The sequence below is a fragment of the Haloprofundus salinisoli genome, from assembly GCF_020097815.1.
In the GTDB taxonomy this organism is placed as follows: Archaea; Halobacteriota; Halobacteria; order Halobacteriales; family Haloferacaceae; genus Haloprofundus; species Haloprofundus salinisoli.
In genome coordinates this window covers 115344-173014 of sequence record NZ_CP083664.1, presented here as the reverse complement: position 1 = coordinate 173014, position 57671 = coordinate 115344, and the positions used below count along the sequence as shown (strand labels likewise).

Below are 57671 nucleotides of genomic sequence, written 5' to 3'. Positions count from 1 at the left end.
GCGGGAGAACGACGAGGCTGCCGCCGGCGGAGAGGTCCGCGCCGGTCAGCGTCGTCGGAACGACCGCGACGGGAGTGAGCGGGCCCTCAGGGGCGGGTGTCTCGACGCTCCCCGACTCGGCCTCGTCGCGCAGCGCCGCGAGCGAGCGGCCGTCCGCCGCCAGTGCGCTGAGCTGTCTGGCGACGTTGAGGCTGCTGCCGCCGCCCAGGCCGACGATTACGTCTGCGTCCGCCTCCCGCATTGCCTCGACGGCATCGTAGGCAGTCTCGACTGACTTCGCGGAGGTAGTCTTGTCGAAGACGTCTGCGAGCGCGTCGCCGAGACCTCGTCGCACGGGCTCCATCAGCGCGTCGTTTGCGCCGACGTTGGACCCGCAAACCAGCAGCGCCCGCTCGAACCCGCGTGACCGGAGTCGGTCGCCGAGCTCCGCGACGCGGCCCCGGCCGTACACCACGTCGCCGCCCCGATACTCGAACTCGAAGGAATCGGCCGTCTGAAACACGGGTGAGTGTGGCCGTGATACACCTTAACGATGCGGTTCCCGGAGGTGGGTGACGAGCGCTCGGGGCGGGGACTTTCCGATTGCGTCGACCAGCGGCGTCGCGGTCGGAGACGGACTGGCCGTGCGACGGAGGGGGTCACGTTGGCCGACGCCACAAGGGTCAAGACGCTCGGTTTTGAGGGGGAACCATGAGTTGGGAGACCGATGTCATCGACGGGCTGAGAGACGCGAACATAGACCTCGTAACGCAGCTGCCTGACGGCGCGATGGACGCTGTCGTGGAGGGACTCGACGAAGCGGGCGTGCGCACGCTCCGCGTCGAGCGCGAGGAGAGCGCCATCGCGGCCGCCTCGGGCATCTGGGTGACGGGTAACCGCGGTGCGGTCATCTGCCAGTCGAGCGGGCTCGCGAACACGCTCAACGCCATCGGGTCGCTGTCGGTTCCGGCGCGTCTCCCCTTCCTCGCGCTCGTCACGCGGCGAGGCGATCTCGGGGAGTTCAACGTCGCGCAGGTGCCCGCTGGCTACGGGCTCCCGGCGATGATGGACGAGATGGGGGTGCGAAACACGGTCGTCTCCGAGCCGGAGTCAATTCGGCAGACCGTCCGGATGGCCGCCGAGACCGCGTTCTCGACGCGGACGCCGTACGTCGTGTTCTTCGACACGACCGTCACCGGCTACGGCCAGGAGGCTCAGTGATGGTTGCCGACCAGTTCGCCTGTACGGCGGCTGTGCTGGAGGAGACGCCGGACGCCGTCGTCGTCTCGAACCTCGGCGTCGCCTCCTACGTCCTCGCAGAGGTTCAGGACCGCGAGCGGAACTTCTACCTCTGGGGAAGCATGGGTTCGACGACCGCGACCGGAATCGGTGTTGCGCTCGGCACGGACGAGCAGGTAACGGTGCTCGCTGGCGACGGCTCACTGACGATGTCGCTCGGCGTCTGCTCGACGGTCGCGACCGCGGCCCCTCCGAATCTGACCGTAGTCTGCTTCGACAACGGCATCTACGGGACGACCGGCGGCCAGCCCACCCCCTCGATCGACTTCGCGGCCGCCGCGGAGGCGCAGGGGCTGCCCGCGACGAGCGTTGCGGACGATGCTGCGTTCGCCGAGGCGTACGCGGACGCGGTCGCCCGTGACGGCCCGTCGCTCATCGAGTGCATGGTCGAACCGAGCGACCCCGAGGCGCGCCCGACGTTCGACTTCCCGCACATCCCACGCCGGGTGCGCGACTCGTTGGCCGAGTAAACAGCGTGGGACGTCGTCGGAAGGCCCCTGCGAGAAGGTTGCGGCGGCAATCACCGCGAACCGCTTAATTTGTTAGCCCCTCCTGTGATGAGTTGCCAACACATGGTTGAACATCTCGCGTACACTGAGGTTCCCGACAACTCCGACGTCGACGGATTCGAACAACACGTCCTGCTGTACAACTACAACATGATGCTGACGCACAACGTCATCGCGGCCGACGCCGAGTCGCCGTATCACAGCCACCCCCACGAGCAGATCGGCTACGTCGTCAGCGGCGAGGGAACTCAAATCGTCGACGGCGAGGAGTACGATCTGACGCCGGGGACGTGCTACCGGTTGGAGTCCGGCGAGAGGCACTCGATGCGGGCCGACCGTGACGTGCCGCTCGAAGTGATCGACATCTTCCACCCGGTCCGCGAGGACTATCTCCCCGAGTGACTTTACCCCACGCGGGAGGAACGCTTTCGCACTCGCTCGCCCGACGGAAGCCGTCCGCCGCCGCCGCAGCACGAAGATTCATACCGTCCAGAGAAGACTACCGGCCGTGAAACGAGAGAATCAGCTTCGGCGGCGCCTAGAGCGAGACGAGCCAGTGTTCGGAGCGAGCGCGGCAACCTTCTCCCCGGCCGTGGTCGAGACGTTCGGAGCTATCGGGTTGGACTTCGTCTGGCTGGACTTCGAACACGGTGGTCCCAGTCCGTACGACAGCACCGTCTTCGAGGGCCTGACACGGGCGGCCGAGGCGGCCGATATCGAGCTGTTCGTGCGACTCCCATCGGGCGATCCGCCGCTCGTAAGAAAGGTGCTCGACGCTGGCGTCCGGACGATTCTGATTCCCCGTGTGGAGACGGCGGCGGAAGTTCGCGAGGCGGTGTCGGCGGCTCGGTTCAGCATCGATGGCGACCCAGCCGACCGCGGAATCGGCGTGGGACGGGGGTCGACCTGGGGCGCTGACTTCGACGACCACGCGGCGCGTGAGGACGCGGAGACGCTCGTCGGCGTGATGATCGAAAACGAGACCGCGATTGACAACATCGAGGAGATCCTCGCCGTCCCGGAGCTCGGCTTCGCGTTCATCGGCCCCGCCGACCTCTCGGTCTCTGTCGGCCATCCGATGGAGAAGGAACACCCGGACGTGCGGACGCTCGTCGACCGTGCGGAGTCGGCGGTGCGGAAGTCGGACGTCGCCCTCGCCGGCATCCACAACGATCCGCAAGCGATCGACAACGCGATCGATGACGGCTATCGCGTCCTGCGGATCGGCGGGGAAATAAGCGCCGCTCGACAGGTACTCGGCGAGCGCCTCGCGTCGCTGGAGCGCTAACCTGCGCGAGACGACTTGCCCACGGCGCGTCGTGACGCCAGCATCTGGTCGACGACGTGAGTGATTCGCCGAATGTCCCGCTCCCGTGTCCCATTTTCCATTCGCGGGGATATTCAAAGAATAAATAATTGACGAAATACATAAATAGTGATGTTCCCATCGATATGCAAGGGAGTAACATTCATGAAAGACTGGAAATCCACAATCAAGGGCGGCACCAATCGGCGAAAGTTCCTGAAGGCGACCGGCGCACTCGGCGTCGTCGGTCTAGCCGGCTGTAGCGACAGCGGCAACGGCGGTAATGGCGGTAATGGCGGCAACGGAGGCAACGGTGGCAGTGGTGGCGGTGGCGATGGCGGCAGCGGCGGTAACGGGAGTAACGGCGGCAACGGTAGCGACACCGTGAGCTGGACGATCGGGACGTCAGGCCCGGACTCCGCGACGCACGCGTCCGGGGTCGCGATGGCGCAGGTCATCTCCAACAACTCGGACATGATCGACATGAGCGCCCAGACGACCGGCGGGACCGCGGCGAACCTCCCGCTTATCGCCAACGGTGAGCTGGATATCGCCCAGAGTACCTCTTGGGGAGTCGTTCAGGCGAACGCCGGCAACCCGCCGTACAACGAGAAGTTAGGGAAGACGATGACCCAGGTTATTCCGTTCATGTCCATCGAGTACTTCCTCATCAAGCGGGACGTGGACAAGCTCGCGGACATCAAGACGGTCTCGGACATCCCGCAGGACGGTTCGATCAACATGGCGTTCGGCGACCGCGCGGGGACCAACTACTTCGCGGGCATCGACGCGTTCGAGATGTCCGGCATCGAGAACCCAGAGGAGAAGTACAACATCAGCTCGATGGACTGGGGGAGCCAGGGGTCGGCGATACGCGACGGTCGCCTCGACATCTGTATGGGCTACACCGTCAGCCAGGTGACGACCGTCGGCTGGGAGCAGGAGGTCGACGCGACAACCGAGATCGACGTTGTTGAGTGGGAGTTCGACCAGTCAGACGTGGCTAACTCCGGGCTGCCGTACATCTACCTCGAAGCGCCCGCGGACGTGTGGGAGCAGGAGATGTCGGTCAGCACCATCCCGTCGCTGGGCGTCGGGTACGAGACGGTGTTCCCCTCCGAGATAGACGACGAGCTCGCCTACGAGTTCATCTCCGTCGTCCACGACAACATCGACCAGGTGCGCAACGCCAGCGCGGTGCTGGAGGGTGCCGGTCCGGAGCTCACTAAGGAGCTGACGCTCGCCTCGCCGGACGCGCCTGTCCACCCCGGCGCAGAGAAGTACATGCGTGAGGAAGGGCTCTGGAGCGACAACATGACGACGCTCGAACAGTACGAGTCCAACCAGTAGCTTCCCGGCTACGAACGGTACCCGCCTTTGATATCATCTCACATCCTTCGTCTCCGTGAGACGACGCGGACCGCCAACCACCTCGATATATGACAGCAACAGAAACCACATCGAACCGGAAGAGTCGCGTCGAGCGACTGCGAATGGCGAAGTACGGTCTCCTCATCGTTCTGGGGGTGCTCATCGCCGGTTACCATCTCGGCTACGTCAGAACGTTCTTCGTCGAACAGAACCAGCACCGACTCATCCACATCGGGACGATGACGCTCGGGGCGGCCATCGTCGCGTACGAGGTCGACCCGCAGACGACCCGACAGCGGATCGGCAACTACATCGGACTGCTCGAGGGACTCGTCGCCATCGGCGTCACCTACTATCTCGTCACCAGCTACGAGCGAATGGTGTACGAACAGCTCGGAATCTACACCCCGACGGACATGCTCGCCGGGGTCCTCATGCTGATCGTCGTCTTCGACGTGACCAGACGCGTTTACGGTCCGATCCTCTCTATCGTGGGTCTGGTCGGTCTCGCGTACGCCTACTGGGGCCCCTACTTCCCGGGCATCCTCAACCACAACGGAATCAGTCTCAACAGGCTCATCCAAGGGCTGACTATCGACTACGGCAGCGGCCTCTACGGCGTCATCACCGGCGTTTCGGCGACGTACATCATCATATTCATGATCCTCGCCGGGTTACTGGAGGCGTACGGGGCCCTCGACTACTTCATCCAACTCGGGACGATGGTCGGCCGGCGGATCAAATCCGGTCTCGCACAGATGACCGTCGTCGCGAGTCTCGGGATGGGCTCGATCAACGGGAGCGCGGCCGCAAACGCCGCGACGACTGGCGCGTTCACCATCCCGCTGCTGAAGCGGCACGGACTCAACAAGAACACCGCGTCCGCCTTCGAGTCCGTCGCGTCCAGCGGCGGCCAGATTATGCCGCCGATCATGGGAGCAGCGGCGTTCGTGATGGCACAGATCACCGGTAACAGCTATCTCGACATCATCGTTATCGGCGCGCTGCCTGCGCTTCTGTTCTACTTCTCCGTCGCGGTTGGGGTCCACCTCACCACGATGAAGGAGGGAATCGAGGAGATCGACATGGACAAAATGGAGGTCGACGCGGTCGGCCTCCAGCGCGAAGACGCGATCGAAAATCTGTTCGGGCGATTGACTGAGTCCGTCTCGTTCGACAATATCACGGTCCGCAACCTCGTCGTCGAGGGGCTCGCGCTGTGGATCCCCGTCGCCGTCCTGCTGTTCACGATGATCGCCCTCAGGTGGGACCCGCTGTACGCTGGCTTCTGGGCGGTTGCCTCGTCCATTCCAGCGGCGTTCGTACAGAGCGTCGGACTGCGAGAGAGCTACGGCCTGAAGGACTTCGGCGTCGACACGCTCGACGGCTTCGGCCGCGGACTCGAGAACGCGGCGCCCATCGGCGTCGCCATCGGCGTGATGAACGTCTTCGTCGGTGTGCTGAACATCACGGGGTTCACGCAGGTGTTCGCCAACAGTCTGCTGACCCTCTCGGGCGGGGTAACGGCGTTCCTGCTCGTGTTGACGATGGTCGCCGCGCTGCTGTTCGGGCTCGGGATGCCCACCGTTGCCGCGTACATCACCGCGGTGCTGCTGATCGCGCCCGCGCTTGCGGAAGCGGGGATTCCGCTGCTCGCGGCGCACTTCTTCGTCTTCTACTTCGCGATTCTCTCGGCGATAACGCCGCCGGTCGCCATCGCGTGTCTGGTCACCTCCAGGATCAGTGGTGGGTCCTTCTGGGAGACGGCCCGACGCTCGCTGATACTGGCAGCGCCGCTTTTCATCCTCCCGTACGTGTTCGTCCTCAACGACAGCCTCCTGTTCTGGGCGTTCCCGACAACAGCCAGCGTCTTCCTATTCGTCCTCATCGGGTTCATCGCAATCGCGGTCGCGCTCGTCAACTACCTCGACGGTCCCGTCCCGCTACCGATCCGCGCGGTGCTACTGGTTCTGTCGATGCTACTGCTGTTCGCGCCGCTACTGCCGGCTGCTGGCGTGATTCGGGTCGTTGCCGCGGTGCTCGTGGTCAGCATCCTCGTTTGGCAGGGGAACCTTCTGCCTGACTCGGTCGCAGCACGACTGCCGGGCACAGCACGATAAGAATCCGTTCCCCGGTACGACTGCTGTATCACCAGTTCCCGCATCTCTTCCGTTACGATTTCCAAGAGCTGCACCGACGCTACCTACTGCAGGAGCTCGCCGCTTTCGCAGACCAGCTGAGACAGAGTCGTCTTCTCTCCCTCCGGACCGTATGGAGGCAGTGTCGTCAGTAGACAACGCGGCGGCGGACTGAGCGGCTACACCGTCGAAACGCACTTACTGCCACGGCTCGGGTGCGATCCTCAGGTGGCGAACGACCGGACGGTAGAGCGACGCAACGACGATGACGATAGCGAGTTCGATCCAGAAGCCCAAGCCGCCGAAAAACGCGTCCGTCGCCGCGAGGACGCCAGCGATGACGAGGAACATGGCGAGGTAGTGTGGGACGACCGCGAGGACGTGATCTCGGTTCATACGCGGTGTTGGTCGCCGATTCTGGTGAACCTTCGGCCCTAGGCAACGGTTCGTCAGTGACCCAGCCCCCAGGCGACCCGGCGGGATTCGCAGCGAACCGCGCACTCATTGTCGGGGCCAGTGAACGGACAATCAACCATTCTGATGCGCTGGCACTACCGACATTCGGTGCTCGTTCTCTGTATGTTTGCGTTCCTCGTGACGTACTTCGCGCGACTGGCAATCAGTCCGGTGATCCCGCTCATCACCGCGGAGTTCACCGTCACGAATACGGCCATCGGAATGGCGCTGACGGGGATGTGGCTCACCTACGGTCTCGCGCAGTTCCCGAGCGGTGTCCTCGCCGACCGGTTCGGCGAGCGTCGGGTGATACTCGTCGCCGTGGGCGGAACCGCGCTGATGGGTCTGCTGCTCGCACTCGCTCCGGCGTTCCCGCTGTTCGTCGCCTCCACCGTGGCTCTCGGAGCGGTTGCGGGACTCCACTACAGCGTCGCAACGACGCTCCTGTCCCGAACATTCGAGGACGTCGGCCGCGCGGTCGGAATCCACTCTCTCGGCGGCCCGCTGGCGGGACTGACCGCACCCATCGCGGCCGCGTGGGTCGGGTCACGGTACGGCTGGCGTCCCGCGGTCGCGCTCGCGGCGGTCGTCGGCGTTCCGGTGTTCGCGTTGTTCGCCTGGCGTGTCCGCCCGACGCCGCCGCGGCGCCCCGACCAGCGCATGCGCGAGCGTTTCGAACTCGGCTCGCTGATGGCGCTCGTGTCGCGACCGCCCATCGTGTTCACGCTGTTCATCGCTGCGCTCGGGACGTTCGTGGCCCAGGGGTTGCTGTCGTTCCTTCCGACGTTTCTCATCGAGACAAGAGGGGTGACGGCGACACTCGCCGGGGTCGTGTTCTCTGCGTTTTTCGTCGTTCGCGGCGGCGGTCAGATAGTGCTCGGTGAGCTCTCGGACCGCCTCGGTCGCGATTTCGCGCTCGGCGTATCGATGTTCGCTGGCGGTGTAGGCCTCCTTCTCCTCGTTGTCAGCTCTAGTCGCGTCGTAGCCGGCGTCGCGGTTTTGTTGGCCGGAATCGGGTCGAGTTTCTTCGCGGCGCTCGATCCCCGCTTCATCGACAACCTCTCCGAGGCGGAGCGCGGTGCTGGCTTCGGACTTGTCCGCACGGTGTACACCATGCTCGGATCGAGTGGTTCGGTCGGGGTCGGACTCCTCGCGGACACCTACGGCTGGGAGATGGCGTTCACGGTGCTCGCCGGGCTGTTTCTGATAACGGCGATTGCGATCACCGTCAACACGGTGTTCAAACTGGGTTATTGACACGGAACCTGCAGCGCGGTAGCTCCTGATAGCCACGCTGAGGCTGCGGTCGCGGTTATAACCACAGATAGAGTACATTGAATCTGTCTTGGGCAGGGATTCCGATTGACCTGCGCTCACCAGGCTCGTTCGGTGAGGATAATCACTTCTCGCCAGTCAAATCTGAGATTCGGTTCGCCCGTTACGACGAGCTCTCGGCGGAGCAGCGAGGTTCGAAGGCCGGAACACTAAAGTCGTATTTGCGTGTTCTGCGGGGTGAGGATCACAGTTTCGATGACCGGTCCGACTGAAGACATCGAGTTTCTTGCCCGCTCGCAGAATCGGATCGCAGTTTTGGATTTGCTTCACGAGTCTCCGGCATCTAGAACAACCCTCCAAGACCGCCTGGACATCGATCGCGTCACGCTCGGACGTATTCTCACGGCGTTCGAGGACCGCAAGTGGGTCGTCGATAACGGCAGCCAATACGCTACAACCTTCCTTGGCGACCTCGTCGCCGACAAATTCAGCGAGTTCCGGGCGTTCATGGCGACTACTCGAGACTTGCAGCCGCTCGTCGGGTCTCTTCCCATCGATATGTTCGACTTCTCGTTGCATCGGCTCACCGAAGGGACGGTGACGACTACCGCCGAGGGCGACCCCTATGCACCCGTTCGACGGTTCATGGAGCTACTATGCGACACTGACTCGCTTTCCGGGTACGACACCACGACAGTAGCACCCATCTACGTGGAGGAGATTCGCGAGCAAATCCTAAACGGCATGACCACCGAAATCGTGTACCGTCCGCCAGTAATTGACCAACTCGTCTCGGACTACCGCAAGGAGGTGGCCGGAGCCGTTAACAGCGGACACTTGACGCTGTGGGTCGTCGAAGAGTTGCCCTGTGGCCTGGCTATCTTCGACGATTGCATCGCTATCGGTGTCTATGACGTGGAGACGGGAATGCTCGAGGTACTAGTCGAAAGCGATGACCCCGTAGTCCGAGAGTGGGCGCTCAGAAGCTTTGCTACTGTTCGTGATACCGCCATTCCCTTGGCCGAGTGGCTCGACGAACCACTCTGAGACGGTTCGGTGCGTGGCGATGTTCACGCGGTGAACCTCGTTCATGTATTGAACAGATAACATTATAGTCTCGCTTGGTATTAAGTACCATATCAGCCAATATACGTGCCTATCAGGCGCTTAGGTCCGTAATTTGGCGGATTCACAGGAGCGAACGCCCACCAATGCCCAGAGACATATCACTATCCGTATGCCTGCTCGTCCCACAACTAAAGCGGCCTGACCGGCGACACGGGAGCCGTTCTGGAGGGGTCGGACGATGAGTCGACGACCTCTGGTCCTCGGCCTCGTCGTCTTGCTCGTCGTCCTCGCAGGATGTATCGGCGGTGGCTCTCCGTCGGACAGTTCGACGGCCGATGTCGACGCCGGCGATTCGAGCAACGAGCAGTCAGGCACCGACGAAGCGGGTGAAGATGAAGTTATCACCCAATGGGAACGATTCACCTTCGAAGAAGGTGAGTACTATCGCTACCGCGTAAACGACATCAGAAACGACGAAACAGCGACGATAACGTGGGACGTTCTGTCCGTCGATGGAGAGGAGGTGACTGCTGAAATCACCTACGACAACGGAACTGATTCCTTCAGTAGAACGGTGACAGGCCAGAATGCCACGATACTCTTCGATCTCAGGGACATCGACCCCGAAAGCGAAGAGGCAGAGGCCACTCTCCGGACCCTCGGTTACCTCTCACTCGGGCCGTTCAGCCCGATGACGGCCTACTACCAGCACCGTGATCTCAAAGTCGGGAACAGCTGGCGGCTCTCGGGTACCCCCGATGCAGGGTACATGACTGCCAACGTCGAAGGTCGAACCCAGTACGCCGGGCAGGATTGTTACGAAACGGCAATTCGTGTCCCCGATACCGAAGAGTGGGAAGACTCCTACGAGTTCGAGTCCTGTATCTCACCGGACGCGAGCCTCGCGCTCTACACTGCTTACTACGGCGGTGAAACGGGTGAAATGACAGTCGAAATTGTCCTTGAGGAGTACCGGAGCGGGTAGCTACAATGTGTTCCGCAGAATGAACGCAATGAACACAACTAATGAACACACGCGTTGAACATGATTGTGCTTCGGAATTCGTGTCCTAACTAGGGCATACAGCCGCAATTGAGCAAACCCAGTACAGGGTATCTCGATTGCGGACACGAAAAACATCGGTACTCTCTCCAAAGGTCAAGACACAGGACGCCTACTCCGGGGAGGAACCAGAGAAATTAGCACACCTCGCAGCACGGCCAATGAATGAGCTGCACAATCTCGGGCCGAATACTGCCCACTTGAATCAGAAACCACAGAATCCGTTCTCACCTGGTGACCGTGTCGTAAAGAAAGGCGATGATGATGCGTCAGTGGCGGTCGTCATCGAGGTCCTTCTACCCGAGAATAACGTCAACGTATACGGACAGACGATGGATGGCGAGGCAGTCAGCGTCGCCTTCCCGGACATGCTCGACGCCGGCCCTGCGAATTGGCGTGAAATCCATCCCGCGAAACTAGCCTCGTACTGTGACGACCAAGACATCAGACTCTATACGTACAAACACACCAATCTGGAGTCGGCAGCGAACCCATTCACACTCGGCGATTACGTCATCAAGCCCGATTACCACGATCCAGACTTAGCCGTCGTACTCGAGGTTTCAGAAGAGGGTGGCAACCACGACGAAGTCTGTATCGCATTCGTTGACCATCTCAAGGAACATCTCGGAGAGGACCCATATCTTCTGCCATCAGAACTCACAGACTACTGTGACGAGATGGATATCAAGTCATACACGTACGAACACGGAGACTTGAGCTTCGAGCACCAGTACTGAGTCAGCAAGTCAAATAACACGACTCACCGTGATGCTCTACCCCGAATTCGAATCCTGATTCGTCATCGGGTAGTCGCCCCCTCTATCGACCCCAGTAACTCTGCAAACCGCTCCCATGTCTCTCGAGCGCCGTCCTCCATTCCTGATTCAAGCATTGCATCGCGGTCTTCTATAGACTGAAAAACAGACTGAGCCGTCAGCCGTGTCTTGCCGTCCTGTTCGTCGAACGTCGCGGTCTCGAGTTGGACGCGTCCGGGTGTGCCCTCGAATTCGAACGTCTGTACAATCCGTTCTGGTTCGACGATGTCGTGGTAGACACCGTGGAAGCCGTACTCGTTACCGTCTCCGTCGTAATTGAGGAACCGCCAGATTCCACCGGGCCGCACGTCCATCTCGTCAACGGACGTCGAGTAGTTTCTCGGTCCCCACCACTCCGGAATCAATTCTGGATCCGTGTATACCTCGAAGACGCGTTGCCGTGATGCCTCGAATGTTCTCGCGATCTCGATCGTTTGGCTGTCCGGCTCAACCGTCAGCGTCGTTTCGGTTCCCATTTCTGTACTCCTTTGTTCGTCGGTCATTGGTCTTCTTCCTCCAGGTGGATGGCAAGCGCGTCGAATCGATCCTCCCAGAAGACGCGGTAGCGGGTCAGCCAACCGAAAGCCGCGCTCAACGGCGCTGCGTTGAGGTGGCATCGGCGAACCCGTCCGTCCTTCTCGACTTCGATTAGACCCGCCTCCTTCAGCACCTGCAGATGTTTCGACACTGCCGCCAAAGAGACGTCGTGAGGGTCGGCGAGTTCACTGACACTCTCAGGGCCATCGGCAAGCTGTTCGAGGAGTTCCCGACGGGTCGGGTGGGCAAGCGCTTGGAAGATTGCGTCCAAGTCGAGGTCGAGGTCGTCCGAGGGCTGTTCAACCATCCAGTTGAATGGACGTGCTGTAGCTATTTAACTATCTAGTTAAATATCCTCTGGAGGGGCTCTCTCTGGGAAATATTGGGAAAAAATGTTGGTCATGGTCACTCCCCAAAAGACCTGGTACGTCGGACACTCGATTCGATAATTGAACTCGCTAATGGTCATCTCACAAAGGAGAAGCAGCGCCGCGTCGGAGGACTCTCTGAGATCGAGTGGCACATCGTCCTCGAAGTATGCCCCCAACGGACTCGCTCGCTACAGGCTTATTCGGTCGCACAGGACCGGTCAGTGAGCGCCTTATGAACTGAGGCGATGAAGATAACCCAGCCGGAGTGTTTCGGGGCGGAAAGCCCAAGGCGCTTCACTTTCTCTTAGACTTCTCTCGATTGTGACGCCGCCTGAAGAGACTCACGACGGCAAGTAGTGAGAGTAACGTCAGGTCGAGACCGAATCCGGGTGTGTCGGTCGTGGTGGTCGAGATTGTCGTCGGGGTGGGTTCCGCAGTGAATCGTTCTCCGTGAGCGGTGCTTCGGTGATGGTCGTGGATTCCTCGGGTGCGTTGGTTGCCAGTGCGAACGCGGTGAGACCCGAAACGTTCGCCTCATAGACCACGACGTCATCAGTTGCGTTCACTTGCGTGTTCACGCGGATGTCGTCCGCTGCGTGGTCGGCAGCCATGTTACGGGTGAGTGCCAAGAGGCCTGCCTTCGACGCGTCGTAGGGTCCCCAGCCCGAGGGGCCGACTTCCGCGTTCGCCGACGAGATGATGACTATCGTACCGCCGCCCGTGTCGGCCATGAGGGGGGGGATGAGATGTTTACACGCTCGCATGATTCCAGTGAGATTCACGTCGACAATCCGCTCGATCGCCGCGGTATCGACGTCGGTCAGCGGCCCTCCTTCGATTCTGATGCCGGCTTTGTTCACGAGGACATCGACGCGACCGAATCGTTTCTCGACGGCGTCTCCAAGGGCAGCAACGGCCTCGCCGTCGGTGAGGTCGGGTTCGACCGCAACTGCCTCGCCGCCGTTCTCCTCGATCAACTATACCGGTCCTGACTGTATTTCGATAGGTTACTCAGATACTGCTGAATACAAGACGCGATTGTAGCAAGTGGTGCCTGCGACGTTAGCACCACGACTGAGATACGTCGCCACCATCGGGGCTAGAAAGCAGGCGGAGGACACGCCATTCGATCCAGCTGAGCTCCTTAAACGTAGAGTTGCCTGTCTCTCCCCACGGTAGAAACGCTAAGCTTCTCGCCCTCCTACATCACATATGACTGTGGGAATCGACAACATCCAGTTTCTGGCTACGTCAGCCCACCGCGTCGGCGTCCTCGAAACGTTACGCGACGGCCCGACCGACCGACGAGAGCTGTGTGAGGCTACCGGCGCCTCCTCGCCGACCGTCGGACGGGTGCTCGCCGACTTCCAAGAGCGCAAGTGGCTCGTCAGGGACGGCTCCACATACGGGCTGACCCCCCTCGGCGAGTACGTCGCCGACCGGTTCCTGGCTCTCCAAGACGCGATGGAGATTGAGGAGAAGCTCCGCCACGTCTGGCAGTGGCTGCCGGTCGAGATGCCGGGCTTCTCCGTCGACCTCTTCGCCGACGCGGTAGTCTCCTACCCCGGGCCAGGTTACCCCTACGAGCCCGTAGAGCGTCTCGGCCAGCTCATTGCGTCTACTTCGTCGTTGCGCGGGTTCGACAACATCGTTTATAAGTCAAGCAACCTTGAGACGGCCTGCGGCGCGGTCCTCAAGGGGATGACGTTCGAGTACGTGTTCACGCCCGAGGCCCTGAAGGGGATGGTCGCCTGGAACCCAGACCGGATTATGGAGGTCACCGCCTGCGAGAACGCGACCGTCCTCATCCACCACTACCTCCCCGATGGCGACCGCTGCGGCCTCGGCATCGTGGATGACCGAGCCGGTATCTGCTGCCATGACGCCGAGACTGGTGCGCTCGTAGCGGTTATCGATACCGACGCCCCGGAGGCCCGTGACTGGGCCATCTCGGTCTTCGAGCAAGTTCGCGCGGAGGCAACCCCGGTAGACCCCGCCGCCTTCGCGGAACACGCGCAGTCGTAGCGCCACTGGCGACGACCGCCGCTATCGGACTGGCAAATCGGTCAGCCGAGAGCCTCTCACGCAGCAAGCACCTGGCGTGCTCGAGATTTCAGGGCGTGAAATCCTGCACGCGGCATCATCACTTCCCTCCGGCGCGTACGTTTACCGAGGAACGAAGACATGATCGAACGACATGACACCGTCGTCATCGGTGGGGGCCAGGCCGGACTGGCGACTGGGTACTATCTACAGCAGCACGACCAGGACTTCGTCATCCTCGATGCGAGCGACCGCGTCGGCGACGCATGGCGGGCCCGCTGGGACTCCCTTCAGGTATTCACGCCCGCCCGCTACTCGAGCCTTCCGGGGATGAACTTTCCAGGCTCACCGTACACCTTCCCCCCGAAGGACGAGGTGGCCGACTACCTGGAGACCTATGCCCAGCGGTTCGACCTGCCCGTCGAACTTGGCGTCCGGGTGGACGGGCTGAAACGGAGCGGCGATGGCTTCCTCGTCACCGCGGGCGACCGACGAATCAAGGCGGCCAACGTCGTGGTAGCGATGGCGAGCTACCAGGTCCCGAAGGTCCCGGATTTCGGGGCGGAGCTCTCCGACGACGTCGTCCAACTGCACACGAGCGACTACCGTAACCCCGATCAGCTCCAGGACGGGGACGTGCTCATCGTCGGGGCAGGCAACTCCGGTGCCGAGATCGCCCTCGACGTCGCCTCCGAGCATAGAACGTGGCTGTCGGGCCGGGATGTCGGCCACATACCGTTCCACATCGACTCGTGGGTCGGCCGTCACCTCGGGGTCCCGTTCGTGATGCGTGTGCTCTTCCACCGGATCTTCACGACGAAAACGCCGATCGGGCGTCGTATTCGCCCGAAGGTGCTCTCACAGGGCGGTCCGCTGGTTCGCACGAAGCCGAGTGACCTGGCCGCGGCTGGCGTCGAACGGGTGCCTCGCACGACCGGCGTTCGCGACGGTTGCCCCGTCGTCGGGGATGACGACGTTCTCGACGTCAAGAACGTCATCTGGTGCACTGGCTTCCGCCCTGACTTTTCGTGGATAGAGCTCCCGATCTTCGACGGAGGGGAACAGTCCAAGGAGCCCGTCCACGTGCGCGGCGTCGTCCCGGACGAACCGGGACTGTACTTCGTCGGCCTGTTCTTCCTGTACGCAATGACGTCTGGGCTGCTCACCGGCGTCGGCAGGGACGCGGAGTACGTCGTCGACCACCTGACGTCGACAGCGCGGCAGCAGCCTCGTCCGAGTTCCACCGGATCGGTGGACAGACTCCCACAGTAATCGTAGTTGAGAGACGTGCCGGAAGTGTATCGAACGTCCGAAATTAGCTTGCGTATTGGTTCCAAATATGGATCATATTTCGGAAAATGCTCCTCGTTGTGGGCTCAATCGGCTCCTATTCCCGTCGAAAGTGCTGGAGACTGGGGAACGGGTATTAGTGGTACTGTGAGCTACTCAGATTTGGAGACGAACGATCCTGGGCGTGGTTCAGAACCCTCGCTGACATTGGCCCAGAAGCGTTCGATAGCTCCTTGAGCTTTCTTCGATCCGTCAATGCCTTCATCGACGACCGAATCTAACTCTGGCAGGTCGTCGGTGAGGGTGTTCAAGTCGTCTTTACCCGAATCAAGGACGTCGTAGATCCCGTCTTTTCGATCTTCTTCAAGGAAGTCATAGTCGATATCCTCTCTGGTGGGTTTTTCGGTCAGCGATTGGATGGTTACAGGACACTAGAACTGGTGCTGAAGGCTGTCGACGAAACGATCTCAAACTCCGAATCCAGATTCGAACGATACGACTGTCGAACTGCGAAAGCAGACTCATTGACTTTCCCTCCGCCGTCAGGGGGCCGATAAACTCGCTATCGCACACACCAGTCAAACACGGTACAGAGGCTCACTACCCACCCGACAGGGTGGGAATGAACGGGGCCGACGTCGTCGCGGTCCCCCGACGACGTAAGCACCGAACAGGGCGAGGCGCGCAGCGAGTCGCAGGGCTCGAAGACAGTAGCACTTATGACCGAATCCTGACTCACCAAAATTGTGCACAAACAGACGTTCCAAAACCTCTAGCTACTAACAATGGCCACCGACGATATTTCTACTAAAAATTCTGACGCCGGGATTGATAACCAATCTTCCGAATACATCGAGATCACACCGAGCGCCGACGTGGTCGACCCAGACACCGTCGCAAGACACTGGAAACGACTCCACAATCTCGAATACAGCGTCGACGGCAGTTGGCTCACCACACTGTTCAACGACACACAGAAGCCCACTCTCGAATGGTTGCTCGTCAGTGATGGTGGTACAGACCCAAGCGTCACCTACTATGTCGGCCTGACCACAGAAACGCAAGCAACCGAAACCACAGACTCGCTTCTCACGTAACTCGAACGGATACTCCGTGGGCTATTCCCGGAAACGTACGAGTTCGAGCGCACGCAGTTCACCGAACATCCACTTGACAAAGCCAACGAACCAGAAGATTGCGCCACAGTCGAGTTCTGTGGCGACGTTGACCGCTACGACGACTGGCAGACACAACTGACGCCACTCGCAGACTTCTTCGACGACGACACCGCCCGCGTCCCCCTCGCTGCAGTCGTCGAAACGATGGCCAACCAACCGCTACCGGTCGTCTACCAAGCACTCATCTACCCGTATCGGGACTGGCGCGGTGATGCCAGCTATCGCAAACACCAACTCAAGAATGGAGAGGACACCGTCACACAGCGCGGTGCCGCGACCCTGTTCGGGCCAACGACAACGGACACTCCTCCAGAGAACACCCGAATACCAGATAGCGCGAAACCCCGCCTCGAAGAAATCGACGCTCGAGACGCTCGCCATACGTTCGTCGTCAACGCTCGTGCCGTCGCAATCGACCCCGCCACCGTCGCGGATGAAAATCCCTCGAAACCGAGTTTACCAGCCCCCGAAACCGTTGCCCAAGAACTCAGTAAAGCACTGAGCGATGTCGGCCGCACCTGCTATGCGATCACCGGCGTAGTCCGAACACCCGACTCGAAACGCAGCCCACGAGATGTTGTCGACGATGTCCGAACCCAATCACTCCACCGACCCGATTACGACACTCTCCGAACGCGACTGCCGTGGACACCGACGCGCTCGAAAGCCATCATCGCCGACCCAGCGGAACTCGGTAACTTCACTGTCCTCGATGGAGCGGCACTCACCGCCGCTGGGAAACGCGCTGTCGATCCAACACTTGGTGAACGGACCGCACAACCACGTCCACCTACAACCGAACTCAAACACTACCGCGGGGCAGGTCTCACGCTCGGACAGCCACTTATCCAAGACGGTACGCCCGACGACGACCCAATTGTCCTGCCACCATCACTCCAACCGCTCCACGTTGCGTGGTTCGGGAAAACTGGCTCCGGGAAATCGACCTCGCTCATCAACGCGATGCTCACGAACCACAACGTCACAGACGGTGCTGACATCCTCATCGACCCGAAAGGCGACGGAATGCCCGAAGAGTACCTCCGAGCGCACTACGCCAAATATGGCTCACTTGAGAACGTCTACTACTTCGACTGTGCGAAGGTCCTCCCCGCGCTCTCGTTTTTCGATATTCGCGACCAACTCAACGCAGGCATCGACCGCACGACGGCCGTCGAAGACATCGTCGACCACTACATCGAAATTCTGCAGGGCATCATGGGCCAAGACCGATTCGACAGAGGGTGTATTCAGTAATTGTGTATAATTGCTTTCACTTTCTCGATGGCGAAACAACCGTTAGGTAGGTGTGCATATCTATCAAAGAACGAACTCGATCTCGCGAGTCAACACTCAACACCACCTCTGGAGACTTTCTTTAACTTGAATGACGATTCGCGGGTGTGCGATACACTTGATATATCAGAGCCACGGCAAACCCACAGAGTAGTGTACCCATAAACACACTAATGGTCAAGTAGTACAGTGAAGTTCCCGGCGAGGGTGGCCAGAAACCCAACCCCGACTTGGGTGTGGGTCAGTGAGTCGTTGATTGCTAACCGTTGTATGACCTGAGGGGAAGCGTCTTCTTTGCGTGGACGAGTGAATAGTCCAGATGTATTTGGTAACGTTCCGCCTCGCTCCGGGTGAGTACGATGCGGAGTTTCATGAGTTGAATGACGCGATACAAGCGGCTGCCGAGGATACGGAGGGATATCTGGGCAAGCAGACGTGGCATGCACCGGATAGTGAGGAGGTTCTTGTCGTTTACTACTGGGAGTCGTTGGACGCAATCGAGTCGTTTGGAGCGGATACGGACCACAAACGCGCGAAACAGCGGTGGACGGAGTGGTACGATGCCTATGAGGTCACCGTTACAGAAGTCGTTGAGACATATGGAAGTGGGTTCAGTGACGATGCGAGCCCACTCGTGTAGGGGATCACCGACTGGTTTGATTAGTGAAGTCTGCAAGCAGATAACGAGTACCTCCCTGTATCGGCCAATTCAATAGCCGTAATCGAAATTTCCTGTTTCTGCAAGATACGTGCCTTCTATTCAGCAGTTGGTGAGCGAATTCCTCAACCGCTGTCAGTAACGGATTGCAAGATACAGAGCGTTCATTCATTACGGAAGACACAATGTGTTCATGTTGATTTGGGTGAAAATTCTATTTCAACATCAGTACGTATTTATCGAAGTTGTCCATCTAAGACAGAAATCACGCGCCCTCCGACTTCGACGTTAATACCATCTGTCACTTTCGCCGCTCGAAGTTGGAGGAGTGAGGGGCGATCCATCTCGTAGCCCTGTTCAACGGTGACCTCGATCTCGTCCGTGTCGAAGTAGTCGTGCTCGACGAGGTAGGCGGCGAGGCAACCGTTCGAGGAGCCTGTAGCGGGGTCTTCTGGGACGCCAGCGCAGTCAGCGAATACTCGAACATGCAGGTCGTTGTCCTCAGACGTCTCAGAAGAGAACACGAGCACGTTCAAGTTGCCGTAGGAATCGATGAGTCGATTATAGTACGGTTCCAGTTGGGGCTCGGCTCGTTGGACGGCACTGAGGGAGGTCAAGGGGACAACGACGGTGGGAAGACCCGTCGAGACAAGCCTGATCGGGTGGGAGTCATCGATATCCGCTGTGTCGAGACCGAGAATATCTCCGAACAGTTCCGATGAGAACTCGTCCTCGAAGGTCGGCTGAATTTGCCGCATCCAGTAGGTCTCGTAGCCGTCGTGGTTTTCAACCCAAACGGGAATCTGACCGACGCCGAGATTAAGCACAACTTCCTCCGGAAGATCGTCTCGGAGGTGTTTACGAATTACGAATGCCGTTCCGAGTGTTGGGTGGCCGGCGAAGGGGATCTCCTCAGCGGGGTCAAAGATTCGGACATCGTATCCGGCTTCTGTCGTGTCGGGCGATTCGATGAATGTCGCTTCGGAGAAGTTTGTCTCACGGGTGAAGGCGAGCATCTCATCAGTAGACAAGTTCGATGCGTCACGGACGACCGCCAGTTGGTTTCCTGTGTACTTCCCCTGTGCGAATACATCCAGGAAATGAACTCGGTTGGTCGACATTTGCGTCTATCGGCGTGCAGTACACGAATATTTGTAGCGATTCTGATGAGGTTAAATCGTAGCGGTCTCAGTGACCGATACGCGCCCTGTATTCAGCAGGCGATGAGCGAACTCCTCAATAGCTGTCAGCAAGGGATGCAATATACAGAGGCCGCGTCCAGCAGAGTTACCCTTCTCAGAATGAAATCTCCCCGAGTTTGGGTATCAAATCAGGAGAAAACATTTACCAACCGCATTACCAACGTAAGAGGTGTTAAAGAGTCGGACAATCTCGGGTTTGGTACTACTCCTCGGTATCGCCCTTCTCGGATTTAGTCTATACATCACTCAGGCCAACTATCATCCCCTACCGCCTGGTCATACACCAATCGATGGTCGAGGGCTGTTTGCACCACTTATCATCGTTCCACTCGCCTCTCTTGGAGGGATACTCGTCGCAAAGTCTCTCATGGCACTCAAGCAGTTACAGACTCGGGCGCTCGTGCGTCTATTCCTCTATTCGATATCAGCCACCGTTGCAGTTTCACTCCCTGTCGCATACATGCTTTTCTTCACAGGGCCAGACATCGGTAGCGATCCTTCAATCTACTACGACTGGTATCTGTTCTCACCAATTTTGTCACCACTCACAGTGTTCGCCGAAGGGATACGGTCGTGGTGGGTTTTCCGAATCAGAGACTGACCAATACGCGCTCTCTATTCAGCACAGTCACTGGAACCTTTCTTCCCGCTGTCAGATATCACGTGCTGAATAGAGAGGGTGAATTTATCAGCAGCACAGGTTAACCAGATGACCAATGACTGATTGGAAACAGGTTGTTGAGGAACTTCAGGAGGCGGGTTATTCGGGGTTTGAGTTTGAGAGTGGTGAAACAGCAGTGCCGGGGTTATCTGGAGAATGGGTCGCTGGAGATATCATACGTGAAGGCGGACTACGTCGTGAGAATCAATCCCTCTGGATACAAATTTGGGATTCACTTCCGGGTAGCGGGGGTGCCGTCACTACTAACCCAGAGGCTACACCTGAAAGTATCAGCAACATCGCAAAAAGGCATGAATTAGAAGTCGTAATAATCAGTGTCAAAAAGAGTAGCGTCCGTATCGCACTTTGCGACTCTTCAGCGAAGCCGTCTGCGTAGATCTGGCCGACTCGCGCACTGTATTCAGCAGCACCTCTGCGAACTCTCACTTATTGAGGGTTTCAACAGAACTGGGTTTCACTCTCTCGACTTCTCGGGGGGCCATGTACAGTTAAGTACCATGGGATGGCCGCGGTGGTGGACACACCAATGCCAATTCGTAAACTCAGCAACCGAACCGGAACCCCGACGATCTCTCTCGACAAAGGCGACCTGGCGCTCGACGGCATCATGGACGAGGATGGAACGATCCCAGACTGCCAGATGATGCATCTTCAGCGTATGGGTGAAGGCGTCTACGTCGTGCGTGCGATCCCCGACGGCCAGGAAGATCTCAAGCCGCTTCGAGAAACTGAGATGGTGCAAGGTCTCGCCGCGATGAAACTCCACCAGGAGCAACAACGTACCGAAGAGAAAGTCAGCAAGCGCTTGGAAGCGGGTGTTCAACTCTAACCCCTCCCAGTTGAGCGCAGATGTATACAGTATCCTCGATGTATGCACCCTCCCGTTCACTTCGGTGAGCGCAGGTGCATAGAAATCGGTTCACCGTTCGGCGTGATCGAGACGGCCGCGACGGTCGAGCGGATCCGATTGATAACGAATCGCTGTTGAGTGACCGCAGATTCACGCATCGGACCCCCCGATGCATACCCTCGTTTATATGACCAAACGGACCAGCCTGAAGTTGACCGACGACCGCCAGCTGTTGTTAGAGCAAGCCAGGGAAATCGTGGCAAGTAATCCGAGTGACGATCCGCCGATGTCAGTGGTGATCGACGCGGCGCTGACGCACTTGGTGCAGAGTCGAGAGAATTTAGAGGACGTTCGAGACGAGTATCCGCCGCAGACGGTGAAGAACTGCTGTAATACTGACGTGGTTGGGTTGAGGTATCGGACGAGTATTGAGAGTCGCTGGCGGTGAGGTTAGAAGTTCAGTAACCCGCCTTGCGGTTCAACGCACCTATATGAGGCACTTGCACCGTGGGATTTCCGGTCAACTCCGAGATCAGCGAGAGCAAGGTCATCACAATTGGCGGTTATGTAAGAGCTGATTTTATTCTCATCTTGGAAGATGATGACAAAGATAGCGAAGTTACGGGGAAGGTTATCTACAGATATTCTCTGTGATTCGTTTGGTCTGACCGTATATCGACCATGTAGTCGAGCAGATTCTGGCAATTCGACCGCTGTGTAAGTGCGGTTGTCACCAGGTTCGTAGACATTTACTCCCTCACCGATATCGCCGGTAGCATTGATTCCATCACTCCTTCGAATCGTATACTTGGCTGGTTTTTGAACCACAAATACCTCGAATGTTTGCTTTGAGTTCACAGAGTTGGTAACCACGACTGTTGCAGGCTGTTCTTGCTTAATCGGTCGGTCAATCGGCAACCCAGCACAACCTGCGAGACTAGCGATAAGTACGACAGAGAGAAGCGTTCGTCTGAGCACGGTGTTGCTGAGTCATCTTCTCGGGGCTTAGTGGTGTCTCTGCGTTGAGAATTTTGAGAAACGACGACGGACTCCAGTATTGACGGGTATCGAGAGCCGGTGCCAATCGGATTAGATTTTCAGCAACCCACCTTCCGGTTCAACACACGAGTGTGAGATACTGATACCATGAGACGTACGGGTGACTCCAAGACCAGCGAGCGCAAGGTCATCACAATTGACCGTAGCGAAAGAGGGGATATCGCCGTTATCATCGTAAACGACAACTATTATCGCAAAGTTGCGAGGGAGATCATCAACTGAGGTCCGTTTTGATTCGTTAGGTTCCAGTGTGTATCGTGCATGAAGGCGGGCCGACTCCTCTGGCTCGACGGAAACGAACGACCGCCCCTCCCCAGGATGTGAGTTCCGAATTCCTTCACCAATTGAGCGAGTCTCTGTCCGTCCATCGCTTAACTTGTACGTGAGGTTTGCCGGGCGCTGAACGACGAAAATCTCGAAGCTCGTTGTCGAGTTCACAGAGTTGGTAACCACGACTGTTGCAAGTTGCTCTTGCTTAATCGGTTGGTCTATCGGCAACCCAGTACAGCCTGCGAGGGCCACGATGAGTACGACAGAGAGAAGCGTTCGTCGGAGCACGTTGTTACTGAGTTACCTTCTCGGAGCTTAGTGCTGTCTCTGAGTTGAGAATTCTAAGAAACGACAGAGTTCGGTATCGGACGAGTGTTGAGGACCAATGACGGTAGGCAGACACAAACGAAATCTGATCACCGCGACATCTCAGAGGCTGAAATTGGTGCAAAACATTGTGTAGTTGATAGAATAATATACAGGTGATTCGATGGTGGATCAGAGCCAAAGTTGAACTCCACGTATTCAGATAGCCGGTTGCTCGCAGTTCTTGGCCTCGCCTCGATGATGATCCTTGCTGGCTGTAGCATGACTCCACTCGTAGGTGGAGACCAGCAAGGGCCTCTCACAGTCGGACTGATCAACTCTGCAAACGAGACGCAGACGTTTGAGGTATGGATCGTAGACGGTTCTGTAGAGGAAATTGGCATTCAAAATAGCACTGGAGATGTAGGCAATTTGTCTATCCCTCCGGGTCTGAGGTCATTTCGCCCATCAGGATACGAAAATCCACCAACAACGGTTGTATTACCAGACTCTGCCCGTCACGTCACAACAGCCAACCTCACCGAAGGATCAACTCGTGAGTTGACTGTCAAGGATCTCCCCAACGAACCCAGTGTTATCGTCTCGGTAAAAAGCGATGACCGAATTATCGGAGTAATCACAGCAAGTTGTGACCACAATCTACGATACGTCGAAGTGACGGGTCAGAGAGACTACGCTGAGGGAGCTTACAATTGTTGACTTCAGGGAGGACACACCTTCTTCAGTTGAGATTTGTGATTTACATTGATCACCCGAGATGAGAGCCGACACTGAAAGCCAACATTTGACCGAGAAGAGCAGGAACTGTCCGTCGCTGGCCAATACACGCGCCGTATTCAGCAGCACCTCTACGAACTACCAAGGTTCAGTCAGAAACACCATGCGAGATACAGAGGATGCGTCTCTCACTTTTCTTCGCGAGAGGTTATTAGTAACAAGCCACATTATATGTGCTGAATGCCCTCCAGACGAACCGTCTTGACACTCGTAAGTACCACCGCTACAGCAGGCTGTCTAAATCAGTTACCTAGCGTTAGTAACGCCGGGTTCCGACTCGGGTCGCTTTGGGTGACAAACGGTAGCGACGAACCACAGAACCTCTCACTTAAGCTGGAACGTGAAGATGAGACACTCTTCGAGGATGTCCTCATACTTGGAACCGAACCTGGTGAGAACATCATCAAACTCGAACCGACGTGGTCGAATGAGCCGGCTAGTTATACCCTCTCGTACGGTCTCTCTGAGAGAACTCAAATCACGTACGAGTTGACCGCAGAAGATGACGAGACTAACGGTGAGGGGTGTATGTTCGTTCGAATCGATATTCCTCCAACAGGTGGTGTGCCGGGTTTCTTTCTCACCCCAGCAAGTGAACATCCATGGACCCCGCCCTGTCCGTAGTCTCCTGCAACATACACGCCTTGTATTCAGCAATCGGTGAGCGAACCTCTCGACAGCTGTCAATAACGGAGTGCAAGATACAGAGGGTGTATTCACGACAGAGTCCAGTTTTGTCTCGCCTCGATGGCGCTGAACGAAACGCTAAGTAGGAGTGCGAATGGACCAGTAGTTGTTTTACTCCTATCTAGTGATGTATCATGTATGACTGAATTATCTTCTGTAGAGGATTCCGATATAATGAAGCAGAATCGATGGTGGGTAGCGATAGCTCTAATGGCGCTCTTTCTCCCTTTTCACATTGCGTACTTTACAGGTCACCTACTCCTCGTCTTTAATGTATCCGGTGGATGGCTGATATTGGCCGGTCTTACTATACTTCACATGCTAACGGTCATTGCGTCTCTTATCGGTGTCTCTCATGACCGTCGTACTGGGGCTCCCTCCTCAGAATGGACGCCCTCGTTAGTTTACTATGGTCTCTTCCTCCTCCCGTCTCTTAACACCCTATTCGCACTCGTCTATCTCTACCAACGTCACCGACATATTGGAATCCCCTGATGGTTCAGTTCTCTGTACCGAGCTGCTTGATTAGCTCATATCAAGTGTTGAGCTAGTGACCGAGACGCGCGCTGTATTCAGCAGACGGTGAGCGAACACCTCAATTGCTGTCAGTAACGGAGTGCGAGATACAGAGGTTGTATGCAGCACGGGACTGGCGTTCGTTTCCACGCCGATCAGGAGGATGAACTGGTCACACCGGCCGCTTACTGAGCGAGAGAGCGAGCCTCGTGGATAGAAGGGTTCGTTATTCTACGAATCTGGCCGCATCGGATACCCCCGTCTCATCGAGCGTTTCTTCGTAGAGTCCCAATAGCGTGAATATATCTGTTTTATAACATATTTCTTCAGTGATTCCATGGGTATCGCGAAGGCGTTCTCGAACTCGCACTACGTCAGCCTTGTCGAAATAATTCGGAGTGTAGACGAGAATCGCATGTAGTTCTTCCTCGAATGCTTCTCGTCCGAAAACTGTCGTGACCTTCGCATCCCAGAAGTACTCCGCTGAAACGTCGTCGATGATGTCGTTCCAGAGGGCATCGGTTCTGTTTGGAGACTGCTCGATAATCCACTTTCCACTTAGATACGACTCGTCCAGCGCTTTTCGACCGATCCGGCGTAGCGCTTCGTTCTCTGAGTCTGGACTATCGGCTTCAGTCGTCTCCGCTGGCCGGATGACATCATGTGTAGGGAAGTACGTGTCACGAGCAATTCGAGGGAATCCAGTAACGTCCTTTGCCCGAAGCCAGTACCACCCTTCCTCAGTAATTTCTGTGGGAGGACGCTCAACTACCATAACCCTACTCTAGTCCTGAGCATAATAACGTAGCTGCATCTCTGACAACCTATACCGAATATTCGTAAATGTCCTGTAGTGGCCGATTCGCGCGTTGTATTTAGCAGCACCTCTGCGAACTACCAAGGTTCAGTCAGAAACACCGTGCGAGATACAGAGGGTGTATTCAGCAGAGTAATACCTACAATGGAGACAGATTATGACCCGAAGAGAACTTCCCAATCCTGAAGATTTCCCTGTCTCCAATACTAAGAGGCAATTTTTACCCCCTCCCGTGGGGTACACTGCCTGATGGACGAAGAGCCGGGGCAGTCTGAGCAGTCTGAGAGCGGACAGACACAACAACAAGCTGTCGATAACTACATCCAAAGTGTCCAGCCGCCACCAGCAGCCATTCTGGAGATGGATTTCATCTTCGATGCGCTCGCACACCCACGGCGGCGCTACATCCTCTACTCGCTCCTCTCAAACTCGCGCTGGTCGCTCACAGAGTTGGCGACGAAACTCGTCGCATGGGAGCACGAAATCCCTGAGGAGGACGTCTCTAACTTCGACCGCAACGAGATGTACACCTCCCTCTATCATTCTCACATTCCGAAGCTGATGGAGTTGGACATCGTCGAGTTCGACAATGGTGAGGTCGAGGAGACAATCGTCGCAGACTTCAACGCCATACAGGTGCTCTCGGTATTACAAGGAGCAGGGGCGAGCCTCGACAGCGCACAGGAAATCCACGCACGGCAGGACTATCAAGGAGGGTAACTCCGATGGACGATAATTCAGAGAAACCAATGTCAACAGAGAGTCCCAAGAAAAAACAGAGGAGAGTCAGCAAGAATGGCGAAACGGCGGGCGAAGACTGGACCTTTGAGACACAAGCCCACTACGACCCGGACGAGCAACGCGACCTGACCACTGTCATCATCGGTACAATCGCGGAGGTCGAGGGGGTCGAGATTCTGGATATCAAAGTGCCACCGCTTTACGAGGTGGTTGACACAGAAAGCGTCGAAGATACCCTGTTTGGCCGTCCTGAGGCTACCCGTAACGGCACTCAATTAAAAACCGAGTTCCGCTACAGGAATCACAAGGTAGAGATAGATGCTGAAGGCTGGGTGACCGTCTTCAGTCCTGTCGAGAAACCACTGACAGACGAGGAGTAATGATGGGAGTGGGGTAACTACGCAGGTGTGGCTCCCCCCAATTCTACGCGCTCTCTATTCAACACGATAGCTGAAACCCACCCAGTCCTTGTCAGAAGCAGCGTACGAGATACCGAGGGTGTATGCAGCATCCCAAAGTGAGTAGAGACGGTATTCGACACGGGACGATTGAGTTATACCACCGTAGAGCCGTCTCTCCGGTTATGCCCTCCAGACGGCGATTTCTCACAGCAGCAGGTCTCTTCGCAACCACAGGGGTGAGTGGCTGTCTCACCGCCACTGGCATCTCCAACATCGGGTTTCTCTCGTACAAGGGAATTGAGGTCACATGGGAATTCCAGGGCCAACGCATGGGCGCCGATCTGTGTTGGGTGTGGTCCGATGGGCAAGAGCGAATCTTTGGATGGGTTGCCGAGGAATACCAAGAACTCGTGAGATCGCCTACCGACATTCGAGTGACTCGCAGTACTGCCGAACGCCTCCGACGGGACTTCAGCGACGTGAGGTTCAAATTAGGTTTCTCCCGCCTCGATGCAACCGATTACGAACTACTCAAGAGTGACTGGTATCACGCTCACGCCTCACGAGATGATTTCAATCATATCCAATTCGGTGATCAGGCCGAAATCGTGTTCCGATCGCCTCGTGTCTACGTCATCAATCAGTACCCCAGTGCACAGGGAAACCCCGACGACTGGGAACAGGAACTCGGGACGATGAATTTTAGCGAACTGTACAAGGACCGAGGGGTTCCGATCTAACCGGCAAAGTGAAACTGATTGTCCGGAGATCGACGATTGAATGGATTTTAGTTTTCAGTACTGACCGTCTTGGTCCGGGCGGTGAGAGGCGGCTGGGACGTAAAGCCGAGGGTTGCACGCGTCGCTAACAGTAGTGCAATGACGAAGGCGCCATAGAGGAGGACGGCGATCCAATAGAGCCGAGCGAACTGCTCTAGGGGCATGGCAGTGGCAGGCCAGATGCCGACGACGTTGAAGAAGGCGTGGTAGAGCGCCGCGATGATGATACTCTGAGTATGGTTGAACAACCATGTCAAGACGATGGTGTTCAGGAAGACGCCGATCATCCACGCGAGAAGCGGCACCGTGTTCTGTGAGCTGGCGGGGTCAAGGAAGGCGGGGAAGTGCCAGAGCGCCCACAGCGCACCGAGGATGAGTGTCCCGGTTAGCGGGCCAAATCGTGCTTCGAGTTCGTCGAGCGCATATCCGCGCCATCCGGGCTCCTCGTTCCCGCCACCGACGAGGAGCGTCACGAGAAAGACCCCAGGGAGCGCAGTGAGCGGAAGCCCACGAGTAGCGTCGAACGGAGCGCCACCGAGGACGAGGTGGGTGCCATAGGCGAGAGCGAAGGTCGTCACCGGAAGCGCAAGCACGAGGAGATACCAGCGAAGACTCACCCGCCATCGGAACAGCCGTGCTTTGAACATGTCCCACTCACCGGTTGCACGAGCGACGACGAGAGCAGCGACGAACGGACCGAACGACCCGATAATCATCAGCAGTTGACCCGGGACTCGTTGTCTAGGAGGGAGTGAAGAAGGGTATAGGAGGAGCGCGGTGAACCAGAACAGCCACGTGAACCCGAAGGTAATCCCAACGAACGACCTCAGTGGGCGGCTAGCGAGTCGTAAGCGAAAACTCATCACTGCGATGAAGACTCAGACCAAGATATAGATTGTCTGAGAGTCTGACTCACGCCATCAACCGTTTGATCCCGTCTCGGAGACAGTAGCAACTGTGGTACTTTTCGAACTACCACTATTACTGCTGAACACACGCAGTCTATTTGACGCTCCTGTAGAACATACTCACCCCGTGTCAAATGTCGGATACTGATTATAGAGGATGCATTCATCACGGAGAATATTTTCACTCATCTCGGTTTTACTGACGCTGCTGGTTCGTAGGGCTGCGAATCGACCGGGATACGAACAAGTACCGTCGAGTCGAAGTCTCTTGGCTATTGAACCTCAACTATCCGATAATCAAGGCGGAGAAACCGCCGACCGAATAAGGTCACCTCATGACGGGCAAAGAGGTCCGAGCCGTCATCATCGAACCCCTCGGGAAACGCATCACCCATGCCGGAGACCCAGACGCGGATTGTCTCATTCATCGGTATCCGAAGTGGACCGACCGGTGTTCGAACGTATATTCCCGCATCGCCACCTCCTTTCGTCGAGAGAACAACCCCATCGGAATCAGCTACACCGAGAGGTTCGACCGTCAGCACGCTCGTTAGGTTCGAATACGGGAGCGGAAACGCGATGTTCATATACGGTTGGTCGTCGAACCGGTGGGTTGCGTACAAGGCGACGTATATCGCCGCGCCTGTTTCGTCGTACGTCCGGACCCAAGCACGGACGTTCTCACGACCGTCGGCGCGATCACCTATGGGAATGATTCTACTCGAGAGTTTATCTGAATCACGGTCATCAATTGGAAAATTCATCTGTTCGATGCGGCGACTGAGCCGTGCATACAGCCGAGCACCGAGACGGAATCCACGCTCCCACGTTGGCTCAATACGGAGATCGTAATTTGCAGTCCGCTCGTAGAACGCTCTAACGCTTGCTTCTATCTGACTCGACTCGAAGGTTGAACTGTTGAACGCGGTGAATCCATCGACCATCCCTGTCGTATTTCCGTTTGCGACGAGGTCGTAGCGGTCAAGGTAGTCAGCACCGACACGACCGTTCGAAATAATCTGACTGATGGGCATCCCAAGCAGTGGGGCCTCAGTCGGGGGATTAAGCACCCGCCAGCCGACGAGTCCTACTAACGCAAATCCCACGGCATTGAGCCATCCGTGGCCCCGAAGCATGGTATCGAACGTGACGAGCGTAATCAACGTTAAACGGGTAGCGAGATAGGCTACGACAACTCCCATGGAGATGGTGATTGTGACGGCTGCGACGCTGACGAACACATAACCGATCCCATCTCGGGAAGAAACTAAGACGAGTGTATAGACTGCGACCCCGGCGACAACAATCCCGAATACGCCTGCTGCTACCAGCTCGATCATCGGTGAGAACGCGATTCCGAGACCGATGATGCCGGGGCCAACCAACACGATTGCGAGCAGTACGTGGTAGGTTCTCGACTCGCCAGATTCACGACCGAGTAGGCCGACGAACGCTGGGAGCGCGCAGCCGGCATAGTGGTAATGTACGACGGTGAGAAGCATCGTCGTCGCACCGAATCCAAACGTCACATCGGCGCGGTGAGCCACAAGCGCGAGGCCCGCGACTGGAAGGTACAAAAGTGCGACACTGACTGCGAGTTCAGCGGGCCGGTGGGTATTCGGGAAGCCTCGTTGAAGACCGAAGACAGCGAGCAGGCTGGTTACGACGAACCACGGGACGGCGAGGAGGGCCGCGATGGAACCGGCTGGTAGGGAAAGTGAGGCAACTGCGGCGAGGGCCGATGGAAGACTACAAAACGAGGCTGCTCGATACCACCGTGACCGCCTTCCCGTTCGAAACGGAAGATCAGCGAGTCGTGCAACCAGCGGAACAACCACGAATACGGCCAGTGAGATGGCCAGCGTAGCGGTTGCCGGCCCGTCTAATGAGAGCGCAGAAATCGTGACAAGTGCTGAAGCGATGGCCCAGCAAAGGAAGCCTGCGACGGTCACGATGTCGAAACGACGATGAGCATTCATTCATCCGCGTATCAAATGACCAATGGGAATAACTTGTCTACTGAGACGGACAGTTACCACCCAATATGAGCTACTCTTCCCGTAATAAGAGTAGTTCTACGGCTGGCACCACCTCTCCTGATCTCGGTCTTCCGATTCGACCGCGAAAAGCAGACGTTCGTCGAGTTGGAGTCGACGGTGGATACCGAGTCAGACGTCGTCTCCGGAACTACCGACTCGTTTGGGACGTTCGTCGTCCTCGAAGAGTCCGAGTGGGCCAAACAGTTTGAAGATCCGTTGCCGAGTAACTGGAGTGTTACCGAGGACTTCTCCGAGCCGGACGATTGGGCGTGCGAAGGCGAGAACGACCCGACGTGTGACACCTCCGGTGAAGGAGTGACCGTGGGGAAGGAGATTTCCAAGACTGCCTCCGTCAAGGGCGTCGAAAAGAACGGAGGTGAGGAAATTGGCATCCTCTGTTATCCGACGGAATACGGGTGTATTCCGCCAACCGACAGCGACAACGACGGGAGAATCGATTTCTTCGACGACTGTCCGAGTACGCCGGGGACGAACAACGGGTGTCCGCAGGATTCCGACGGTGACGGGGTCGACGACATCGACGACGACTGTCCAAACGAAGCGGGTAGCGGACCTAACGGCTGTCCCACCGGTGGGTACGACCCGACACCGCCGGGCGACGATCCCGGTGCGGACGATCCGAACGAACCAATCGACGAGGGCCAGCAGGCGACTAACTCCACGTTCGGTCGGTCGCTGACGTTCAGAGATGCAGAGGAGATCGTCGTCGAAGTGGAGGTCACTGGCGAAGCGACGGGCGACCGTTCGCAGGCGATGTTCATTCTCGTCGACGAGGACACTCACGTCACGCGCTTCTTCAACGTCGAAGGCAAGGGCGACGATGGCACTCAAAGAGATTCCCAGACGGTGCGTCGTGACCTCAGTCAATACGCAGGCGAGACAGTCGCGTTCCGACTCGTCGCACTGAACGATTCGCAAGTGACGTTGCGGTCGATGCGGATCTCGTACGACTCTGACGGCGATGGTCTGAGTGACTCCGTCGAAGAAGCAGAGATTCGTACTGGTTACCGTGGGACGGTCAAGACTGATCCGTACAGTGCCGACACTGACGGTGACGGGTTGACCGACGGCGAAGAAGTCGGTGCTCGGTCGTTGTACGACTACGGGCGGTACTTCCGCATTGAAAGCGATCCGACGATGGCCGACACGGACGGTGACGGTCTCGACAACTACGAAGAATCGAACGGTGAAACCAAGGTCGTCACGACGACGAGCAAAGACGACTCGATCGGTCTGCTCCAAGCAAATGCAGCGGACCAAGCCGACTACCTGAACCAGTATTCTTCGAAGTCCGATCCATTGTACGCGGACACGGACTTCGACGGATTCGACGACCTTGATGAACTGCTGAGTAGCACTGATCCCGCGAAGTACGACACTGACAGAGACGGCATCCTTGACGGGAGAGAGCGCCAACTCGAGGGCGACCCGACGCTTCACGACTTCCGGCCGCCCGAGGTGAGTGTTCGCTATGCGTCGTTCCGTAAGCCAGCGTTCAGTTCGAAGACGCACTACCGCATCATCTACACGGTCGAAGACGCTAGCGGCGTCAAGCGCACGGCCGTCGTCAAAGGTGACACTGAGCGCTACCATCAGTCGTTCTCAGATTACCCACCATCGACTACTGAGGATGCGCAGTTCACGACGAAGTTCTTCGAGACGAGTCTCGATTCGCTCACTGGGACGACGGTGTTCATCACCGCGGAGGACCGTCACGACAACGAAATTAGGGAAATCGGATATCAGCGGGCGAACTTCTACGGGAGTGTCGCCGGAGAACTCGACGAGGATAGTATCTTCACACCGGTGGTCGCTGGTCAAATCGGGCAACTCTCTGGATTCGCAGCGAGTCTTGGTAGTACGGGCAAAGACGCTCACGAGGCAGTTACTGGGTTTATCGAAGATCCGTTTGGGTTCGTTGACGGCATTAAGCAGCTCATCGCGCTCCTCGACGAGGCTGGAGTCTTAGAACAACTCATCGAGAGCTTCGCGCAAGAGTTCGAGCAAAAACAGCAAGCGAACAATCCGTACACACCTGGGACCGCCCTTTACGAAGAGTACCGCTACAACTGGTACGCAGGATACGTCGCTGCAGAGATCTCTAAGATCGCGCTCGGTGGAAGCGCAGCGAAGAGTGCGAAACAAGCGGCCAAGAGTACCAAACAGTACAATAAAGTCAAGGAGTTCGTCGGAAAATCGGAACGAACGGCCGTCCTGCGGAAGCTGAATGGACGTGTCGATGCCGGGAAGGTCCGAGTAGTGAGCCACGCTCCCGGAGTGAGTGATGAAGCGAAGAAAGTAATGGCATCCGCCGATTCGGTTGGCTCTGCCTATCGAATTTGGAGGCTTGAGCGGAAATACGACATCATCGGTGGACAAGATCTGAATGACAACCAAGCATCAAACCTTGCTAATTATCTCTCAAGCAGAGATGCAGAAGGAGCGAAATTCGTCGCCAAATTCGATGATAACACACTAGACTATCTTCTCCACCAAGACGATTTAGATGTAGCCGAACAGCTGTCGGATGTAGGTGTTAGTGATTCGCGCATTAGATATCTGACAGAAGAAGGGATAGATATACGAAATCATAATAGGATGGTGAACACAGTTCTAAAACTCCGTCATGAACGGTCGTTAAACGACGAGGATAAGATTGCAGAAGCCCTCGCTAATGAGAAGATTCGGCAGGTCTATCCGCAAAGCTATACTATCAAAGCAGAAGTCTCCATACGTGGAGGAGGCAATGAGCTAGCTGAGATTGACTCTGTCGTACTTGATGAAAACGGCCGAGTTGTAGCGTTTGGAGAGACAAAGAACTCAATAAAGAAAGACAAGTACATTGGGAAAGGCCTTGAGCAACAGAGGAACGTATTGGATCTCGTTTACAATCGACGAGATGAAGTTGATAAGATTTCCACAGCAGGAGGCGGTGAATTATCACTGTCCCAAATGCCAAAGGAGAACACCTACGACACCTTCACTACGGGACCTATCGGTGCTCAATACTATGCAGATTACACGTTTGGGGCAACTAAAAGAGAAGTCAGTGAAGTGTTCGAAACGTATTCGAAGATAACTTAAAAATGAACGAATATTTCACCAGACCGTATAAGACTCGGAGTCTATACTTCCCAGAACGACCATCTACCGACGAAGAGTACACAGCAATGCGGAAAGCTTACCATGGTGAGATAGATGCGAATCCAGAGTATCGCATTCGTGTTGTAGAGCGCACACTTGTTGAGACAGCTCAGTTGTTGTCAACTGATAACGTAGACACCAAGCGATTCCTGGAGGTTTTACAAGTTCCAGTCCCAGAATTAGGAGTTGAAGTTCGCGATATCTACCCTGAATCAGACATCCAGAAAATCTCGGACGATGCTTTTGAACCGATATCCTTAGAAGATGTTGAATGGCTGGAATCGTTCTGCAACGCTGGTCTCCAATCGCTTCAATTTCTTCCTGAGCGGGAGAGGCTGGAAATTGAATCCGCGATCCGAAATCAAAAGCATGCTACTGTCGAAGGTGCAGCGTCATTTGATGAAGAAGCGAAGCCAGATAAAAAGACTCGTCGAAACTTACGTATCTACGGTCACCTTTTCGCTCTCAAACTATTTTGTAGAAATGCTCTTGAGTTAGGTGTACGGCCAGATATGATTAGGAACTAATGAACCTGCTCTTCACATCCTGAAACAGTCGGCACCACAATTGGGTGCAAAGCCAGAAGATATCTACTTAGTCAACAGCGGTGGAAACGCCTCACCTATTGAATCTGAACGTATTTCGCTAGAGGATGTTCTGTGGCTCTCTTCCTTTTGCGAAGATACCCTTTCTACATTAGAACAGAAGAGTTTCAAAAATACAAAGATAGCAAAGACCTCCCCAGAGGGAATTTCTGCGAATCAATTCGTCATCCATCCCTTCGACCCAGGTAAAGATGTAGATAAGATGATTACGATTGGACCAAAGAACGCGGGCTTTGACGAGTCACTTGGGTACACTTCGGATGAACTACATGAACTACACAGCACGCTAAACTCGATGGGTGAATAAAAATGGGAACTTCACTCTATCTTGAAGTGCCGGAAGAGGAACAGACAGTTGAGACGATTCGCCAGTATTACCTGCATGTCCTGCAAAGGAAAAAAGAGGTCGCTCCCGGACGCAACTGGCCATCTATCGAAGATGACCCAGACTATGAACGTGGGAAACGTCACCTCCAAGAAGGTGGATACTTTTATATTGCGTCTCGAGTAACGTCAGATATATTTGAAGATCTCAGACACGTTGGTGAACAAGATCCAAATCAGCTTTCGCAGTTCTTCCGCCAGAAGGGCACTAATGACCTAGTGATCTATGGTGAGACAATACTAGAATTGCAGGCCCTCTTTGAGCAACTCAAGGCCATTGACGATCCTAGTAAGCCCTCTTCAAGAGAATACAGAATTGAAACTAAGTATCTTGCACTCTGTGAATTCGCCAGCGAACACGACTACGGGATTGGGCTGTCGCACTAAGCCATCTCAGTCGTCAACGAAAGTGACATTTTGAAATTTTACTCATCAGAAAAAACGATAAATTCAATCATGTCTATACTTCGACGGTGGTCCGGGCAAGCAGACGAATAGCTCGACAGGATGTAACCCTGGAGAAGAGTCCACATACACACACCGAGGTCGATTACACCAACGAACTATGGCAGAAGGTAACGGAGGAAGCAAGACCTAGTAAAGCAACCAACCCTATCGGAGACATCTCGATTCGATCGTGATAATGCTCGCGAAGCGGGAGCACATCACGGTAAGTGAGGCGACAGATACCATCGACTCGATGGTCAACAATGGATGGTACTATGCTCCGAACCTCTACACCATAATCGTCCAGAAACTCGAGACACTCAGAGAGTAACCTTCTTCTCTCATTCTCCGTCGAATCCCGTCGGAAAACACCCTGGTTCAACACCCGGAGGACAAATCGACGGTCTATCGTCCCACGCATTCTGCACCCACTGAATCTCATCGTCAACTCACCTTAGTAGATGACTCAACGACTTGATGATGGTTCGTGAGTAGCGAAGGAATAGATGACCGACGATACCATTTCTTCGTATCTGCTGTTCGCTGAACAGCCTGAAAACGAGTTCGTAGAGGGTATAAAGGCCTACTCCGAAGTCACTGGAACATTCGCGAAAGTGAAGGGTCGTACGAATACTTCGTTGACGGCCTGCTGGAATTCGTGTTCTCGATCAAATGGATAGTAATGATGTACGTCGTACTGTTGATTTGATAGAACGCCAAAAAATCGATGCAGAGGATATTACCAAGATAGACAAATTCCGTAGAAGCGAATCAGAATTCATCGACTCACAAACGCCTGTTGAGGGATTCTTACAAATCGCTGAGGTTGGCGATTTGAAAGACACCATAATCGTCGTCAGAGACGCTGGGGGCAATGTGAGATAGCTTGAGAACGGGCTCTATGATCGGAATGGCGACAAGAGTCATGGATGGAACTACTTGAGCGCACGCCACATCGTAGGAGAACAGAAAGACAGCAAAGGAGCAACCGGTTTCTGGCCATTAGGCCAGAGGGTTGATGGAGATACTCTCCCAGAGACGATGACCGAAAACGAAGCAAAGCAACTCATCTACAAAGCAGTAGCTGACACCGAAACTGATGCCAATGGACGTATTGGTTACAAACCTGCTCAAAATATCCAAAAACAATACGGCATATCACAGGTAAGAGTGGTGACTGTGAACGGTCGCATTAGAACTGCATATCCGTACGAAGGAGAGAGTGTCTGGAAATGGATCAAAAATATCGGATGGAAACACGAAGAGATTGATTCACAATCTGTTAAAAAGATAGAACTAATCGAAGGGAAGATATGACCAAAGATAATTCTAATTTTCAAATGTCGTTTGATATTAAGACTCCCTCGCTGTTTGGCGACGACCTCACTGAGGGATACATGCCAGCTTCGATGCCTCGGATTCGCATTGAGGACGACTGGGTATTGGGGAGTGAAACTGAATATCCAGAAGCAATGCCGCTCGGAGTCATCTTGGAGGATTTCTTGGATGCAATCGATGCCCTTGCTGGTGGCGAGCGGACGGTAATTGCAATTTACAACGCTGATTTCGTTGTAGAACCTGTCGGAACGTCAGCCCGCCTCGCTTATGTGGTAACCCCAGAAGGACTTAATGACCCCGACAGGCGGGTGTTTGGTAACTATACTGTTGGACAAGACGAATTCAGAGAAACAACGATTTCAGCGATAAAAGCCTGGTGCAACAAGGCGCTTGAACTCTATCCAGAATTGGAAAAGGCGGAGTGGTTTTCGCGTCTTCACAACAAAGCTAAGGAAACGTCTTCTCTATAAATGCTAATAGAGAACTTGATGCACAGAGGATATCGTTTGTAAATACCATATTCAAATGAGGATGGAGAGATACTCCTCGAAATCGTCGTCGAATTCAGTGATAAGCAGAATACCCCGTCCGAAGTACGAAGTTACATAATCCGCAAGTAAAATCAAGGACACAACATATATTTTGGATAGACGTCCACTATCTTCAAATAACAATCTTCTCGAAAAGGTCGAAATAGCGTCTTCTAGTGTTGCTGATTGCGAATCTGGGTCACATCGTGACGAGTGAGCCAAGGAAAACGATCGACTCAATGGTCGATTGTGAATGATACTATGCCCCAAATCACATGCAAGAACCGTCCAGAAACTCGTATAACTTGACAACTGAGTCTACTCCGATTACACTTCGCCAAATCCCGGCGGAAAACGCTCTGGCTCAACACTCGGAGGACAGATTGACGGTCTATCGTCCCACGCATTCTGCACCCACTGAATCTCATCGCCGTGCTCGATCTTGTGCCCCTTAACGACCTTCTTCAAGACGTTGGTGACAAACTCGTCTGGCTTCTCGTGTCCCGTTCGACTCTCTACGATACGGTTTCCATTTTTATAGTTAGTGAGCGGAAAAGACGAGCGAATCGTGTACCGAATCGTCGTTGATGCGCTTGCAAGCCTGACACGATTCCGTGTCGAACTCGGCTATTTAGAAGGCTCCCTATAGCCGTGTACACGATGTAGATCTGTGGGCAGACACCGTACTGGACGCGAAATCTCGATGAGAACCGCATCCGAGGAGAATAACACGAGATCGATGAGTAATCGATAGGGGCCAAGTGAGGCTCACATCGTACACACGACAACGACTAAGTGCGTTGGCTCACAATGTACACATCATGAGCGCCGATAAGAAGCGCGTACAGTTTCGGGCCCCTAATCGGCTCATCGACCGGGCAGACGCACTGGCCGCAGTCCTCGGGGAAGACCGAACAGATATCCTCGTGACCGCACTTCGGGAGTACCTCCAAGACGCCGCTCACGACGACGCACTCATCCAGGAGATTGCCGCCGCCTATTACGACGATGAGATCACCTTCGAGCAACTCAAAGCGCTCGTTGGCGCCGAAGAGGCGGCAAACCTCCGGGTATTGAAACAGCAGTTGAACGAGGACTTCATCGATGAGGTCGCCGACGCATAGATGTCGCGGTTTGTCGCAGACGCCTCCGCCCTCGTGAGTCTCGGGATCGTTACTGACGACGATCCCGATCCACTCGCACTCTGTCTATCCCGGTACGAGGTCGTCGTCCCAACGGCGGTCATCGAAGAACTCCGAGAGATTGCTTCGTACGATGACGTCCATGGACACGCCGCGTCCGCCGTGCTCGACCGAGCGGATTCATTCACGACACAGCCGGTCGACCTCGATGCCGAGTTTCCGCTCGATGACGGTGAAAACGCGGCTGTCACCCTCGCGAACGATCTCGATGCTGCGCTCTTCCTCTGTGACGAGTTCAACCAACTTGGCTTGATCCACGCCTCACTTGCTGATACCCGACTCGTTACGACACCGACGCTACTCTCGGTTCTCGTTCGAACTGAGCAACTATCAGCTGCCGATGCACGGCTGCTCCTCGATGAGATCAGCAATGCCCGTAGCTGGGGCGCGAACAGCTACGTGCAACAAGCTCGCTCGTTACTTGAAGGACCCTGACACCGGGGCTGTCGCTCCCGTTCTCTGGATACCCGTCCGTCCCCGTCCTCTAAGGCTTACCACAGCTCCTGGTCGATTTCTCAGAAAGGAGGTTCGGTGGCAGACGACTAGCCCTGGAGGTCGAAGTCCGTGACGATAGGGTTGTGGTCACTGCAATCATTATCGTGATCAAGGTACTGACAGTCAATCGACTTCAGGGACTCAGAGGCGAAAATATGGTCGAACCGTTTCTGGCCGTGGCTTACGTCGCGGATGTCAAGGTCGCCGTAGCCGTGTTCGGCGCGGAACACGTCAACCATCCCGAAGTGACCAAGGCCTTTCAACAGGTTCTGCTCGGCGGCCATGCCCCGGCGGCGCAGATTTGGCTTCCGATAGTCACAGAAGGTGACGGCCTGTCCGTCGGCCAGCTCTGCCTTGGGGTGTTCAGGTCGCCAGCCAAGATCCGAGGGCGCTCGTCAGCAGCCTCGACCCAGTCGAAGGCTGCCTCTAGGAGTTTGAGCTTCTCAACTCCGTGCTCGCCGCCGGGGACCGCCCGGATATTCAATACCTCAATGTTGCCGGCTGGGTGAGCGAGGTCGGTGACAAGGAACTTCTCTGGGAATGCCAGCTCCCGGTCTTCGAGGGCGATAGGTGCGTCGGCCTTCCCTAATTGGGCTTTGTTGTCCGAGAGGTTCCAATCGCCAGCGATGGCGGTGATGTGGCCGTTGCTGTTGTCCAGTGCGAGAGCCTGGTCAAGTGTGTCCGTCATCGCCTTGTAGCCAAGGTTGTTCCGCAGAAGGTCGTACCACAGTTCCTGGCGGTGGGGGTTGACTTCCTGGAGGAGAAGTATCTCTGGGAGATGTTCAAGACTCGCTAACCATTGGACCCGTTGTTCGATTTTCTTTGGCGAGCCTGCTGGAGGGAAGGTTCCATCAACATTCCAAGACATCACCCTCATGGGTTGTGGTACCTACCCCGACCGGGGACGAAATAAAGCCCCGTGCCGCTCGACAGTCGAATTCAGCACGGCAACCATCTCTTGTTAACGGGGGGATGCTCAGTTCTTGAACGATCTTGACGAATGTGGAACACTGAATGGCCGGATCGTTCCATCCAATAACTGGCCTTAAGCGGCTGCTGAATATAGAGGATGTAGTGGTCAGCAAGACCACCCACCGGCGATTCCTCCGCTGATATTGACTTCTAATACAGGGTCGAGACAAACGCTTCGCTGAAACGTAAACGAGAGTCTGTTGTTTGGCTTCGTAACCACGACAGAATGTCCCCGTTTCATAGAGCGGGTAAAGACGCGCTCCTCACCGGGAGAGAGACTAATCGTCGCCACTTGGCTTCGTTTATTTCCACGACGAATATAAAACGACGCTTTTTCTTTTTCTTTGTATTTGTAATCATTCACAAATGTAATCGTCGTGTTGGTCGATGTAAGAGCCGTACAGCCACTCAGGCCAGTGATTGCCATGATTGCCGGGATACGTGATAGAAACGAGCGGCGGGAATCGGAGGGCATATTTCGCGTTTATTTTAACTCTGTAAGAGCCTTTCGTATAGGAGAGTTACGAACTCTGGCTGACGGATAAGCGCTCTGTATTCAGCACTATCGCTGGAACCTCTCTTCCCGCTGTCAGAGATCGCATGCTGAATAGAGAGGGTGTGTTCAGCATGATGACTTCTTTTTTTTACGCCAAATCCAATGACTAAGCCGTTCAGTAGGTCTGCGAGTTGAACAGTGGTATTTCTGTCAGATGGGACGCTGTTCGGTGCGTCGTGATGAATACAAGATATTTGTTTAGAAGTCTTCGATGGCCGATGAATAGGGGTAAGTGGTCGATCAGTCGAAGTAGTCATTCACATGAATCATGTGCAGCCGGTAACGTAAACAAAAACGTCGTCCCTTCGTCCGGTTCGGACTCGACCCAAATCTCTCCGCCATGTCGCTCAACGATGCGCTTACAAAGTGCGAGCCCGATCCCTGTCCCGGCGTGTTCCTCGTGGCTATGGAGACGTTGGAACACCTCGAAGACCCGGTCGGTATCGGTGGGGTCGATACCGATTCCCTCGTCCTGAATCGAGATCCGCCACTTTGCCCCCTCACGTGCTGCCGAAATGTACACACGGGGTGGCTCCTCGCCGCTGTACTCGATTGCGTTGCTCAACAGATTCTGAAACACCTGCCGGAGTTGACCGCCATCGCCGTGAACGCGCGGGAGTGACTCCGTCGTGATTTCCGCGTCCGATTGCTCAATTTGGAGCTGAAAGGGTAAGAAGGCGGTCAGAAGCGCAATTATGAACTTCATCGGTTCCCAATTGTAATTTGACCAACCGCCGTCACCTATCGGCGATGCACAGATTTTGACATTCGTACCTACAACATACATTTAATTGTAATTTATTTCAAATTAAGCCACCACAGATTTGGGTTCACTTTCTCATCTTGTGGTAAATTCCCGGCTAATTGACAAATTTGTCCAAGATATTTTCTAAACCAACGGGTTCGGAACTAGCTTGTGAACGTTTTCTGTCGTTCGCAACTTAACTTGGACGTGCTCGTGAACAAAGGGTTGGTGGAGAAGGGCACGATTAACCGGCGCACGAATTCATACCAGATCACGAATCGAGGGGAGGAGAAGTTGCGTAAGCGGCGTGAGTGGGAAAACGAGAAAGTAGAACGTGAATTAGAGGAGGCGCTTACCGTATAACCACAAGAATGCAGAATTTCCTCAATTCAGGATGATGAATAGAACACGCAATCATTGTCGATGACTGCAAACCGCGTAAGTTCGTGGTCATTCGCGCGGTTAGGGTCGAAAATGTCCACGACGGTGTGGCCTCGCGCGATGAACCAATCGGCGACGATACATCGGTGACACTTTATAGCATCCTGCTACCTCGATGCTGAATACGTCGATTGCGATACCGACGGCAATAGAACGACCAGCCAGTCAATAATGTCTGCAATACAAATACGGGGCCGGGTGCTTTATTTTCTGAATCGAAGTATAACAATTGGAAATATGAGTGACTCGGAGGCAATCTCACGGCCAGCCGATACGATGCGTGAACGGGTCGGCGAGACTCGTGTGAGGATCTGGTTTCTCATTAGCGCGAATCGGTGGCTCGTCACCGGTATCTTACTTCTGATCACGTATCTCATCCTGCTCTTCGTTCACGTGGTTGGCCCGACTTCACCACAGAAACTCGTGACGACCAGTGGGATAGGTTCACTATTCGGCTCGATGGTCATCGCCATTGTCACGAGTGTCACTCTCGTCCTCTCGATCTCCCAGTTCGTGCTCGCCGGGGAAATCGGCGCACTCGGTCAACAGCGCGAGCGCATGTCGAACGAGACCGAATTTCGTGAAGAGGTAGAGAAGGCCGCGAGCATCGGTGTAAGTTCCGCCGAACCATCCCGCTTCCTCCAAACACTCATCGATATGGTTGATACGAACGCAAGAGGGCTTAGCGATGCGGTTTCCGAGAGTGACAACTCAGAGCGGTTCGACGAAGTTGCTGAATACGCAGCCGGTCTCATCGATCACAGTCAAAAAATCAGCGATGAGTTGGAAAACGCAGAGTTCGGATCGTTCCAGATGTTGCTCCCCGTATTGGACTACAACTACCCGTGGAAGGTGTTTGCTGCACGGACGCTCCGAGATAAGTACACCGAGTCGCTCCCGGAAGAGGCAGACGATGCATTCGGCGACCTGATTGAGGCGCTCCGATTCTTCGGGCCAGCCCGCGAATACTTCAAGACACTCTACGTTCAGTGGGAGATCATCAATATTTCACGCGGAGTGCTGTACGGGGCGATGCCGACCCTCGCACTCGCCGCCTACATGATACTCGAGTTCGACGCTGCGAAAATCACTGGCACAGTGTTCGGCGTCAGTACTGCCTACCTCGTCGTCAGTGCCCTCTACGTACTCACGCTCATTCCGTTCGCCGTATTGCTCGCCTACCTGCTTCGCGTACTCACGGTTATGAAGCGAACGCTCTCGATCGGGCCGTTCATCCTCCGAGAGACCAAGCACCTAGAAGAAATTCGCAACGAGGAGTCAAGTGAAATACAAGAGGAAACATGATCAGAGATGGGAGTACAGTGTCACGATTATTTCCAATGACGCCTTGTAATGGTCACCGTGTCTGAATCAGAAAACATCTCGCCGGTGGATTCGGCAACCGACCGCCTGATACGGTGGGTTTTACTTACGGGTGGGAGTGTTCTACGTCGCACTACTGGGCGTCACCTTCTGGCACCGCGAGCGCCATGCCAAGGGTGAATTCCGTGAAGGGGACCCGGACGACTGGAAAGAGACAGACCGATAAATTCGTTCTCTGTACTTATCGAAGCCATTCCCCACATCGAGGTGAATTCTCGCCAGCTGATTTAGAGTGAAACAGTCACTCGGTAAGTGTGCTTACTGCGCGAAATCCGTGCTATCAACTAACTGGTGGCTGCTCTTTTGCTAGGAGTAATACAACTAACTCGCCCTCTCGGACATCAACGAAGTCAGTCTCCAGTCGTGGTTGTCGCTACGTCATGAATGGAGCGATCGACGCGATATGTTGGGTTACCGTCGCTACCCGGAGGATAAACGCTATCAAGAGCGCAAGAGGGATGAGCCCAACCACAACCGTCAGAAGAGTGAAGACGAATACCACTGGCATAGGGGCAGCCGCTGTGGGATAGGAAGCAATCTGGATGAGTAACGCGACCGGGAGAGGAACAGCCAGTATACCGACATACAAGAGGGATCGAGAGAGCTGCGCGAGTTCTTCCTTCATGAATATAGTTGTAAAGTACTGTCGAGCGATATCGAGATTCTTCAAATCCGCGCTCAAGGCATCGAGTGTGGAGAGCAGTTGTTCGTGATCACCTCCCTCGTAAGCCGACTCGAGCCGATGACAGTCGTGAATGTAGGTCGCGTATTCGATACCGAGGAGGGGAACGATTACCGAAGAGAGCTTATCTGATGCTGTCTCGAGTTGCTCGCTAACCTTAGCACATTTCTCAGGTAGTTTATCGATAAGATGGGTACCAGGTTCGGTGGTAGAATCAGAGAGGAGTTCCGCGAGCGAACCGGCGCGCTCTTGGGTCTGCTGAAGGAGCTGTTGCAGGAAGTCGTCTGGATCGGTCGGTGGTGCCGGCTGGGTGAGGGCTGCCTGCCGGTAGTCGGCTGTTCGGCCAACCTCATCTCGGAGCGACCCCGGTGACTCCAGTTCTTGGGAGAGGATCACTTGGCTGAGCGCGACCACAAGGGTGATGAGCGTGATATTCCCCCCGACCAATGCGCTCGCAATGTACATCAGCGGTGTGAGACTGTGGATGGCGAACCGCGAGAAGAGAGGCACAAGCACCACCACAACCATGGCGGAGAGCACGCCAGCGGTGACGCTGAATCGATGTCCGGAGAGGAGCAGCCATCGGCTGAATCGGTCGTCCATTCGTTGATCGTTCTTCGTCGGTCAGCCGGAAAAGGTGAAGGTTAGGTGCCTTTCCCACATCGCCTCTGCATTAGAAGTCGATTTTCCAATTACGAACGATCTTTGTCTCCCTTGCATGTAACACCGAGGCCGGGAAGTTTGCGTGACCGACTCGCGCTCTGTATTCAGCAACACCTCTACGAACTACTAAGGATCAGTCAGAAACACCGTGCGAGATACAGAGTATCTATTTAGTGAGCGGTAACTGGGCAGGAATACTGTTCGAGATATGATGGGGGACAGTGAAGATTTGTGTGTCGCGACCCAACGATCTGGTGTGGACCAGACTGACCCCAACGCACGAACGGAGCCAGAGGCGACAATCGATACCTCGCGGACCGTAGCGAAGAGCGGCCGTGAGTACATCTCGAAGGCAGCGCCGTATCTCCGGCGCGGTGTCGGATCGGGCGCAGTGACGGCGACCATCGGGGGGGTCGGCCTCCTCAGCGGCCTCCGAGCGTTCCTGGCCGGCAGGCGTAAGTTCGGGCTCGCTAGACTCGCTCTGGGAATCGGGTTCCTGACGGCTGCGCTCCTCCAGCGGCGGTCCCACAACCGCAGCGGAGAGCCCGACGTTGAGGAAACCGATGTGGTTGACACCGGGCCCGACGCCGATGCGATTGCCGATGAGGCCGGCGGCGCCGGCGAGGAAGACCACGCCGCCAGCGAGGCAACCGCGGAGATCGCGGACACGTCTCCGGACATCGAGGACGTGGAGTCGGGGCTCGAATCCGACGCTGACACCGACGCCGAGCCGGCATCGATCGACCAGCGCGAGATCGCCGACACCGGCGTCGATAGCGAGGACCTCGCGGAGGCAGTTGAGCGCGAAACGGGGGGCGCCGGTGGCGAGGAGGGAACGAGCGACGAGACGACGACCGAGGAGAGCACTGACGTCGGCGACGGCACCGAGACCGAGGATATCGATCGCCTGGGCGAGGCAGCCTTCGACAGTCAGAGCCTGGAGGTTCCGGCGCCACAGCAGGCGTTCAATCGGGGCTTTCTGGCGCACTCCTCTATGGTGTGTTGGGGCATCCGCGCACGCGATGACGCGGTGTTGATCGCCCAAGACTTCGACGCCATCGAGGGCCGCGACGGGGTGAAGTACGTCGCCAGCACTGAGATCGGTAAGGACGTCCGCGAGCTCCCGATCCCCGACTCCGTCCTCAACCACTGGGACGAGGTGGTCGGCGGCGGTATGGCCGTCACCGGCGGCGATGAAATTCTCTTCGTTACTACCGAGAGTCTTTCGACCGACGGCCTGCTTCGCGTCCTCCCTGCGGAGTGGGCCGACGGCCTGTCAGAGTGAATACTGGCCGACTCCGTGAACCGGGTTCATCTGAATCACGACATCCCACCCACGAACAGGTGACGATTCCGACGGATTCGAGTTCTCAGAGAAACTCGATGATTGCTCTGAACGCTCGACGATTACGGACTCCCGACACCGGTTCACCTCGAACTCACCGACGTGGCTTTCCCTGTTGCATACGCGCACTGTATTCAGCATACTCGCAGAAACCTACTCAGTCCCTGTCAGAAGTCACGTGCTGAATACAGAGGTTGAATCTACCAGAGAGTCCAAATTTATTCACGAGTTTAGACCGCTGACAAACGCCAACGCGATGTAGTCGGGCGCGGTATTCATGGAAATGTGTTCACTGACCACCAATCCTCGTAAGCCCACTCAGAATTCAGAAATAAGGCTCCCCTCCGCTGCGTGGAATTCGTTGAACCCTCTGACTCCCGCCGTGGTTGAGGTGGTACTCCTTCAGGAGATCGCAGTACGTGCCCTTCACGACCACGCCGGGCGCTACGCCAGGGACTTCGTGGAGTTCCTTCGCGCTACCGGCGATTACGTCCTCATCATAGGTGGCGATTTCCTACTCAGTTGTTTCCGTCGTCATCATCGTCGCCTCCAGTGACACGGAGACTATAAATACAGCGACATTACGACCACCAGCGTACTCTTGGGAAAACAACACAGCTCCGAATAGTCACGTCAGTCGAATAGAGTTAAATAGCGGTGCTGAAGATCCGTTAGCAACCCTCCATGATACGCGACGTTTCTCGGTGGTTCGAGTCGAAATCGTTCTCGGTACAGATTATCGTCTTGGCGCTCGTTCTCGACCCGCTCGGATTCGTAACAACAGCATATCTTACATCTACTGACCTTAGTTACCCAAGGTCGACGCGCTCGAAGCGCAAGTATCCGATCAAGACGGGAACGGCGCACCAGACGACGAGCATTGCCAGTCCGAAGAGATTCACGGCGAGGTGACCGCTCGCGGACAACCCCGGGTCGACTAGCTGGTGGACGAAGTAGCGACCCTGATCGAAGTTGCTCATCGGGTTTAGTCGGAGGACGTACTCGTACCAGGTCGGCCACGTAGACGGACGTAATGGGTTAAGCCCGGGCGACGTGCTCCCGGTGAACAGGAGTGCGAACGCGGGAATTGCTAGGCGATCCCAGAGTTGGAAGGGGCCGAAGAAGAGGAACAGTGCGAGACCCGCCGTGACAGCCTGCAACCGCGAGGAGACGGCCGCCGAGATTCCGACAATTATCCCGGCCCAGACGATGCCGTAGAACGCGACATAGCCAGCAATGGCGACGAACAGTGGGATGTCGAGGGTTCCATATATCACAAAGGTGACGACGCCAAGACCGAGTGTGGCGAGTGTGAGGATCACCACGAGGAGGGCCGACCGGCTGAGGAGCTTCCCGAAGACGAAATCCCGCCGGGTCGCTGGATGCCCGAACAGCACGCGTAGGCTGCCGGACTCTCGTTCACCTACGACAGCCCGGTACGCTGTAATCATCGCAACGGGCGCGACGAAGTACTGGAAGATTATTGGGATAAACCGAACCGCCTGCTCCGCTGAGCTGATGAAGTTTCCGTTAAGCATTCCGAGGTAGTCGGGTATCATCACGACCAGCAACACCAGGGCGGTACCCCACAGCAGCCGAGACCGAGCGGCATCGACGAAATCCCGCTTCGCGATGACCCAGAGCTTCGAGTTCATGCGTCCGGCTCCATTGCGATCCCGTTGGCCGTGTACTTCTCGAAGACATCTTCAAGCGACGTCTCCTCGGTCGTGATATCGGTGACGGTGGCTCCAGCCGATTGGACCTGGGAGATGACCGCTGCTTTGACGCCAGGTTCGGAACACGACACCCGAAGTGTCGCTCCGTTGATGGTCACACCCGTGACTCCCTTGATGGTCTCCAAATCGAGCGAGCCGGGACGGTCGTCCACGGTCAGGATTAGCGTCGACTCAGCACCTACTGACTCGCGCAGGCCCTCAACGGAGTCGACGGTGACGAGTTCGCCGCTGGTCATGATGCCGACCCGATCGCAGATGGCTTCGACCTGGTCGAGCAGGTGACTGGAGAAGAACACCGTCGCACCGCGGTCGACCTCCTCACGGACAATCTCTCGCATCTTCAGCGTGCCCGAAGGGTCGAGTCCGGATGTCGGTTCGTCAAGGATGAGCAGGTCTGGCTTGCCGACCAGCGCCATTCCAAGCGCGAGTCGTTGACCCATCCCCTTCGAGAATCCGCCGACCGAACGCCCGGCGTCGTCTGCTAGGCCAACGCGGTCAAGGACAGCGCGGGGGTCGTCGTCGCTTTCCTCCATCTCGATGGCGAATTTGATGTGTTCGCGCGCAGAGAGGCGGTCATACAGGCTGTACCCTTCAGGGAGGATACCGATTCGGTTGCGGATGGCCCGACTCCCCGTCCGCGGATCGTGACCCAGCACGGACACGTGCCCCGAGGTCGGCCGCACGAAATCCAAGAGAACGTTGATGGTCGTCGATTTGCCAGCCCCGTTCGGGCCGAGGAAGCCGAACACCTCACCCTCCTGAACGGTCAGGTCCAGATTTTGGACGGCGGTCACACCGTCGTATTGCTTCGTTAACTCCTCCGTTTTAATGGCAGCCATTTTAAAGGATTTTGAAGTCCCTAATGATAAGTCTCCTGGTCTGACGCATTTGCAGTATATTGTATCTCTTTAGACTTGAAAACTAACGGTGAGTAGACCAGAGATGTCGTCTAAGGAGTTCTGTGACCGACTCCACGAATTCGGTTTGCTGTAGCCTCAACGCGCCCGGTTTTTACTCGCGATGCGGTGTCTGGATTGCACTCGTAACGACGGGTACCCAGGATTTGCAGCGGAAACGGCGGGGTGTTGAAGAGGTGAGCGCCAGCGGGGGAGCGAGGCGACCTCGCTGAGCACTGCTTTCAGACTTACATATGTAGTCTTTCTGTAAACAAGAGACACGTTTGTCTCGATTTCACTCGCGATGCGGTGTCCCCAGAATTTGTAACGGAAACAGTGGGGTCTACGCCGGGTTTCACTTTCACCCCAGTCCACGAACATTTTTACTTACTGTCGACCGGCTGGTCACTATGCCTGAGTACGAAGACGACGACCGGTATGCGACCCAACGCGCACGGTACCTCTCGCGGAAAACGGAGCTCCGGATGGTTGAGGCGAAGGCGGTCGCCTACTCCGAGCGCGGATACTCAGTGTCCGGGATGGCCCGAGCAATGGACACGAACCCAGGAACTGCTCAGGGCTACCTCGAACTCGCGGAAGCTCAATACGGCTTCGAGATAACAGAAACGACACACCTCCCGGGAGAGGAGGTCGCCGACTACGAGCCTGTCGAACCCGGATATCACGAGACGCTCGCGCGTAAAGACGCCCAGACGTGGGTCGATCTCGTCGAGAAGCATCAGAAGCGACTTCCGGCGACGTGGGCCCACAACGTGCTCGACGCTGCACGAGAAGACGGATTTACACCGTCGACGAAGTAGTTACTCTGTACAATAATATTTGTACAGAGTAAATTCCCCATGCCCTGAAAGTACGGAAACCCGCCCTCGTGCGGTCTGATGCCCGGTTTGGCGGATGTCCTGATGGGGGGTGCGTCACCTGCTTCGACCGCGCAGAAGTCGATACGGCCGTTTTGAATGAACCACTTAGCACTATGCGGACTACTCAAGGACAGAAGTTAACCACGGTCCGGTTGATTGAGGGGGCGAGGGAGGTTGGGCAAGCACCCTCGTTGTGCAGCGCGGTCGCCGACGCTGGGGCTCGGAGCTCATTCGGCCCACGATTTCCACTTGACAGAGGCACCCCGCCCCAGCGCCGACAACCATCCTAGTGCGCCACAACTAGGAAAATAGCTCTTCGTACCGTCTAGTCTCCGCGATTGTTGTTATAATTTTATTATTTCTTCGTAACAGTCACGCCCGTCCCTCCTCGCAATTGCCGTTCAAGATGTTATTTATCGATCATATCGACTGCGATTGAATACTGTTTTAGCCTCAAGCTGACCTGTTTGGAATCTATGGGAACCGCAGACCTCCTCAACTATTTGCAGAGCCGCTCTGGGAGCTACCTTCGCGGTGCTGTGCAATACGATGATGGCGAGAACGATGTTCTCTACCTCAGAGGCGATGTTCGAGAAGAACGGATGCTGAGCGAAATCGATAGGATGCTTGCACGGTTGAAACCCGAATCGCTTGCAGCTGAGGAGCGCTCGTTCCCCCTTGGAGAACTCTACGTGACCGTTCGCCGCTTCGAAACCGCCATCATCATGCACTTTCCACGGGGTAAACAGCGGGGGATCGTCGTCTCGCTGGAACCTGATGCAGCACGCAACCTGAACCAGTTCACTACTGAATGCATCCAACAAATCGACAACTGAGTTACGCAGCGCTGCGAAGCCCGAGTTTCTCACGCGCTCGTCGAACGCCCTCGTCGACGTCGAGGCCGCGGCCGCAGAGGTGCCACAGCACGACGAACGGGTTGTACGGCGACCACTCGTAGTGTGCGTACACGCCGATTCTCCCATCTGAGCGCTCGAAGAGTATGATGTGCAGTTGCTTCGGAGCGACGAGCATCAGCGCGAACTGCGCCGGTCGCGAGAGCCGTGAGAACCACGGACCGTAGCCGAAGAATCCCCACGAACCCACCTCGGGACGACCGTCGGGTGACGTCTTGTGCGCGGCGATCGGCGAGGGGAGACCACTGAGACCGGTGAGGAGTTCCTCGGCACCGTCGACGCCGACGTCCAGGATGCCGACGTACTCGCGTTCGGAGAGTTCGTACGACGTGTAAAATCCGGCCTCCCGGGCCCCCTCGTCGACGGGTGGGAGAACCGACCGGAGCGTCCGCCAGAAGGCAGTCTCCCGGGAGAGGCCCTTCGCGCCGACACCATAGAAGAGGGCGGTCGTCGCGAGGAGACCATATTTGTGGTAGAAATTTCACCCAATGAGTATTTTCTTATATATGGCATAAACGTCACAGCGTTCTCTCTGCGGAATCTGCTAAAATATGTTCCCACTGTGTGTACCGATTCACCGCTCCTTTCTTTCAATCGATATGAGAGCGGACGTGCTGATAGAGCCACCTGCGTATAGAACAGTAATCGGTAGAAATTTCTCTGATTATTCTGGAATGGTGATTAATGCCCTCCAGCAAGTACAATATTTCGCTTCCTGAACTATCTCTCGTTATCGTGTTTCAACTTGGTTTCTGTATCTTGTTGCTTGCCGAGATTGCGGACGCTACACAGGGATACGGGACATTATTGGGCATGGCTGGATCCTTCGTCGGTGGTCTGACGGTAGTCGGTGCACTGCTGGCTTTGCTGGCACGGTAGATTCGGACTGGAAAACAGCTGATACGGCTCTGTTGAAACCCTCAGCCGATGATAAAAGCATCGTGCAAGATACAGAGGGTGTATCCATCATGGAGCTTCGTTTGTTTTCGTCTTCTCAACGCCGAACTAACCGCTCAGTAGGACTGAGAGTGTATCAATCATTTCCTCTATTCGACAATCCAGTAATTCAGAAAGGTCTATTGGGACGTTTTCTTCTATATGTAGTATGCGTTTCCGCCCTCCACTTCAGAATCGAGGTTTCGTCGGTCTAGCTCTCATTTTGTGTCTTCTGGTCGCTGGTTGTGCCGCACCAACGATGAGTCAACCGCCTACGTCAGAGACGATGTACGTGGCGAACGAAACTGTCGTCGAGTACACCCACCTCAATAACTTAGAACCGAATGAACGCCCACACGGACTTTCGATTCGGAACGATGAGGCCAATCCGGCCATCGTCACAGTGCGCGTGGAACGAGAGGGCGATGTCGTCTTTGATCGTACATATGAACTTGCACCGGATGCAGTTATCTCTGGAAATTTCACATACGAAGCGAACTACACTGTAACAGTCACACATGGAACTCACGTGGAGACGGTAAAGTTGCCACGCTCAACGTTTGACTGCAACATCGGGGGGACAGGGATTACAGTCGGCAAGTGGGGCCTTGACTCAGGAACCGGTGGGACACTGATGTACTGTCCCGAAGATCCGCCGGGTGATGGCTGATTTCGAAACACGTCTCTACTCGGCCTTCCCCTGTTAGAGTCTTCTTCTGCACCGAACGGTTGGTCCGCTACCTGTACCGAGCAATTCAATTCGCTCGCATTGAGTGCCGATCCGATGACCGATATGCGCTCTCTATTCAGCACAGTCGCTGGAACCTTTCTTCCCGCTGTCAGAGATCGCGTGCTGAATATAGAGGATGTATGCACCAGCACGGTCCTGTAGACGACATAGTTATTGTCCACTCCAGAGAGTGTCGCATCGTTTGAACGATTCGAAAGTAGCCGCGGTTGCCTCCTGCTATGGGGCTACTTGCTCAGCATAATCCGAGACGTAGACAGGGTGACGACAGGAATACTCCTCATCTTTGCCCGTGAGAGTCGTCCGGACGGTTCGGGGTGTGGCTTCGCAAAGGGTAGCGAACGGTATTTCGGGCTTTAGATGAACTTCATTTGACTGAGTGAAGTAAATAATACGATTGGCCTCTACGAACCACTCTCCATCGTTCACTCCATCTGCCTTCCTATAGTCGAAATGAAGTGTTCTCGTGAGAGAGACTCGATTAGCAACCGTTGATTCGACCGCTTCCGTGCTGACCCAGAGACACTTCGACTCTAACGAATTCTGAGAATCGACCGTTTGTTCTGTTTCGATCGGATTTGCCTTCCCACGGGCTGGCTCGTCCTGCCAATCACTGACGTGATCATGTGGGTCGAACGGTTGGCTAAAAAATCCTCTCCCGGAACAACCGGATATGGTGGGCAAAAGTGAAAAGCCGCACGAAGCAAGAATTGACCGACGCGAAATTCGAGGCATACAATCCCAAACGAAGATCCTCAATATATATTTGGGGAGTCCCGTATTTATTGGCGGAGTATCTGCTGCTCGGCATGCAAGATACACACCTTGTATTCAGTAGTCGGTAACTGAACTCTTCAACCACTGTCAGTAACGGGGTGCAAGATACAGAGGTTGTATGCAGCAGAAGAAGTATATTCGGTTGCACACAATTGGTATCACTGAGCTGAACTCATGTCTACAACACAAACTCGCCAAGTGATGTTCTCTGGAAAGTGGTGGATTCCAATTCTGATGATTCCGGTGCTCTTCCTCTTCTGGTTCTTGATGGCACTGTCGAACACTCTCTTAGCTCCGTACCTCGGAGTACAGTTTTCTGGGTATCTTACTGAAATCGCCTCAGTGCCAATCCTCCTGAGTTATGCGGTTTCTCTATTCGCACCGTTTGCGCTCTACCACGACCGTAAGTACGTCAGTGAGCGGTCTGAGTGGACGCCGACTCTCCTCTATCTGTTCGTGTTCATCCCACTGTTAAGCGTCCTTATATCAGGCACCTACCTTATCCAGCGACATCGGTTCATGAGGACTTCCTGATTCGGCCACTGGTTCCAATTGGACTGCGATAATGAGCTGCTGCTCCAAGTCGTGGATTGCAAGACACGCGCTCTCTATTCAGCACAGTCGCTGAAACCTCCTCAGGTTCTGTCAGAAGACGCGTGCTGAATACAGAGGGTCTATTCAGCACATAGTATCGTGGTACTCCTAGCGACGGACAACAATCCAAGACGGTAGTGTTGGTGGTCTTTTTGAATTGTGGATTCATACTGAAACCTGAATGGAAAAGAGCGAGACTATCGAAATCGAAGCGGTGAGATTTACTATCGATGTTGGTGAATACACTGCTCCCGAAGATCTCGAATGGGTTCCCGATGCGGCGGCTTTCGTTCTCCAGGTTCGTGACGGAGATGGTGGGGAGACCGAACAACGATACGGGTATACGTGTCTTGAGCACGCTTTTCTGCTACTCAATCGGCTCGAAACGCGAGAGTCAGGGAGGGTTCTTTGGGGGACGGGCCTGACTGAAATCCGTTTCAACGGTGATGAGGTATCGCTGTTTGGGAATCCTGAAATCGTCGGAACGGTCGGTGACCTCCGCTCGGCCACAGAAGACCTCGTCGAGCAAATTTTTGAACACATGCACCGGCACAACGTAGATACACGTAGTATCGCAACGAATGTTGCAGAAGGTCGGTTTGGTCCGTGGGAGATTGATCCCGTAGAAGTCCACGACCGACTAGTGGATTGAGTAGCGTTCGTTATACCAGCCTGATTGAGAATCCCGGAGTCGGTGCTGAAATCGCGCCTTGTATTCAGCACGGACACGACCAATCTATTTATTCTCCAGCAGTAATCGCGTGCTGAATACAAAGGATGGGTGCAGTAGATGGTCAGTGTTCGTTTCAGATTGTTAGCGATAATTCAGACGGTAACTAAATGTGCGATGCATCAGCCGATGGCTGAAATTCGGTAGTCAGTTCTCAAAATACACGGTTACACGGACGTTCTCCTCGCCGAATCTCTCCGCGTACGATGGCAAGTGTGTCCATAAAACCATTCCCACGGGCCTGCAATAACATCAGCACGAGTTGGATACTCAGTATATGCATATCGAGGGTCTGCGTCCTCGAAGTATGAATGCTCAGGGACCGCCTCTGGCGGAAGCTCAACCCGCTCACCCTCAAGGACGCGGTCGATAAGTTCCTCATCGTCAATAACCTCCTTGAGATTGTAACGTTTGGCACGCCGACGCACTATCGGGTTATCGTTTGCATCAGAGATAATATAACAGCGATTCTCCCCGGTTGTATCCCAGTCTACCTCGTGGAGTTCTTTGACTGTGAACCAAGTTGCGCCGAAGTATTCCAAGTTCTGTATTGTCTCTTCTTCCTCATCGATAAACTGGTCGAACCACATGCTTCTCTCCTCCGGCAGCCCCCGATGGGCGATAAAGGACGGTTCAAACTCGTAGCCGCCCGCTACGCCGAACAGAGCTTCAAATATCGTGTAGGCGCGTGTGACTAACCACGAAATGTTTTGGGCGAGTGGCCTGGGTCCCCTGTCAGTTCGCTCGATGAACCCATGGATATCGGTACCCATTTTCACCTCTGTTCTTCGCCGAAGGTTAACTGTTCTGCTGATATCGAATTACGGAACAACGAGAACTGGACGTGCTGAATAACTCCTCTATAGCTACTAATCCGATTCCTCGTCTACCGAGGAATTATCAGTAACCGATTCGCGCCCTCTATTCAGCACGGCCACCACAAACCGCCCAGTCCTTGTCAGAAACAGCGTACGAGATACAGAGGTTGTATTTAGCAACGCGGTCGTCTGTCCACGGTGTTCAATATTGTTCTAAAATTGCGCGGATATATACGGGATAGGATTTAGTATTTGACCGTTTTTCTCTATATCGGAGTCGTTGATGATAATCCAGCGCATAGTCTTGGATTAACCATAGACTATATTCATCTCTGTATCATTCATTTATATCTATTTATCTCATATATAGATTTATCTTTTTGCCAGCAAGGAATGAATCGCGGACAATGGACAACAGCTTAGATCACCCACTCGAAGAAAGCCGACGCAAGTTCCTCCGAAAAGCGGTCACCACCGCGACGATCGCCGGAGTTGGCGCGTCAGGTACAGGAATCGTTACCGCCAGAGAGAACAACGAACAGGGACGGATAACAGGTGATCCGTTCACCCTTGGTGTTGCCTCTGGTGATCCCCTGCCGGACTCTGTCGTCCTCTGGACGCGCCTCGCACCCGAGCCATTGGCCGAAGACGGTGGAATGCCCGACCGCCAAGTACCAGTACAGTGGGAAATAGCGACCGACGAGGACATGGACGATACTGTCGGGAAGGGCATCGCGAAGGCACGTCCTGAGTACGCCCACTCGGTCCATATCGACGTTAAGGGATTGGATGCCAATACGGAATACTACTATCAGTTCAAAGTCGACTCCAACCGAAGCCCGGTCGGAAGAACGAAAACGGCCCCTGCAGAGGGAGCCGACGTGGACGAGATCAAGTTCGCATTCGCCTCGTGTCAGAACTACCCCTCCGGGTATTACACCGCGCACGACCACCTCGCCGACGAGGACCTCGATCTGGCTATCCACTTAGGTGACTACATTTACGAGGGCGGCGGACAAGGCTCGATCGATCGCGGCCACGAACCGCCTCGCGAAATCAAAAGCCTGAGTGACTATCGGATCCGCGAGGCACAATACAAGACCGATTCGAACCTACAGGACGCCCACGCTGCGTTCCCGTGGCTCGTCACCTGGGACGACCACGAGGTCGAAAACAACTACGCCGACGCAACTTCCCAAGCGAACGACCCCACGCAAGAATTCCTTGCCCGTCGGGCAAAGGCCTACCAAGCGTATTTCGAACATCAGCCATTGCGTCCCTCGCGGATGCCTGACGGCCCGAACCTACCGCTCTATCGGCGGTTCACCTTCGGTAATCTGGCCGAGTTCAACGTCCTCGACACTCGGCAGTACCGCGACGATCAAGTCGATTCCTCAGAGGAAGCCGACAATCGAGGACGGACCATTCTCGGCGACGAACAGGAAGACTGGCTGGTCGACGGGCTGAACAACTCCACAGCCCGGTGGAACGTCCTTGCCAACCAGGTTCCGCTCGCCGCAACCGATGAGAACCCGAATCCAGACGTACAGGACTTCGGCGGCGGTGATAAGTGGGACGGGTACCGAGCCGACCGGGAGAGGTTGCTCGACGTTATGGCCGCCGACTCCGATCTAAACCCCGTCGTGATCACCGGCGACGTCCACCGCAACTACGTCTACAACCTCAAAGCCGACTTCTCGGACCCCGACTCCGAGACGGTCGGCACCGAGTACGTCGGCACCTCGATCTCCTCGTTCGGGGATGGGTCCGGAATAACCCAGTACGGACCGTCGCTCGGTGAACCCTGGCAGCGGTTCTTCAACGATAAGCGGGGTTACGTCCGCTGTACAATCACTCCCGAGCAGTGGCGAACCGACTACCGGGTCGTCTCGACTGTCGAGGAGCCCGAAGCCTCAGTAAGTACGGTCGCATCGTTCACAACCGACGCCGGCGATCCTGGTGCGAACCTGGCCTCCGAACGCCCTGCCCAACCCCAGCAGTCAGCCGTCGAGATCACAGAGATCAGACCGGATCAGAACGGCGATCTCAACAACGAGTTCGCCACGGTGAAAAACACTGGCGACACCGCAATCGACTTCTCGGGGTTCATCCTCAGCTTCGAAGCAGGGAACCAGAACTACACGTTCGGTGAGTTCACCCTCGGAGCAGGGGAGACGGTTACCGTTCGGAACGGGAGCGGCGAGGACACCGAGTCGACGCTCTATGCCGACTTCGGCGGTCCGGTCCTGAACAACAGTAATCCCGATACGGTACTCGTCGCTAACGACGACGGGATTGTCCTCGACGAAGCGTCGTATTCGGCGGTCTAACCCCGATATCGGCGACTGGCAGCCGCTCGCCCTCGATTTTTCGACAAGCTCTCGGAGCTGGGTCACCGCGCTCCCGGCTGGCACAGAGCGAGACGCTCACGAACGACTTGAAGTCGGGTACCCCGCACGAGATCAGAATGCAGTCCGTGATTCGATCGCAAATATCAACGAGACGACCGTGCGACAGCTCGTCAATAGCCTCGACGACCAGGTAGTTGCGATGTCCCACACCACTAGTCGACTAATAGAAACGGTGTGCTGAATAGAGAGGTTGTATACAGCAAACGGGCGTGTCGGGAGAGAAGACACAAAATCGGTAGAGAAATGATTACTTGTTCATCGCCCGGTCGAGAATCTCCTGAATAAAATCACCCTTCTCAGCGGTATACTCCTCCCTGTTCTTCGAATATTCCTCAGCCAAGCTCTTCTTCAAGGAGGCATATTGTTCGGCGGCTTCAGGGTGTTCACGAAGATAATCCCTGAAGACAATCTTCTCTTCATAGAGGTTGCTCTCTCACTCTGTCAGTGAGAAGTAAATGGTTCGGTTCGTGTGCAGCCCCTTGGCGAAGAGTAGTTATCTTTGGCCGGGAACCTTCTGACTGAACGCAGTAAAACTGGGCTGTAATCAGCGAGATGCCTGCTCTTCGT

The 57671-nt window shown here is 55.6% G+C and carries 57 protein-coding genes and 5 pseudogenes (1 of these 62 only partly in view); 42 read left to right on the top strand and 20 right to left on the bottom strand.

What is annotated here, in order from left to right:
* Positions 1–502: the 5' end (the start) of an iron-containing alcohol dehydrogenase family protein gene (locus LAQ73_RS16515; RefSeq protein WP_224271091.1), read on the bottom strand. 689 nt of this gene lie to the left of the window's left edge; the window shows 502 of its 1191 coding nt (coding positions 1–502); the start codon lies at positions 500–502; its stop codon lies beyond the left edge, outside the window.
* 188 nt (positions 503–690) lie between these two features.
* Here LAQ73_RS16515 and LAQ73_RS16510 point away from each other — a divergent pair, with 188 nt between their 5' ends.
* From LAQ73_RS16510 to LAQ73_RS16485, 6 genes are all read left to right on the top strand, one after another.
* Positions 691–1200, top strand: a complete 510-nt coding sequence (locus tag LAQ73_RS16510; RefSeq protein WP_224271090.1) for a thiamine pyrophosphate-binding protein — start codon at positions 691–693, stop codon at positions 1198–1200.
* Complete coding sequence (locus tag LAQ73_RS16505; protein WP_224271089.1) at positions 1200–1748, top strand: thiamine pyrophosphate-dependent enzyme; 549 nt, start codon at positions 1200–1202, stop codon at positions 1746–1748. The genes LAQ73_RS16510 and LAQ73_RS16505 overlap by 1 nt, the downstream gene beginning before the upstream one ends.
* Positions 1749–1850: 102 nt before the next feature.
* Positions 1851–2189: a cupin domain-containing protein gene (locus tag LAQ73_RS16500; protein ID WP_224271088.1), complete on the top strand. Its 339-nt coding sequence runs from the start codon at positions 1851–1853 to the stop codon at positions 2187–2189.
* Between the two features lie 106 nt (positions 2190–2295).
* Positions 2296–3075: an HpcH/HpaI aldolase family protein gene (locus LAQ73_RS16495; RefSeq protein ID WP_224271087.1), complete on the top strand. Its 780-nt coding sequence runs from the start codon at positions 2296–2298 to the stop codon at positions 3073–3075.
* Positions 3076–3258: 183 nt separating this feature from the next.
* Positions 3259–4443, top strand: a complete 1185-nt coding sequence (locus LAQ73_RS16490; RefSeq protein ID WP_224271086.1) for a TAXI family TRAP transporter solute-binding subunit — start codon at positions 3259–3261, stop codon at positions 4441–4443.
* Between the two features lie 143 nt (positions 4444–4586).
* Complete coding sequence (locus LAQ73_RS16485; protein ID WP_224271085.1) at positions 4587–6584, top strand: TRAP transporter permease; 1998 nt, start codon at positions 4587–4589, stop codon at positions 6582–6584.
* Positions 6585–6800: 216 nt separating this feature from the next.
* Here the strand turns inward: LAQ73_RS16485 and LAQ73_RS16480 are convergent, their stop codons facing one another.
* Positions 6801–6998 (bottom strand): hypothetical protein, encoded by a 198-nt coding sequence (locus LAQ73_RS16480; RefSeq protein ID WP_224271084.1) that lies wholly within the window; start codon positions 6996–6998, stop codon positions 6801–6803.
* Positions 6999–7142: 144 nt separating this feature from the next.
* Here LAQ73_RS16480 and LAQ73_RS16475 point away from each other — a divergent pair, with 144 nt between their 5' ends.
* The 4 genes and pseudogenes from LAQ73_RS16475 to LAQ73_RS16460 all read left to right on the top strand — a co-directional run.
* Entirely contained in the window at positions 7143–8315 is a 1173-nt protein-coding gene (locus LAQ73_RS16475; RefSeq protein WP_224271083.1) for an MFS transporter, read from the top strand.
* A 273-nt stretch (positions 8316–8588) separates the two neighbouring features.
* Positions 8589–9380 carry a helix-turn-helix transcriptional regulator gene (locus tag LAQ73_RS16470; RefSeq protein WP_224271082.1) on the top strand — a complete coding sequence of 264 codons (792 nt, stop codon included), beginning with the start codon at positions 8589–8591 and terminating at the stop codon, positions 9378–9380.
* Between the two features lie 259 nt (positions 9381–9639).
* Positions 9640–10386 (top strand): hypothetical protein, encoded by a 747-nt coding sequence (locus tag LAQ73_RS16465; protein ID WP_224271081.1) that lies wholly within the window; start codon positions 9640–9642, stop codon positions 10384–10386.
* Positions 10387–10547: 161 nt separating this feature from the next.
* Positions 10548–11204: pseudogene (locus LAQ73_RS16460) on the top strand (DUF7961 domain-containing protein); the annotation flags it as partial.
* Positions 11205–11266: 62 nt separating this feature from the next.
* Here LAQ73_RS16460 and LAQ73_RS16455 read toward each other — a convergent pair.
* The 4 genes from LAQ73_RS16455 to LAQ73_RS16440 form a co-directional block, all read right to left on the bottom strand.
* A complete protein-coding gene (locus tag LAQ73_RS16455) occupies positions 11267–11785 on the bottom strand; it encodes an SRPBCC family protein (RefSeq protein WP_224271080.1) in 519 nt (172 codons plus the stop codon).
* Entirely contained in the window at positions 11782–12126 is a 345-nt protein-coding gene (locus LAQ73_RS16450) for an ArsR/SmtB family transcription factor (RefSeq protein WP_224271079.1), read from the bottom strand. The genes LAQ73_RS16455 and LAQ73_RS16450 overlap by 4 nt, the downstream gene beginning before the upstream one ends.
* A 358-nt stretch (positions 12127–12484) precedes the next feature.
* Entirely contained in the window at positions 12485–12562 is a 78-nt protein-coding gene (locus tag LAQ73_RS17835) for a hypothetical protein (RefSeq protein WP_224271100.1), read from the bottom strand.
* A complete protein-coding gene (locus LAQ73_RS16440; protein WP_224271078.1) occupies positions 12559–13167 on the bottom strand; it encodes an SDR family NAD(P)-dependent oxidoreductase in 609 nt (202 codons plus the stop codon). Before LAQ73_RS16440 ends, LAQ73_RS17835 begins: the two co-directional genes overlap by 4 nt.
* Positions 13168–13402: 235 nt before the next feature.
* On the opposite strand from LAQ73_RS16440, the gene LAQ73_RS16435 reads away from it, so the two are divergent.
* The 5 genes from LAQ73_RS16435 (at position 13403) to LAQ73_RS16415 (ending at position 18637) form a co-directional block, all read left to right on the top strand.
* Positions 13403–14215, top strand: coding sequence for a helix-turn-helix transcriptional regulator (locus LAQ73_RS16435; protein WP_224271077.1), 813 nt, complete (start codon positions 13403–13405; stop codon positions 14213–14215).
* Positions 14216–14374: 159 nt separating this feature from the next.
* Entirely contained in the window at positions 14375–15505 is a 1131-nt protein-coding gene (locus LAQ73_RS16430; RefSeq protein ID WP_224271076.1) for a flavin-containing monooxygenase, read from the top strand.
* An 803-nt stretch (positions 15506–16308) separates the two neighbouring features.
* A complete protein-coding gene (locus tag LAQ73_RS16425) occupies positions 16309–16620 on the top strand; it encodes a hypothetical protein (protein WP_224271075.1) in 312 nt (103 codons plus the stop codon).
* A gap of 1044 nt (positions 16621–17664) precedes the next feature.
* Positions 17665–17958: a hypothetical protein gene (locus LAQ73_RS16420; RefSeq protein ID WP_224271074.1), complete on the top strand. Its 294-nt coding sequence runs from the start codon at positions 17665–17667 to the stop codon at positions 17956–17958.
* A 358-nt stretch (positions 17959–18316) separates the two neighbouring features.
* Positions 18317–18637 carry an antibiotic biosynthesis monooxygenase family protein gene (locus LAQ73_RS16415; protein WP_224271073.1) on the top strand — a complete coding sequence of 107 codons (321 nt, stop codon included), beginning with the start codon at positions 18317–18319 and terminating at the stop codon, positions 18635–18637.
* Between the two features lie 254 nt (positions 18638–18891).
* Here LAQ73_RS16415 and LAQ73_RS16410 read toward each other — a convergent pair whose 3' ends face one another.
* On the bottom strand, positions 18892–19776 hold the full coding sequence (locus tag LAQ73_RS16410; protein WP_224271072.1) for a PhzF family phenazine biosynthesis protein: 885 nt from the start codon (positions 19774–19776) through the stop codon (positions 18892–18894).
* 797 nt (positions 19777–20573) lie between these two features.
* Between LAQ73_RS16410 and LAQ73_RS16405 the strand changes: the two genes are divergently transcribed.
* From LAQ73_RS16405 to LAQ73_RS16390, 4 genes are all read left to right on the top strand, one after another.
* Complete coding sequence (locus LAQ73_RS16405; RefSeq protein WP_224271071.1) at positions 20574–20915, top strand: hypothetical protein; 342 nt, start codon at positions 20574–20576, stop codon at positions 20913–20915.
* A 150-nt stretch (positions 20916–21065) separates the two neighbouring features.
* Positions 21066–21368 carry a DUF8053 family protein gene (locus LAQ73_RS16400; RefSeq protein WP_224271070.1) on the top strand — a complete coding sequence of 101 codons (303 nt, stop codon included), beginning with the start codon at positions 21066–21068 and terminating at the stop codon, positions 21366–21368.
* A gap of 208 nt (positions 21369–21576) precedes the next feature.
* On the top strand, positions 21577–21837 hold the full coding sequence (locus tag LAQ73_RS16395) for a DUF7386 family protein (RefSeq protein WP_224271069.1): 261 nt from the start codon (positions 21577–21579) through the stop codon (positions 21835–21837).
* A gap of 2276 nt (positions 21838–24113) precedes the next feature.
* Complete coding sequence (locus LAQ73_RS16390) at positions 24114–24446, top strand: hypothetical protein (protein ID WP_224271068.1); 333 nt, start codon at positions 24114–24116, stop codon at positions 24444–24446.
* An 805-nt stretch (positions 24447–25251) separates the two neighbouring features.
* On the opposite strand, the gene LAQ73_RS16385 is transcribed toward LAQ73_RS16390, so the two are convergent.
* Entirely contained in the window at positions 25252–25800 is a 549-nt protein-coding gene (locus tag LAQ73_RS16385; protein ID WP_224271067.1) for a putative phosphothreonine lyase domain-containing protein, read from the bottom strand.
* A gap of 291 nt (positions 25801–26091) precedes the next feature.
* Here LAQ73_RS16385 and LAQ73_RS16380 point away from each other — a divergent pair, with 291 nt between their 5' ends.
* From LAQ73_RS16380 to LAQ73_RS17670, 3 genes are all read left to right on the top strand, one after another.
* A complete protein-coding gene (locus LAQ73_RS16380; protein WP_224271066.1) occupies positions 26092–26562 on the top strand; it encodes a helix-turn-helix domain-containing protein in 471 nt (156 codons plus the stop codon).
* A gap of 5 nt (positions 26563–26567) precedes the next feature.
* Entirely contained in the window at positions 26568–26963 is a 396-nt protein-coding gene (locus LAQ73_RS16375; RefSeq protein WP_224271065.1) for a HalOD1 output domain-containing protein, read from the top strand.
* Positions 26964–27592: 629 nt separating this feature from the next.
* Positions 27593–27724, top strand: coding sequence for a hypothetical protein (locus LAQ73_RS17670; RefSeq protein ID WP_255635173.1), 132 nt, complete (start codon positions 27593–27595; stop codon positions 27722–27724).
* Positions 27725–27771: 47 nt separating this feature from the next.
* Here LAQ73_RS17670 and LAQ73_RS16370 read toward each other — a convergent pair whose 3' ends face one another.
* A complete protein-coding gene (locus LAQ73_RS16370) occupies positions 27772–28479 on the bottom strand; it encodes a CPBP family intramembrane glutamic endopeptidase (protein WP_224271064.1) in 708 nt (235 codons plus the stop codon).
* Positions 28480–28943: 464 nt separating this feature from the next.
* A complete protein-coding gene (locus LAQ73_RS16365) occupies positions 28944–30623 on the bottom strand; it encodes a YndJ family protein (protein WP_224271063.1) in 1680 nt (559 codons plus the stop codon).
* Between the two features lie 204 nt (positions 30624–30827).
* On the opposite strand from LAQ73_RS16365, the gene LAQ73_RS16360 reads away from it, so the two are divergent.
* The 9 genes and pseudogenes from LAQ73_RS16360 to LAQ73_RS16325 all read left to right on the top strand — a co-directional run bounded on the left by LAQ73_RS16360 (position 30828) and on the right by LAQ73_RS16325 (position 38816).
* Positions 30828–33815 carry a hypothetical protein gene (locus LAQ73_RS16360; protein WP_224271062.1) on the top strand — a complete coding sequence of 996 codons (2988 nt, stop codon included), beginning with the start codon at positions 30828–30830 and terminating at the stop codon, positions 33813–33815.
* Between the two features lie 86 nt (positions 33816–33901).
* Positions 33902–34402 carry a hypothetical protein gene (locus LAQ73_RS16355; RefSeq protein ID WP_224271061.1) on the top strand — a complete coding sequence of 167 codons (501 nt, stop codon included), beginning with the start codon at positions 33902–33904 and terminating at the stop codon, positions 34400–34402.
* Positions 34403–34789: 387 nt separating this feature from the next.
* Entirely contained in the window at positions 34790–35251 is a 462-nt protein-coding gene (locus LAQ73_RS16350; RefSeq protein ID WP_224271060.1) for a hypothetical protein, read from the top strand.
* Between the two features lie 250 nt (positions 35252–35501).
* Positions 35502–35642 (top strand): DUF3368 domain-containing protein, encoded by a 141-nt coding sequence (locus LAQ73_RS16345; protein ID WP_224271059.1) that lies wholly within the window; start codon positions 35502–35504, stop codon positions 35640–35642.
* A gap of 608 nt (positions 35643–36250) precedes the next feature.
* On the top strand, positions 36251–36628 hold the full coding sequence (locus LAQ73_RS16340; protein WP_224271058.1) for a hypothetical protein: 378 nt from the start codon (positions 36251–36253) through the stop codon (positions 36626–36628).
* Entirely contained in the window at positions 36625–37119 is a 495-nt protein-coding gene (locus tag LAQ73_RS16335; protein WP_224271057.1) for a hypothetical protein, read from the top strand. The genes LAQ73_RS16340 and LAQ73_RS16335 overlap by 4 nt, the downstream gene beginning before the upstream one ends.
* 637 nt (positions 37120–37756) lie before the next feature.
* Positions 37757–37908: pseudogene (locus tag LAQ73_RS17830) on the top strand (DUF7558 family protein); the annotation flags it as partial.
* 92 nt (positions 37909–38000) lie between these two features.
* A complete protein-coding gene (locus LAQ73_RS16330; RefSeq protein ID WP_224271056.1) occupies positions 38001–38303 on the top strand; it encodes a hypothetical protein in 303 nt (100 codons plus the stop codon).
* Positions 38304–38816: a PIN domain-containing protein gene (locus LAQ73_RS16325; RefSeq protein ID WP_224271055.1), complete on the top strand. Its 513-nt coding sequence runs from the start codon at positions 38304–38306 to the stop codon at positions 38814–38816.
* 107 nt (positions 38817–38923) lie between these two features.
* On the opposite strand, the gene LAQ73_RS16320 is transcribed toward LAQ73_RS16325, so the two are convergent.
* The 4 genes and pseudogenes from LAQ73_RS16320 to LAQ73_RS16305 all read right to left on the bottom strand — a co-directional run.
* The gene (locus LAQ73_RS16320) at positions 38924–39160 is read right to left on the bottom strand and encodes an exonuclease/endonuclease/phosphatase family protein (RefSeq protein ID WP_224271054.1); all 237 of its coding nucleotides are present in this window, start codon (positions 39158–39160) and stop codon (positions 38924–38926) included.
* A complete protein-coding gene (locus tag LAQ73_RS16315; RefSeq protein WP_224271053.1) occupies positions 39136–39753 on the bottom strand; it encodes an endonuclease/exonuclease/phosphatase family protein in 618 nt (205 codons plus the stop codon). Before LAQ73_RS16315 ends, LAQ73_RS16320 begins: the two co-directional genes overlap by 25 nt.
* A gap of 201 nt (positions 39754–39954) precedes the next feature.
* On the bottom strand, positions 39955–40323 hold the full coding sequence (locus LAQ73_RS16310; protein WP_224271052.1) for a hypothetical protein: 369 nt from the start codon (positions 40321–40323) through the stop codon (positions 39955–39957).
* Between the two features lie 334 nt (positions 40324–40657).
* Positions 40658–41068, bottom strand: a pseudogene (locus LAQ73_RS16305) (sensor histidine kinase); the annotation flags it as partial.
* A 759-nt stretch (positions 41069–41827) separates the two neighbouring features.
* Here LAQ73_RS16305 and LAQ73_RS16300 point away from each other — a divergent pair.
* Positions 41828–42895: a DUF7972 family membrane protein gene (locus LAQ73_RS16300; protein WP_224271051.1), complete on the top strand. Its 1068-nt coding sequence runs from the start codon at positions 41828–41830 to the stop codon at positions 42893–42895.
* Positions 42896–43025: 130 nt separating this feature from the next.
* Positions 43026–43139, top strand: a pseudogene (locus tag LAQ73_RS17825) (DUF2270 domain-containing protein); the annotation flags it as partial.
* A gap of 207 nt (positions 43140–43346) precedes the next feature.
* Here the strand turns inward: LAQ73_RS17825 and LAQ73_RS16295 are convergent.
* Positions 43347–44258, bottom strand: coding sequence for a DUF7972 family membrane protein (locus LAQ73_RS16295; RefSeq protein WP_224271050.1), 912 nt, complete (start codon positions 44256–44258; stop codon positions 43347–43349).
* 316 nt (positions 44259–44574) lie between these two features.
* On the opposite strand from LAQ73_RS16295, the gene LAQ73_RS16290 reads away from it, so the two are divergent.
* A complete protein-coding gene (locus tag LAQ73_RS16290) occupies positions 44575–45603 on the top strand; it encodes a hypothetical protein (RefSeq protein WP_224271049.1) in 1029 nt (342 codons plus the stop codon).
* Between the two features lie 744 nt (positions 45604–46347).
* The gene (locus tag LAQ73_RS17885; RefSeq protein WP_486606360.1) at positions 46348–46575 is read left to right on the top strand and encodes a DUF8141 family membrane protein; all 228 of its coding nucleotides are present in this window, start codon (positions 46348–46350) and stop codon (positions 46573–46575) included.
* Here the strand turns inward: LAQ73_RS17885 and LAQ73_RS16285 are convergent.
* The gene (locus tag LAQ73_RS16285) at positions 46473–47318 is read right to left on the bottom strand and encodes an ABC transporter permease subunit (protein ID WP_224271048.1); all 846 of its coding nucleotides are present in this window, start codon (positions 47316–47318) and stop codon (positions 46473–46475) included. The genes LAQ73_RS17885 and LAQ73_RS16285 overlap by 103 nt on opposite strands.
* On the bottom strand, positions 47315–48238 hold the full coding sequence (locus tag LAQ73_RS16280) for an ABC transporter ATP-binding protein (RefSeq protein WP_224271047.1): 924 nt from the start codon (positions 48236–48238) through the stop codon (positions 47315–47317). Before LAQ73_RS16280 ends, LAQ73_RS16285 begins: the two co-directional genes overlap by 4 nt.
* A gap of 467 nt (positions 48239–48705) precedes the next feature.
* Between LAQ73_RS16280 and LAQ73_RS16275 the strand changes: the two genes are divergently transcribed.
* Entirely contained in the window at positions 48706–49116 is a 411-nt protein-coding gene (locus LAQ73_RS16275; protein WP_224271046.1) for a hypothetical protein, read from the top strand.
* A gap of 536 nt (positions 49117–49652) precedes the next feature.
* Positions 49653–50012, top strand: a complete 360-nt coding sequence (locus LAQ73_RS16270) for a DUF7522 family protein (RefSeq protein ID WP_224271045.1) — start codon at positions 49653–49655, stop codon at positions 50010–50012.
* Between the two features lies 1 nt (position 50013).
* Here the strand turns inward: LAQ73_RS16270 and LAQ73_RS16265 are convergent, their stop codons facing one another.
* Positions 50014–50280, bottom strand: a complete 267-nt coding sequence (locus tag LAQ73_RS16265; protein ID WP_224271044.1) for a hypothetical protein — start codon at positions 50278–50280, stop codon at positions 50014–50016.
* Between the two features lie 27 nt (positions 50281–50307).
* Here LAQ73_RS16265 and LAQ73_RS16260 point away from each other — a divergent pair, with 27 nt between their 5' ends.
* From LAQ73_RS16260 to LAQ73_RS16250, 3 genes are all read left to right on the top strand, one after another.
* Positions 50308–50727 (top strand): hypothetical protein, encoded by a 420-nt coding sequence (locus LAQ73_RS16260; protein ID WP_224271043.1) that lies wholly within the window; start codon positions 50308–50310, stop codon positions 50725–50727.
* Between the two features lie 585 nt (positions 50728–51312).
* Positions 51313–51696: an Ig-like domain-containing protein gene (locus LAQ73_RS16255; protein ID WP_224271042.1), complete on the top strand. Its 384-nt coding sequence runs from the start codon at positions 51313–51315 to the stop codon at positions 51694–51696.
* A 1630-nt stretch (positions 51697–53326) separates the two neighbouring features.
* Positions 53327–53797: a hypothetical protein gene (locus LAQ73_RS16250; protein ID WP_224271041.1), complete on the top strand. Its 471-nt coding sequence runs from the start codon at positions 53327–53329 to the stop codon at positions 53795–53797.
* A gap of 245 nt (positions 53798–54042) precedes the next feature.
* Here LAQ73_RS16250 and LAQ73_RS16245 read toward each other — a convergent pair whose 3' ends face one another.
* A complete protein-coding gene (locus LAQ73_RS16245) occupies positions 54043–54648 on the bottom strand; it encodes a hypothetical protein (RefSeq protein WP_224271040.1) in 606 nt (201 codons plus the stop codon).
* A 452-nt stretch (positions 54649–55100) separates the two neighbouring features.
* On the opposite strand from LAQ73_RS16245, the gene LAQ73_RS16240 reads away from it, so the two are divergent.
* Together LAQ73_RS16240 and LAQ73_RS17880 are read left to right on the top strand one after the other, a co-directional pair.
* The gene (locus tag LAQ73_RS16240) at positions 55101–57023 is read left to right on the top strand and encodes an alkaline phosphatase D family protein (protein ID WP_224271039.1); all 1923 of its coding nucleotides are present in this window, start codon (positions 55101–55103) and stop codon (positions 57021–57023) included.
* Entirely contained in the window at positions 56989–57285 is a 297-nt protein-coding gene (locus LAQ73_RS17880; protein ID WP_486606359.1) for a DUF8069 family protein, read from the top strand. Before LAQ73_RS16240 ends, LAQ73_RS17880 begins: the two co-directional genes overlap by 35 nt.
* 66 nt (positions 57286–57351) lie before the next feature.
* On the opposite strand, the pseudogene LAQ73_RS16235 reads toward LAQ73_RS17880, so the two are convergent.
* Positions 57352–57516 (bottom strand): annotated as a pseudogene (locus LAQ73_RS16235) (GrpB family protein); the annotation flags it as partial.
* Between the last annotated feature and the right edge of the window lie 155 nt (positions 57517–57671).

Bases quoted from the DNA above. Each gene is read 5' to 3' on its own strand.
- LAQ73_RS16270 (WP_224271045.1), top strand. From the start codon at position 49,653: ATGGGAACCGCAGACCTCCTCAACTATTTGCAGAGCCGCTCTGGGAGC.
- LAQ73_RS16425 (WP_224271075.1), top strand. From the start codon at position 16,309: ATGGCCACCGACGATATTTCTACTAAAAATTCTGACGCCGGGATTGAT.
- LAQ73_RS16240 (WP_224271039.1), top strand. From the start codon at position 55,101: ATGGACAACAGCTTAGATCACCCACTCGAAGAAAGCCGACGCAAGTTC.
- LAQ73_RS16350 (WP_224271060.1), top strand. From the start codon at position 34,790: ATGGGAACTTCACTCTATCTTGAAGTGCCGGAAGAGGAACAGACAGTT.
- LAQ73_RS16330 (WP_224271056.1), top strand. From the start codon at position 38,001: ATGAGCGCCGATAAGAAGCGCGTACAGTTTCGGGCCCCTAATCGGCTC.
- LAQ73_RS16435 (WP_224271077.1), top strand. From the start codon at position 13,403: ATGACTGTGGGAATCGACAACATCCAGTTTCTGGCTACGTCAGCCCAC.
- LAQ73_RS16470 (WP_224271082.1), top strand. From the start codon at position 8,589: ATGACCGGTCCGACTGAAGACATCGAGTTTCTTGCCCGCTCGCAGAAT.
- LAQ73_RS16465 (WP_224271081.1), top strand. From the start codon at position 9,640: ATGAGTCGACGACCTCTGGTCCTCGGCCTCGTCGTCTTGCTCGTCGTC.
- LAQ73_RS16395 (WP_224271069.1), top strand. From the start codon at position 21,577: ATGACCAAACGGACCAGCCTGAAGTTGACCGACGACCGCCAGCTGTTG.
- LAQ73_RS16380 (WP_224271066.1), top strand. From the start codon at position 26,092: ATGGACGAAGAGCCGGGGCAGTCTGAGCAGTCTGAGAGCGGACAGACA.
- LAQ73_RS16485 (WP_224271085.1), top strand. From the start codon at position 4,587: ATGGCGAAGTACGGTCTCCTCATCGTTCTGGGGGTGCTCATCGCCGGT.
- LAQ73_RS16480 (WP_224271084.1), bottom strand. From the start codon at position 6,998: ATGAACCGAGATCACGTCCTCGCGGTCGTCCCACACTACCTCGCCATG.
- LAQ73_RS16385 (WP_224271067.1), bottom strand. From the start codon at position 25,800: ATGGTAGTTGAGCGTCCTCCCACAGAAATTACTGAGGAAGGGTGGTAC.
- LAQ73_RS16505 (WP_224271089.1), top strand. From the start codon at position 1,200: ATGGTTGCCGACCAGTTCGCCTGTACGGCGGCTGTGCTGGAGGAGACG.
- LAQ73_RS16475 (WP_224271083.1), top strand. From the start codon at position 7,143: ATGCGCTGGCACTACCGACATTCGGTGCTCGTTCTCTGTATGTTTGCG.
- LAQ73_RS16405 (WP_224271071.1), top strand. From the start codon at position 20,574: ATGACTGATTGGAAACAGGTTGTTGAGGAACTTCAGGAGGCGGGTTAT.
- LAQ73_RS16325 (WP_224271055.1), top strand. From the start codon at position 38,304: ATGTCGCGGTTTGTCGCAGACGCCTCCGCCCTCGTGAGTCTCGGGATC.
- LAQ73_RS16275 (WP_224271046.1), top strand. From the start codon at position 48,706: ATGCCTGAGTACGAAGACGACGACCGGTATGCGACCCAACGCGCACGG.
- LAQ73_RS16375 (WP_224271065.1), top strand. From the start codon at position 26,568: ATGGACGATAATTCAGAGAAACCAATGTCAACAGAGAGTCCCAAGAAA.
- LAQ73_RS16500 (WP_224271088.1), top strand. From the start codon at position 1,851: ATGGTTGAACATCTCGCGTACACTGAGGTTCCCGACAACTCCGACGTC.
- LAQ73_RS16320 (WP_224271054.1), bottom strand. From the start codon at position 39,160: ATGGCCGCCGAGCAGAACCTGTTGAAAGGCCTTGGTCACTTCGGGATG.
- LAQ73_RS16355 (WP_224271061.1), top strand. From the start codon at position 33,902: ATGCGGAAAGCTTACCATGGTGAGATAGATGCGAATCCAGAGTATCGC.
- LAQ73_RS16255 (WP_224271042.1), top strand. From the start codon at position 51,313: ATGTACGTGGCGAACGAAACTGTCGTCGAGTACACCCACCTCAATAAC.
- LAQ73_RS16450 (WP_224271079.1), bottom strand. From the start codon at position 12,126: ATGGTTGAACAGCCCTCGGACGACCTCGACCTCGACTTGGACGCAATC.
- LAQ73_RS16400 (WP_224271070.1), top strand. From the start codon at position 21,066: ATGCCAATTCGTAAACTCAGCAACCGAACCGGAACCCCGACGATCTCT.
- LAQ73_RS16420 (WP_224271074.1), top strand. From the start codon at position 17,665: ATGCTCACGAACCACAACGTCACAGACGGTGCTGACATCCTCATCGAC.
- LAQ73_RS16415 (WP_224271073.1), top strand. From the start codon at position 18,317: ATGTATTTGGTAACGTTCCGCCTCGCTCCGGGTGAGTACGATGCGGAG.
- LAQ73_RS17885 (WP_486606360.1), top strand. From the start codon at position 46,348: ATGATACGCGACGTTTCTCGGTGGTTCGAGTCGAAATCGTTCTCGGTA.
- LAQ73_RS16295 (WP_224271050.1), bottom strand. From the start codon at position 44,258: ATGGACGACCGATTCAGCCGATGGCTGCTCCTCTCCGGACATCGATTC.
- LAQ73_RS16250 (WP_224271041.1), top strand. From the start codon at position 53,327: ATGGAAAAGAGCGAGACTATCGAAATCGAAGCGGTGAGATTTACTATC.
- LAQ73_RS16300 (WP_224271051.1), top strand. From the start codon at position 41,828: ATGAGTGACTCGGAGGCAATCTCACGGCCAGCCGATACGATGCGTGAA.
- LAQ73_RS16490 (WP_224271086.1), top strand. From the start codon at position 3,259: ATGAAAGACTGGAAATCCACAATCAAGGGCGGCACCAATCGGCGAAAG.
- LAQ73_RS16410 (WP_224271072.1), bottom strand. From the start codon at position 19,776: ATGTCGACCAACCGAGTTCATTTCCTGGATGTATTCGCACAGGGGAAG.
- LAQ73_RS16370 (WP_224271064.1), bottom strand. From the start codon at position 28,479: ATGATTATCGGGTCGTTCGGTCCGTTCGTCGCTGCTCTCGTCGTCGCT.
- LAQ73_RS16245 (WP_224271040.1), bottom strand. From the start codon at position 54,648: ATGGGTACCGATATCCATGGGTTCATCGAGCGAACTGACAGGGGACCC.
- LAQ73_RS16280 (WP_224271047.1), bottom strand. From the start codon at position 48,238: ATGGCTGCCATTAAAACGGAGGAGTTAACGAAGCAATACGACGGTGTG.
- LAQ73_RS16430 (WP_224271076.1), top strand. From the start codon at position 14,375: ATGATCGAACGACATGACACCGTCGTCATCGGTGGGGGCCAGGCCGGA.
- LAQ73_RS16285 (WP_224271048.1), bottom strand. From the start codon at position 47,318: ATGAACTCGAAGCTCTGGGTCATCGCGAAGCGGGATTTCGTCGATGCC.
- LAQ73_RS16315 (WP_224271053.1), bottom strand. From the start codon at position 39,753: ATGAGGGTGATGTCTTGGAATGTTGATGGAACCTTCCCTCCAGCAGGC.
- LAQ73_RS16510 (WP_224271090.1), top strand. From the start codon at position 691: ATGAGTTGGGAGACCGATGTCATCGACGGGCTGAGAGACGCGAACATA.
- LAQ73_RS16310 (WP_224271052.1), bottom strand. From the start codon at position 40,323: ATGCCCTCCGATTCCCGCCGCTCGTTTCTATCACGTATCCCGGCAATC.
- LAQ73_RS16455 (WP_224271080.1), bottom strand. From the start codon at position 11,785: ATGACCGACGAACAAAGGAGTACAGAAATGGGAACCGAAACGACGCTG.
- LAQ73_RS16335 (WP_224271057.1), top strand. From the start codon at position 36,625: ATGACCAAAGATAATTCTAATTTTCAAATGTCGTTTGATATTAAGACT.